Below are 57,671 nucleotides of genomic sequence, written 5' to 3' on the forward strand. Positions count from 1 at the left end.
CTTATTTTGACCCATTCTTTCTGCAATATCTTTCGTAAAAGCTTGAAGAAGATCCATTTCAAGTGTCCAGCCCTTTTCATGATATTCTTGTAATAATTCTGTTAATCGACTCATATTAATGCCTTTGCGATTACTAACAAGATTAGTCGTTAATGTAAAGGTTCCAATTGTCGTTTGCATTGTCGGCTCCATAGAGGAGGTTATATGAATTGGATGAGTAACATTAGAAACTCCAACATGATCTATCTCGAAAAAATAGTTTTTTGGTGTGTTTTGAAGGTCAGTCATTTTTTCTTTTTCGTCTGGTTTTGTTTTATTTTTCAGTGGATCCACGGAACCGAAATGGCGATGCCGTTCCAATTTATTAGGTAGTTGTATAGTAGGTTTCATTAGTAGGCTCCTTTGCAAATCGTAATCATTACAATTTATTATAAAGGTATTGTTTTAAAAATCAATGCTTGAATCTAAAGGTCAGTAGAAAAATATACTAGAGATGGAAGGGAACAACTTCCTATAAAATAAAGATTAACTACACTCCCTCTATAAATGTTGATCTATCAACGGTTTGACCCGTTGTTGGGGTATCAAAAAAATATTTTTCGACACAATCCCTAACAATATTTTTAAAATATGTGAAACTATTCCAATACATGGGTACGCTACGCGGTCACTACTGGATAATGGTGGAAAGTAGTGATAGGAAATTATGCGATGCACAATGGATCTCTGCGTAACTTATGATGACGTACCCTCCCATGTCTCTGGGCATCTAAGTGCCTACATTCCTTCGTTCGGTCTAGTCATAAGGCAGAGGCTAGCGAAGCTCCTTTAGGGACTCAAGGTCGAATGGAAAAAATAGTGCCAGCTTCTCCGTGTCATCCTGTTGTCTAGGTCTATTTAAGGGGATGAAGGGTCTTATGCAGCCTCTACGAGACTAGGAATATCCCTCATCATTCGCTGTGCGTCAAACGCTTTGTGCTTAGTGCTAATTCCATGTAATACTTTTAATAGCTTACCGCATAGAACCACGATGGATTGCTTCTTGCGTAATGGATTAACCATACGATTTGTGTAATACTCATGTAGCTTTCGAAAGGCTTCATTGTGACGGATCATCGGCATCATTACTCGGAACAGAAGGGCGCGAAGCTTTCTTCTCCCCCGTTTGGAGATGCGTTTTTGCCCCTTGTGCTGACCAGAGGAATTTTCACGTAACGTTAATCCCGCGAGTTTAATTAGTTGGCGTGGATCTTCGTAGTGTGAAAAGCTTCCGATTTCAGCTAATAGATCGACAATCGTTGTATCTCCGAGTCCCGGAACCGTTGATAGCCATTCGTACTCTACAGACGTTTTTACAAGGTCAACTAGATGTTGAGTAAGGCTTTCGATATCTTGTTCTAACTGATGGTAACGGCGAACGAGCGTGGTAATTTCAATACGGGCCATCTCACGTCCTTCTGTTACTCCGATAGAGTTAGCTGCGACTTCAATAAGACGCAATGCTTTGGGTCTTTGGGGGGATTTGAGCCCCTCAACCTTCCGATAAAGAGATAAAACTTCATCGGGTTGTTTTTGGTGAAGATCATTCGGAAATGGGGTACATTCAAGTACTGCCAAAGCCATTTTTCCGAATGACGGAAACACCTGAGTAAACTCTGGAAAATAGCGATCTAACCAACGAATAATCATGTTTTTGACAGACCCTAGTTCCTCAGTCAATTTACTTCTAAACGTTGACCCAACGCGAAGTTCGGCCTCCATACCTTTTAGGATACGGGGATAACTGAACCGTCCGTCTTTTAAAAGTCGAGCGATCACAAGTGCATCTTTTCTGTCATGCTTGGTTGGCAGATTGTCGTCCAACTCTTTTGAACGCTTAACATGCATAGGGTTAACCATGGCCAAGGGAATGCCCCGGTCCTCAAGGTAGTAGGCCAAATTGAGCCAGTAGTGTCCCGTAGGTTCAATCCCGACAATGACTTCCGTTTTTTCATTTTCTTTCATGGCTACCAGAATACGTTGATAGAAAAGCTCGAACCCGTCTCTAGCTTGAGAAACAGAGAACGATTTTTGGAGCACACGTCCACGGTCATCCACAAAGCAAGCGTAATGGGTCCGCTTGGCAATATCGATTCCGACTACGAGTGTTTTTTCGGTGACTTGATTTATTTTCTGATTTTGTTTAAAATCCATTTTGGAGTCCTCCTTGGTTAACTAAGTTAGGGGTCATTTCGGTCCACGATTTGACACCCCGTATCATACCAAGAGGGCTCTTTTTTGTTCAAGTCCCCGAAAATCCTTCTAACAGGAATGCTCCTTTTTTAAGGCTCGTATTATTATCGTTCTAATAATAACGTATTATTTGTGATATATTGTCGACAGGCGTAAACTTGAAGAAAGGAAAGTTCAATTATAGATTTGTACAATTTATACTATTCTATGAAAAAGCATTTAAGTAAATGGTAAACAAAATAAGCACTGTTGTAGGGGGCTGCAATGAAAAAAGCAAGAAAGTATTCTTTTTTGTTATGCACCGTAGCACTAATAGCAAGTTTGGTAGGTTGCTCACCTATTGATTTTGTTACAAATGCTTCGGCAAAAGAAAAGAATAATAAAACAGAAAAACAAGAATTGGATAGCCATGAATCAGCACAGATTATGGATGATGAAAAGGAATTAATCGCCCAGGAGGAACAACAAAAACAAGATAATGAGATCATCGATTGGAATGCCCCTTCGAATGGATCGTATCCGACTCTAGATAAAAGCAAATCTATTTGGATAGATGTTTCTGTCAATGATCAGAAGGTGTATATAAAGGACGGAGACGCTACATTATATACAATGACTGCCTCAACAGGGATAGATACAAATGATGATAACTCTACACCAAAAGGAATCTATTATATTGAACCAGAACGGGGAGAGTGGTTTTTTTCTTCTGGTTATGGAGAAGGAGCAGAATATTGGGTTTCTTGGAAGAACCATGGAGAATTTCTCTTCCATAGTGTGCCAATGAATGGAAACAAACAGGTGATAGAAGAAGAAGCAAAAAAATTAGGGGAAAAGGCATCGCATGGCTGTATTCGTTTAACCATTGCCGATGCAAAATGGATCTATGAACATATACAAACAAATACGAAGGTAGTTATTCGCAGCTAGCAGGGTATGATCAGGCTGTTAAGAAATGGTTGTTTTTTTAATTTCTTATTCAGTCTGCTTCCTATATTTTGCTTCACCCAGCTGATTAGATAGGTTTTTTTGTTATTATAATCGTAATAGTTACGATTTAAAAAAAGATGAAAATATAGTAGACTAAGGAATAAGCGCATAATGCGATAGAAAGAGGGGGCAATAAGCTTTTATCCCACTCTTAACGGACAGTAGCCCCCCGCTGATGGAAGGTTACTTTATAGAAAAATGGAGGTAAGGAGCATGGAGTCAATTAATCCTATCTTAATGGAGTTTTTACTTCGAAGCGCCATTAATAAATTGCCAGATCAAAAGAGAGAAATCTATCAGTTTATTGAAAGGAATGAAGATCGACTGGAAGAAATGGCAGGAAGCGAAGAACAATTTATTCAACTAATGGATGAAAATCCTCCATTTCAAGCAGCTGCAAATCATTTTTCACTTGATGTGGATACCATAAAAAAAATGGCAGATGAGATACAAGCGGAGATAGATGTTATCATAAAAGAAAGATGCAGTAGATTGAAGTGGATAGATTGCACGGATTATTTAAGAAAAAAGCAGAGAAACAAACAGAAGAATAAATGGTCTTTTATCCATATTTCTTAATTAGTAACGCACTGGAAAAAAAGAAGATAAGGGTAAGTTGTCCCACTAGATCAGAAAAATGCTTTATAGGTATGAATGGGTAATTATATATATTGAAAGAATAAAGGGCGTTACCTTAGCAACTTTTCTAGAGTAAAAAGGCAACTAAAAGAGTAGATAAGCGATTGAAACAGAAGAGAAAGACAAAAGTTGGATGACACTAGACACTAATAAAGTGAATGCTTTTTCTAGCATTCACTTTATTAGTGTTTTTATGGATTTTTCAAACAGTTCTCTGTTTTTCTTTGATTATTTTACATCTAGGGGATAGACATAGGGCTGTTCTGGTTCATTTACCCTTTTCCAAGAAGTGATTTTTAACATGGGAAGGTTTGCTCCATTATAAGCTGTTTTTTCTAGTATCCCGGTTGCTTCCAACCAAGTATCTTCTGTTATCTTTTCGGCTTCTGGAAACTCTGATAGAAACCCAATAATACCTGCATCTGCAATACAATGTGTTATCACAAACCTTGATAGAACGAGTTGATTTTTAGCAAGACCCTCCTCTTTATAAACAAACCCTTTTAGTTTAATGGTTCTCCCTGCAAATGCATCTATTTCCATATTGATTTTTTCATAGTAAGTGGAAAATACTTTTTCTTGCATGTTAATATAATCGCTTTGGTCGAGTTGGTGATTGATTTTCTCAAACTCATCAGAAGAGATGGTCTTTTGATTGGCTAGACCAGGATCAATCGGGTTATTATCTACTGCATTTGTTGTTGAACTGTTCGTATTTGCTTTTGCTTGTGATAATGAATCTTCCGTATTTTTTTTCTGTTGGTTTGAAAGTATAGCTGTTCCGCCCTTTTTTTCTGCAATCGAAGCATCAAGAAACTTGGCAGGGAGGAAGAAGCCAGTAATTAATGGAAAAGCAATCACCATATAGGAAACTAATTTTTTTGTATGAAAAGAAGAGTTTCCATGATCATGATTGCAGATTTGGTTCTCCTGGTGGCAATCGTGATTCGATTCTTTGGAAAATAATAGTCTGGTGATCTGAATGGCAGCAAGGAGAAAAAACAGAATCGATGCTACCACGCTTAACCCTACATATTTAGGGTTAATAAATTTCGTAATATCTCCCGTATAATTTAATTTAAAAAGCAAGCCTGAAAATACAAGTAGCAAAAGTGCCCGTAATGCCTGCTGAAAGATAAAATTCACCGTATACTCACGCTCCTTATAGTGCGTGTTCAAAAAGGAGGATAAAAAGGACCGAGAAGTTCGAGGCGTCGTAACTTTGAGCATCGGCCTTCCACAGGATGTGGTGACTTCCACGTTGCTCACAGGACGTGAGCGTTTTTAGTGGAAGATCCTCTACTTCATACGTGAGAAGCGGAAAAGTAAGACAACGAAGAAATTCGATGTGTCATTTTTACCGGACTTTTTGAACAACTTCTTATATAAAAATTTGTGCTATCAACATAACGATAAAGACAGTGGATACAATGAGAGCAAGCATTCCGAAAACAAATTTGGAACGGAATACTCCAAGCATCATTAGCGTATTCTTTAAATCCATCATTGGACCAAGTAGTAAAAATCCTAATATGGAATGAATAGGAAAAATATTGCTAAAAGATGCACCGATAAAAGCATCTGCTTCTGAGCAGAGTGATAAAACATATGTTAAGCCCATCATGACAAGCAAGGATGAGATAGTCCCGCTTCCAGCAGCTAACAGCGTCTTTGCTGGTAAATAAGTTTGAACGAGTGCAGCCAAAAAAGCTCCTATAATTAAAAATTTTACCATATCAAAAAATTCATCAATGGAATGAAGAAGCATATTCCATAATCGTTTAGGAAACGTTGATGGAACGGATCGGCCGGAAGAAAGAGAATTAGTAATAGAAACTTTTAATTGGTCGCCTTTATAAATGCAGCTGACAAGAAATGCGATTAATAGAGCGACAAGTAAGCCTAAACCAATTCTTAATCCAGCGATTTTAAAACTATTTCCGAATGCCATATAGGTGGATGCTGCGACAATTGGATTGATAAGTGGGCCAGTTAACATAAAGCCCATTGCTGCATAGATGGGAACGCCTTTTCCAATTAATTTCCGTACAATTGAAACGATTCCACACTCACATGCAGGAAAAAGAGCACCGACTAAACAGCTCACTACTACAGCTGAAAATTTATTTTTTGGAATCCATTTTTGTATATGTTCTTCTGTTACGAAAATTTGGATAAAGCCAGCGATAAGTACTCCTATTAATACAAAAGGAAGTGCTTCTATTAAAACACTTAAAAAAATTGTATTTAGCGTTAAAAAGGAAGAGGGCAGTTCCATGGAAAAGGTAAAGCTAGAACGAAAAGATAGAAATAGAAGAAAGAAACTAAGAACAAACACCATGATGATAGAGAAAAGGTTATTTCTGATTACATGAAACATGAAGACCTCCAATGAATACTAGACTACATATATTTTTTACGTTTACATTTTAAAATAGAAGGGATGCTTTGTAAATGAAGAATCGCAGCAAGTAGTTGATTATACTAGATTAAGGTGGGGAAGGGAATAAGTGAAATGAACGGTTTATATGGTTTGAAAAAATGCTAGGATACCTTGAAAAGAGGATTTAGCTCTCTCAATGGATCCGCAGCCGGTATACACTTCGCTTTCCATGGGGCGGGCGGCGAGCCTCCTCGGAGCAAGCTCCTGTGGGGTCTCGCCTGTCCCGCAAATCCCATAGGAGTCTTCGTGTATTCCGGCTGCTCCCTGCTTCAACATAAAAAAACTCAATTACACTCGCCCATTTTCATTCTTCTTGGTGCAAAATTTGTTGCATAGATGTCTACCTGAAAAAAGGATTGCTCTCTCAAGGGTTCCGCAGGTGGAATACACTTCGCTTTCCTGTGGGCTCACTCCTGCAGGGTCTCGTCTTTCTCGCATTCCTGCGGGAGTCTTCGTGTATTCCACCTGCTCTGTGCTTTAAACTTCGATTATAAAACAAAATAGAAAACTGTATTGTAAAGGATAAAAAGAAAGATAATGATCAATTTCTTCTCCTGAATTGGGAAGATATTACGAAGGGAACAGTCGAATATTATAATGGTTTCGCACATGGTGAATATCAATATTTATAAGTAATAGAGGTAAATTTGTATTATTAAGGTAGATAAAGTGTTGAAAGATAAGTGTTGAAAAATTCTTTCTTGTTTGCAGATAGTTATATAGTACGCCAGTGTTGATATCGTATTTCTCCTAAAAAAAATACCGATCAACCATTCAAATTATTAACGGGTTATAGAAGAATTTATTTTATGAAAAATCTGTATAAGTGCGTGTTCAAAAAGGAGGATAAAAAGGACCGAGAAGTTCGAGGCGGTTTAGCTTGGAGCATCACAGCGTATGGTGTTAATACGTGAGAAGCGGAGAAGCAAACCAACGAAGAAATTCGATGTGTTATTTTTACCGGACTTTTTGAACAACCTCTATAAGCATATGCAATAAGTGTGATAGTTTATTGTTATGCAAATATCGAAATAGAATAATGGAGATGGAGTTATTTCAGTTATTAAATAAATAGTTTTTAATAATATAAAATTTTATAGTCTATTTTTGACAACTTATAGTTAATTTTTAGCTACTTATAGGACTATTTAATTTTTTGTAAATTCCTATGTTATATTTGTTTCAGAAGTGGAGGATACATATGCAAATCAAGCTAATTATCGATGAAAAATACATCGAACCTGAAGTACATATTCATGCAAATGCTTATAGCGAGCAAATAGAACAATTAATGAAATTTTTAAAGGCTACAAGTACCGATGTTATAGACGGCTATATACAGCAGGATATTTATATGTTGAAGATTGAAGATATTTACTTTGTTTATTCACAAGGAGCTAAGGTATATTTCCAAACAGATGAAAATGAATATGAATCAAAACGCAAGTTATACGAGCTTGAAGAATTATTAGAGAAAGATTTTGTTCGCCTGAATAAATCTACACTTGTAAACGTTTCGAAAATTTCTTCTATGAAGATGGAAAAAATGGGTATCATGAAAATTTTGATGGATAATGATACAACTGCACATGCTAGTCGAATGTATTTAAAAGGCTTGAAGAAGCGATTAGGTATTGGGAGGGATACATGATGAAAAATACTATCAAGATAGCACTTTTAGGTGCTGCTATTGGTTTAAGCACTTCATATACAATTATTACAATTATTTTATTACAAAATCCAACCCACACAATTAATGGAAACAAGCTATTAATAGAATTTATATTAGCTATTATTCTTGGAGTTGGATGTGGTATATCATTACTGCTATTTTACATAGAACGGTGGTCGATTGCGACTAAGCTAGGAATTCATTATCTGATTTCCCTAGTACTTGTATTTTTTTGTGGATTAATAGGCAAATGGTTTGATAACCCATTTGAGAAGCCGGGAGCATTTATTTTATTTTTTCTCATTCATTTGGCTATTTATCTTGTTATATTTGGAGTTATTTATTGGAGTACTTTACAGGAAATAAAGACCATTAATGATAAATTGAAAAGGAGATAGGGAGGATAAAATCATGTCACAACTTAAGTATGAACAGGCAAAGAAACGTGTAAGAGAATTAAAGGTATTTTATGGTTATTTTATTTTTTATATCTTAGTGAATATTATGTTATTTATTGTCCGCAGCCACTTTCGATGGCGGTTAACTGGCCAGTGGCAGTGACATGGCAACTGAATAACAGTCACCCTCAATGCCACTGGCATTTACAAAAGTCAGCTTAATTGCCGATGGTTTAAAATGTCAAATCCCCTATCAGATCCTTCGATTCTTTTTTAAGCAAACCATTCAATTGATACAAGGTATTTCTAATTTCCATTAACTCGTTTATTTCCGTTCTTAACCGCTCAATGGTTGCTTCCATCTCGACAATTCCATTCTCCAATTGTACATAATAATCGGTACTTACACTTCTACAGTTCATTTACTACCCGATGGATATGGGATTCTCCCACAATCTTATTTCCTTGTATGAAAGCATCTAATAGGCTTTGACTACATAGTGTATTAATTTTTCTTGGAATCCCTTGGCTGAAGTTATAAATTGCTGTAATAGCCTCTTCCGAAAAGATTTCTTGGGGTGTTTCTACCACTTTTAATTGGTGACGAATATACTCATTCGTTTCTTTTTCTGTTAGACCACTTATTTGATATCGCATTTGAATTCGCTGTTCAATGGCTTCCATTTGCTTTACCCTTAATAGATTCCGTAAACTAGATTGCCCCACCACGATAAGGGATAGAGGGGACATGGAATCTTCTTTAAAATTAAGAATGAAGCGAAGTTCTTGTAGCATAGAATCGGAAAAATGATGAGCTTCATCTAAAATAACGACTATCTGCTTTTTTTCATTCTCATAAATATCAAGCATCAAAGACTGATATTGACGCTTCGCATCTGTTGATCGAAAGGCTGGTTGGATACCGAAGTTCTGCAGAACTTCTCTATAAAAAAGTTTTGGTGTTAGGGAAGAATCACAAATATATAGGTAATGATAATGAATCGGATCTAATTGCTGGACCAATGATCGAATAGCCGTTGATTTCCCCATCCCTGCTTCTCCTGTTAAAAGGCAAAACTGACGCTGTTGTACCGAATATTCTAAACGGGCAGCAGCTTCTTTTTGGCTGGAGGAATGGAACAAGTGCATTGGAGAAATTTCACGGGTGAAAGGAACTGCCTTCATTTCAAAAAAGTCTAACATGATTCATTCCCCCTTGATTGTGTCTCTTTTAATTTGGCAAAACTAGTAGTCCCTATTTGTTTTCGCTTTTCTTCTTCCTGATGTTTTTTCAACTGCTCTAAGAAACTAGAAACTCCTGCAGGCGTTTGAACGTTATCTGTTTCATCCGGTAATTTGGAGTGGCTTTGATTTCGAAGTACTGCCGGTTTCGCATCTTCGAAGCGTTCATTATCCTTCCATACTTGAATGGTTGTTAAATCAAACGGATTATATCTGATTTGAATTCGTTTCCCGCGTAAGGAGGAATCAACATCATATTGATTTCCTTCTAGTTCAATTATTGCTGTTTTTCGGACAGTTCGTTCCTCTTCCCAAAGAAAAATGTCTTTTAATATTTCTGCAGGAAGGTGACGCGTATGATTTGCCTGTGCTTCATATCGCTTTTTAGGTGTTTGTTTTGTACTTCGATGAATTCGGTTATCATAAGCTTCTAACCAAGAGCCCAAGTAATTGTTCAATTGCTTCAATGTCAAGAGCTTCCCCTGATTAATTAATAAATTTGCTTCTCCAGTAAAGCTACTATCTACAAATTGAAAAAATTTCTCAATTTTCCCTTTTGATTCTGGCGAATATGGCTTAGCATGGATAAGCTTAGTCCCCATTCTCGCACACATAATATGAAACTGCTTAGCACTATAAACGGAGCCATTATCACAGAAAAACAGGTTGGGTACTCCAAACTTTAAAACAGCTTTTTGGACACACCTTTCAAGACGAGGATACCTTTCTTCCATAAAAAATTCCGCATGCATAATTCGGCGACTATGATCATCGATTATAGCTATAAGATAAGCCTTTTTACGTTTTTCAAGATTTTTTGGATCGGGTAAGTAAAGAGTGTGCTGCGTATCTGCCTGCCAACAATCATTTGGTGTATCATGTTCAAAATGACGAAACTCCTTCTTTACCGCACGGTAAAGGTCCTTTTTACTCCAGCCCATTTCTTGAAAATAACGAGATAAAGTTCGTGGTTTGAGGACACCTAATGGAACTGTTTCCTCTAACTCTAGTATTCTGATGACCTGTTCAACACTTCGACTAGGTAATTCCTTTCGTAATTCGATTGCACGTTTCAGTATATCTGGGTTCTGATTTTGTAAACTTCCTTTTTTTTCTCTTACTTGAGGCTTCAGGCCTTCAAACCCTTTCTCTTCATATGCTTGAAGGTACCTTTCTAATGATCGAACACTTACTGTACTTCGTTCACTGCCTGGGATGGTATACCTTTGCTTTGCAATTTCCCTCAAAAGGGCATACCTTTCCCCAGGTTGTAGCTGTCTTTGAACAACTGGAGCAATTAATCCAAATCGAAAAGCAGCTAATTCATTACGTATCGTTTCATTCATCTTGTTTTCTCCTTTCCTACCATAAAATAGGGAACTAACCCCATTTTCCCCGAATTACCTTTTGTAGAATAGGGACATATTTTGTGGAGTAAGAAAAAGGAAATAAATCCAATTTTGCGTAATTAATCCGACAGCTTCACTGACTTCAGGAGTACGAGAAACGTTGGCGGAGATTAATCATAGAAAATAGCCTTCCTTTACAAGGAATAGACTCTTTTTTACCAAAATAGAAAGAGAGAAGAAAATGAATCTCTTGATTAGAGGTTATTCCTTGTCGATAAAGAGACAGTAATCCATCTGCTTCTTGGAACTTCACAGCCCATTCTTTTCGTTGGCTAATCCACCATTCCCCTAGAAAATTAAAAAAATGTTTCTTCCATCTATAGAGAGTTTTAAGGGATATCACAGAAACAGAAGAAGTGGTTAACCATTCAGCTAACTGACTAATAGGAATTCCCGCCATCAACCACCGTACAAAAAATTCATAAATATGATTCGCAAACCTTGCCCACGAGAGAGAAAAGCAAGGCATTAATGAAAAAGTCATATTACAAACGGGACATCTTCTTCGCATGATAGGAATCCGGAAGGATTGATGTTTAAAATGAACTGTTTTTTCATATTTCCCGTGTTTTCTGGTAATCCTCCCGCAGCAAGGACAAAAAGTATTTTCATTGTAAGTTTCGATGAATCTTTTATATTTCTTGAAAGTAAGAGGACAATCTAGTAAAATATGCATAGTAAGTGGGAGGTTATTTGTTCTCTGGCCGCCAAGCAAAGAGGAACAAATAGCCTTTTTCCTTTTCTAGTTTAAGAGCCGTCAGCTCTACTGACCCATTATACTATGGTCAGTAGAGCTGACGGCTCTTTTTTTGCATTCTCTCCGATAAAAATAGAGACCAGTACTCTCATAATAGCGACATTAGAGCAGGCTACGAACAATTTATTATCAATGTAATGTCCAGTCCGGGCAGTTGGTGGTTTATTTATCCATTGTTTGGTTGGGGACTTGGTATTTTAGTACATGTTACCTTTACTTTTGTATTTAGTAGATGGGGATTTGAATGGGAAGAGAGAAAAATAAAAGAATTATTATCAAAAGATAGATAAGAGGTTAGTAGTTATCAGTTATCAGGATTTTAAATACAGTATAGAACATTTTATCGATTATTCTGGTCTCCATTTCATTCTTGTAGTTTGCACAAAAATTAGTATGTTTTAAAATTTTCGAGTGGTTTTTTAGAGTTTTCTCTAAAATATGGTTATTATTCCAACTAAACATATGGATTTAAATTGAATATACATAGTTGATAGTCATTTATAAATATAGTTTAGTGACTATTTAATGAGGTGAAATAAATGGTAGAAGAACAAGTAATTATTAAAGTAACAAATTTACGGAAAAAATACGGCGAATTTGAAGCTGTAAAAGGGATATCATTTTCTGTGAAAAAAGGGGAATTGTTTGCTTTTCTTGGCACAAATGGGGCAGGTAAATCTACAACGATTGATATTCTTTGTACACTGCTAAAAAAAACCTCGGGAGAGATCTTTATCGCTGATTATACCCTTGGTGAAGGAAAAGGTAACAATAATATCCGGGAAAAGATTGGGGTTGTATTTCAAGAGAGTGTATTAGATGAACGTTTAACGGTCTATGAAAATATTATTAATCGGGGCCAATATTATCGTTTAAGTAAAAATGAGATTAAGGAAAACTATCATTTTGTATCAGAATATTTGAACCTCTATGATATTAAAGATAAAAAATATGGTGCTTTATCGGGGGGGCAAAAAAGACGCGCGGATATTGCACGTGCTATCATCCATAAACCTAGTATCTTATTCCTAGATGAGCCAACAACGGGGTTAGATCCCCAAACAAGATTATTTGTTTGGAATGCTATTAAGAGGTTACAGGAAGAAACAAATATGACCATTTTTTTAACAACGCATTATATGGAAGAAGCAGTAGTGGCTGATAATGTCGTCGTGATTAAAGAAGGGCGTTTGATCGCAGAAGGTACTCCGAGTCAGTTAAAGGATAAGCATGCTTTTGATAGTTTACATCTCCTATTTAAGGATACTTTTAATCCGGATTCATGGCTCAAAGAAAAACAATTATCTTATACGGTGAAAAACTCTACTTATATCATGCGTTTAACTTCAACTTTAGATGCATATGACATGTTAAAAGAATTAGAGGGGGAAATAGAATCCTTTGAGGTCATAAAAGGAACTATGGATGATGTGTTTATAAATATTATCGAAAAAGGGAGTACCGCCCAGTGAAATCTTTACTTAATTTAGTTAGTAGAAATAATAAAATATACCGTCGTGATCGAACATTATTGCTTTTATCATTATTATCTGTATTTATTGTAATTCTATTGTATGCAGTGTTTTTACAACAAACCCAAATTGATACAATTGAAGATCTTGTGGGTACAACAGATGAATCTAAAGCAATGGTAAATGAGTGGATGGTTGCAGGACTATTATCGATCACCGCTGTCACAACTACCTTAGGTGCATTTGGTATTATGGTGAAGGATAAGGAAAGTAAAAAAACCTACGACTTATTGACGGCTCCCTTATCAAGAGCTACGATACAGTTAAGTTACGTTATTAACTCATTTGTGATTGGCCTTATTTTCTCGTTATTCGCATTTGTTGGATGTGAACTGTTTCTTGTCTTAGCAGGCAGCGAAATGTTGAGTGGCACTGATTTGTTGAAAGCATTAAGCATTATTATTCTTTCAGTTGCCTTATCAAGCTCCGTTAACTTATTCCTAGTTTTATTTATTAACACCCAAAATGCTTTTTCAACATTAAGTACAATCGTAGGGACAGCTATTGGATTTTTATGTGGTGTCTATGTACCAATTGGTGGTGTTCCTAATTTTGTTCAAAATATAATAATGTACTTCCCTATAAGCCATACGGCTGTTCTCTTGCGAAAAGTTTTGATGACAAATTCAGTTCAAACAGTATTTGAACATGCGACACCAGAACAAATCTTAGAGTATAAGAAGCACTATGGAATCGTATACGAAATGAACAGTAAGCTTGTCAGTACAACCTATAGTATCTGGATGATTGTTATCACCATGATTGTCTTCACAATAGTATCTATTATTATATTTAAGAAACAAAATAAATAATAATGAATATTATTTTTTAAGTTCCTAAGTACTTTCAACTTCCCCCTTAACAAAAAAACATTATGTGAGATTCAATTTTATAAGTAAGCGTAAAATAGCTCCCACCTTCATCAAGATGGGAGCCTATAGTATTATTTAGATAACTTATTAAAGACTATGCAATGTACAGGAATTGATGATGACCAAGGATTTCTCCATTAATATAGAGTTTAAATAAAGCCGCTATTACATTAAGCTCAATTATCATAATCGCCTGGGGGACAATCAGCTACTTTAATATGCCGATGGAATTTTTACCCCAGGCAGATAAACCTCAAGTGACAGTTGTTGTTATGGGACAGGGAACAGATTCTAAAACGATCTATTTCTCCTTTAGTGGAAAAACAGATAGATTCTTCGGTTAGTTGAGTTTTATGCCAATATCATATACATAGGGATTGCTTGGTGCTGGAATTTCTTGGGCGGAAGTGACGGTTAATTCGGGAATGGGATTCGCATGGAATGTTGTTTTTGTGATTTTTCCTTTCACTTTTATCCAGGAATCGTTCTTTAGCCCAGCTACATTTCCTTGAAGCATCATTCCATCTACAGAAGCATCGGCAATGCAGCAGGTTATCACAAATCTAGCCAAAACGACTTGATTGGCAGAAAAATCTTTTTCTCGATAAACGAATCCAGTCAATTCCACTTCTTTTCCAATAAACTGATCTAAGTGATTTTCTAAAATCCCCATAGTAGGCACATATCTTTTATCATCTACTTTAATTGTTTTTTCCTGGAAAAGAGTTTGCTGTAATCTATCGTATTCTTTCTGTGTCATGTATTGCTGGGAAGTAGAATACGTATCATTGACTGCTGCTGTATTTTGCGTTTGGTCATTTGATTGTATGGATAAACTATCTTGTTGAGCTTCTGCTTGAGATGAAACAAATTGAATCTCCCGGTTTTTTGCAATCGAGCTTCCAAGTGTATGATCGGAAAAAAGCAAGCCTGTAATAACAGGGATAATAAAAAAAGAATAATAAATAAAGGAGCGAAAAGTGTTTTTTGGCGGTAAATGTTCTGCACAACAATTACAGGAAACCTCGGTAGTTTCCGAAGTGCCAAAGAAAATCTGAATGATTCCAACGATCATTAACAATAAAATGGAAACAGCCAAAAGAGGATACAGTTTGGGTGAAATAAATAAGCTGATATTTCCTGTTAGTAAAAGTTTGAATAAAAGTAAGGAAATGCCGATTAATACAATTCCTCGAAGGTAAGTATGAAATTTAATTCTCGTTTCGCTCATATTGCCACAACCTTTATACGATAATTTCAGCTATCCGTGAAAATAAATAAACAAAACAACATGCTAGGACAATAAAAAGAAGGACAAACTTAAAGCGAAAATAAGCAAAAAGCATAATGGTATTTTTTAAATCAAGTATTGGACCAAACACAAGGAATGCAAGGATGGATCCAAGACTAAATGAGTGATTAAAAGAAGCCGCTACAAACGCATCTGCTTCCGAGCAAATAGACAATACATAAGAAAATCCCATCAGTACAACTGGAGCTATCGTATGGTTTGATCCGATTGCCTCGAGAAAATGCCGATTGATAAAAGTATGGAAAAGGCTTGCCAAGAAAGCACCGATTATAAGGTATTTGCCAGTCTCAAAAAATTCATCACTTATATGTTTAAAGAATTGACGTAATTTACTAGTAACTGCCTCTTGATCAAGATGATCTTGCAGGGTACTGTTTTTTAAAATAGATTTATTTCGGAAAGCCAAATATGTGATGAACCCTATCAATAAGGCAATAAGAAAAGATAAGCCCATTCTTTCGTATACTATTAATTTATTCTGTGGGAAGGCATAATACGTCGATAAAAACACGACAGGATTTAATACAGGTACAGAAAGCATAAATACAATTCCAACATGCTGTGGCAGTCCTTTTTTTATTAACCTTCTGACAACAGGAATAATTGCACATTCACAAATGGGAAAAATAATTCCAAGTAAAGTAGCTGGGAGCATGGCAAGAAATACATGTCTAGGCAATATTTTATGAATCATGTTCTCAGAAACAAACACTTGAATAAAAGTGGATGCTATTACACCTATTAAAATGAAGGGGATACTCTCTATTAAAATACTGAGAAAAATAGTATTAATATTAAAGAAAGAAGTAGGGATGGCAGCAGACAGGTTTATTTTTTTTATATGATCTGAGAAAAAGAACAAATAAAGAAACAACAGCATGAGTAAATGAACAATGGAAAGTTTCATGCCTCTTGATAAAATGGACATCTTAAAATTGCCTCCTTATTTCATAAAATGAATTCTAGTAAATCATATGATAGATTTTTAGACTTTATTCCTAACTAGAGGTTGTTCAAAAAGTCCGGTAAAAATGACACATCGAATTTCTTCGTTGGTTTGCTTCTCCGCTTCTCACGTATTAACTAGAGGTTCTTCCACTAAAAACGCTCACGTCCTGTAGTCATCACATCCTGTGAAAGGGTGATGCTAAAGGTGAAACCGCCTCGAACTTCTCGGTCCTTTTTATCCTCTTTTTTGAGCACGCACTACTAAAAATATGCTATGAGCTGGATTATTCTCAACTACATCCTTCAGTTTATGTCATAATTGTGTCTCTCATTTAGGGCAACTTTCTTCTTCCAAAAAAAAATCTATTTTCAATCCGCTCTTCTTCCGTTATAATCCATTATGTCTAAAAAAATATTTTTCTCGTATAATAGCAGGAATATGGCCTGCGAGTTTCTACCGGATGACCGTAAATTATCTGACTACGAGTAAGCGTGTATACGGCATGAACTATTTTAAATAGTTTCTAGCTTAAAAAGAACAGCAGCTTACTTTTGTAGTAAGAGGCTGTTCTTTTTTATTGTAGGATTTCTTCTGAAAAATATTGTTTTTAAAACAAGTAGCAAACAATTAATTAAGAAAATGGCCATTTTATAAAAGGAGCGGGTGAAATTACAATGGATTTATTGAAACAAAAAATTGAAAAAGAAGGCATTGTGTTAAGTGAAAATGTTTTGAAGGTCGATTCTTTTATCAATCATCAAATGGATCCAAATTTGATGAAAGCAATTGGTGTGGAATTTGCAGAAAGATTTAAACAGAATCATATTACAAAAATATTAACGATTGAATCGTCTGGAATTGCTCCTGCAATTATGGCTGGACTTGAGTTAAATGTACCTGTAATCTTTGCAAGAAAAAGAAAGTCATTAACTTTAACAGATGATTTATATACATCAACGGTTTATAGCTTTACAAAACAAGAATCGAATCAAATAACTATTTCTAAGCAATTTATTACAGAAGGTGATCATGTTCTTATAATTGATGATTTTTTGGCAAATGGACAGGCAGCGATTGGGCTTTCTGATCTTGTAGAGCAAGCAAAAGCAAAAGTATGTGGGATTGGCATTTTAATAGAAAAGTCATTCCAGCCTGGTGCAGATGACATTATTGCTAAAGGATATCGTTTGGAATCTTTAGCGCGAATTGCTTCCTTACAAGATGGGAAAGTACAATTTGCGAAAGAACGTCAGAGAGAAAACATTTATTCTGGAGGATACTGAAATGAATAACTCGTTGAAAACATGGTCCATTGGTTTACAGCATGTATTAGCGATGTATGCAGGTGCTGTTCTTGTTCCTTTAATTGTAGGCGGAGCATTAAAGCTTAGCTTTGAACAGTTGACCTACTTAGTTTCCATTGATTTATTAACATGCGGTGTTGCAACATTATTGCAGGTTTGGAAAAATAAATTTTTTGGCATCGGTTTGCCAGTTATGCTTGGTTGTACATTTACAGCAGTAGGACCGATGATTGCAATTGGCAGCCAGCATGGGGTATCAGCTATTTATGGAGCAATTATTGTTTCAGGTATTTTTGTTGTACTAATTTCTTCTTTCTTCAGTAAATTGGTGAAATTTTTTCCACCGGTTGTTACTGGTTCAGTGGTGACTATTATAGGTTTGACGTTAATTCCTGTAGCCATTAATGATATGGCTGGAGGACAAGGAAGCGACCATTTTGGAAGCAACAGCAATTTATTATTATCTTTTGGCGTTTTAGCATTTATTCTTTTACTTAATAAATTTGCTACAGGGTTTTTAAAAACGATTTCTATTTTAGTTGGTTTGGTTGCAGGTACAATCGTGGCTGCGTTAATGGGAATGGTTGATTTTTCTCAAGTGGGAGAAGCTTCTTGGTTTCATGGTTTAAAACCTTTTTACTTTGGAACGCCTACATTTGAAATCTCTTCTATTATCACGATGATCTTAGTAGCGATTGTTAGTTTAATTGAGTCAACTGGTGTTTATCTTGCTTTGGGAGATATAACGAAAAGAGAAATTTCGGAAAAAGATTTATCAAAAGGCTATCGAGCAGAGGGACTTGCGATTATATTAGGAGGAATTTTAAACTCCTTCCCGTATACGGCATATTCTCAAAATGTTGGATTGGTTCAATTAACAGGTGTAAAAACGAAGCAAGCGATTTTTGCAGCAGGTTCAATTTTAGTCGTACTAGGATTTTTACCAAAAATAGCAGCGATTACAACATTAATTCCAACAGCTGTATTAGGCGGCGCGTCTATTGCCATGTTTGGCATGGTGGTTGCTTACGGTGTCAAAATGCTTGGACAAGTTGACTTTAATCAACAAGGCAATCTGTTGATTATTGCATGTGCCATTGGGTTAGGCTTAGGAGTAACTGTTGTTCCTGATATTTTTAAAGGACTCCCACAAGGCATCCGCATCTTAACACAAAGCGGAATCGTAGCAGGAAGCGTAACAGCAATTGTGTTAAATATCCTATTTAACATGCTGCCAAACTTCCGTGTTAAATCAGTAAAAGTAGAACAACGAAAAGCAGGATAACTCTCTATTGAAACAGCTCCTTGTTCATTCTTAGAATAAGGAGCTGTTTTCATGTGAAGTGAAAGGATACAATCTATAGGTAAAATAAGTCCCCCAGCAACCTGCAGAAAGCAACGTGAATACCGATTGCGGATTCATTGAGAGTGTAAGAAAGCCTCTTTCAAGGATAGATACCCATGCAAACAAAATTTGCACCATGCACCATGGCATACGAAAAGAAGAAGCATTCAATTTTGTTTACGATCTAAGTTTGAAGCAGAGAGCAGTCAGAATACACGAAGACTCCCGTGGGAATGCGAGAAAGACGAGACCCCGCAGCGCAGCGAGTTATAATGAACGAAACTAGCCCCATACTCGTAATTTCGTAGGTTAATTTGGCAATAATGTTTATGAACTAAAAACAAAAAAACCAAATCAGTGCTACATTACGGAAGGAGCTAGTTCTATTATGAAGGATACCACAAAATTTGTAGGTTTAGACGTATCAAAAGAAAAAATTGCCGTTGCTATTGCAGAAGAAGGTAGAGAAGAACCAAGATATTATGGAATGATTGTTCATACACCTGAAGCGATTAAAAAGTTAATGAAAAAACTAGGAGAGCCAAGTACTTTAAGAGTTTGTTATGAAGCGGGTCCAACGGGATATCCATTATATCGATTACTAACTGCTTTAGGTATTCATTGTGAAGTGATTGCTCCATCTTTAATACCACAAAGACCGGGAGAACGTATTAAAACAGACCGTAGAGACTCTATTCGTCTTGCCCAGTTATATCGTGCAGGAGAATTAACTTCTGTTTATGTTCCGACTCCAGAAGATGAAGCACTTCGAGATCTAGTGCGAGCACGAGAAGATGCGAAAGAAGACGAGCTGAGAACCAAGCATCGTTTAAGTAAGTTTTTATTACGGAATAATATTTATCCACCTGTTGGAGTGAATAAATGGACAAGAAAATATCGAGATTGGCTAGATACGTTAAAGTTTTCCAATTCCAATTTACAATTAGTTTTTCAAGAATATTATCATCAATTAAAGGAGTTGGAACAGCGGGTAAAAAGATTCGAAGAGGAAATGCAAATACAGGCATTGGAAGGAGTTCATGCCCCTATTATTCAAACTTTACAAGGACTAAGAGGCGTTGCACTGGTTACAGCGACAAGTCTTGCGGCGGAAATTGGATCGTTTAAACGTTTCCCAAATCCTAAGCAAATGATGGCTTATGTAGGATTGATTCCAAGTGAATTCTCAAGTGGAGAAAGACGTCGACAAGGAGCTATTACCAAATCAGGAAATCGTCACGTTCGCCGATTGTTAATCGAGTCGGCTTGGAGTTATCTTCGTCAGCCGGCCGTAAAAGGAAATTAAAAAAAACGACTAGAACCTTTATCACCGTCTATTCAAGCAATATCCTGGAAAGCGCAAAATCGTCTGCATAAAAAATATTATCGATTAGTATCTAGAGGAAAAGAAAGTAATAAAGCAATTGTTGCCGTTGCTAGAGAATTAGCTGGCTTTATCTGGGCTATTACGCAAGAAGTAGAAGAAATTCCAAAACATTAATGTTACCAAACGAAAGAAAGTAGAGGAAGAGAAAGAAAAATAGATACATGAGAATAGGGCTCGAAGGCAAAGAGAAATACCGGAAAGGATAACCCACGTGCCTCCTCTGTGCTATATCATTCGTTGATTAACGCACGTCCCGAGTTAGTGGAAAGACCTTTATACGGAAAGATAAAATGTGAAAACCCACGAATATCAGAATGCTAACCGCAGGATGAAATTTTTGCCTTCGTGCCGTGTCCTTACTATCTATTCTAATCAATCAGAAAGGAGGAAGTATAAGTATATCACGATTTCTTCTTTAGCTTAAAAAAGTATCTCCTATCTTAGAATGGCAGTCAAGGAAAGCACTTGACAGCCATTCTAAGATAGGAAGTTCGGTTGGTAAGCTAAAAAAGGAAACTTGTAGCCACTAAGGCTCATCGATACACGAACAGTCAAGAAGCCTAAAATCGCTTCTCTTCTTAAAGTTACCCAAAAATAACCTATCTAGTAGTGGAGAGTGGGAGACTTGACAGTTTCGTTCATATCAGGAGGCTCGACGCTCGCCCACAGGAAAGCGAAGAGTATTCTGACTGCGGAACCTTTTTTCAGGGTTAGACATCCATGTTAATAAAAATTCGCCCATAACGAATTCTTTTCTTTATTCAAATATCATTTGATTATTTATTGTTAGTTTCCCCTAAATTAAGTGAAACTCAAAGTCTAGCCAACAAGTTATCTTCTATACCAGTTCAATCAAGATTTTACCTTTTGTCCATTTTCTTTCACTATTTTTTTACAATATAGATGATTGTCCAAATAATGGGAGCATGCTAAACTATAATAGTCAGAAAATTAAGAAATATGAAACGAGAAGAGACTAGTAAGCATAGTGATCAAAAATTGTAATTAATAAGGAGGATTTGGATGAATACTAATGTAACGGAAGAAACAACTGTGTTGAAAGTAAAAGATCCATCTTTATACAATGAGGATCTCGCACCTGTTCCAAAGGCCAAGCGAAATTGGACATGGCTAAATTACACAACTGTTTGGATGGGAATGGTTCATAACATCGTTGCATATGAGACGGCAGGAAGTTTGCTTGGATTAGGCATGAATGTTTGGCAGGCATTAGGTACAGTTATTTTTGCCAACATTATTCTTATTGTTGCCATGTGGCTCAATAGTTCTTCCGGAGCAAAACTCGGAGTGCCATTTCCTGTTTTAATCCGTGCGTCTTTTGGGTATAAAGGGGCACAATTTCCTATCATCATCCGTGCCTTTGTTGCAGTTTTTTGGTTTGCTGTCCAAGCATATGCTGGGAGCAAAGCAGTCGGCGCTGTACTAGGAGTATTAATACCAGGGTGGAACAGTCTAGCAGATATTCAGTTTATTGGCATGGGTTTAAATGATGCTATAGCGGTAGCTTTATTCTGGATCTTGCATGCAGTTATTATTTCACATGGTATGGAACGAGTAAAATTCTTTGAACTTTGGGCAGGTCCCCTTGTTATTGTTCTTGGCATGGGCCTTGTTATTTGGGCAATTGTTGTGGCGAAAGGATTGGGGCCTTTATTTAATGAACCATCTACCTTATCTGGTGCGGCATTTTGGAAAGTGTTTTGGATTTCTGTTACAGGTCTTGTTGGAACGTGGGCTACACTCATCTTAAACATTCCGGACTTTACGCGATTTGCAAGAAGCCAAAAAGATCAAATGATTGGGCAAGGAATAGGTTTGCCTGGAACAGCTATTATTTTTTCGATTATGAGTATTATTACAACATCTGGTACGATTCTTGCTTTTGGAAGACCAATCTGGAATCCAGTTGAGCTGTTGCAGGCATTTGGAAATCCAATTGTGCTTATTTTAGGGGCATTTTCCTTGCTAATTGCGACACTCTCAGTAAATGTTGCTGCAAATGTTGTATCCTCAGCATATGATTTAGTTAATTTGTTTCCTAAGAAATTAACTTTTGTGAAGGCTGGATTAATATCAATTGTATTAGCGGTGTTTTTTATGCCATGGCTTTGGTTTAATAATGCAGGGACAATCTTCAGTATTCTTGGAGCAATTGGTGGTGCACTAGGACCAGTTGCAGGAATTATGATTGCAGATTACCACATTGTGAAACGGAAGAAGTATGATTTGGCGAGTTTTTATGACAAAAATGGTGAATATGCCTATAAGAAAGGCTATAATCCTAAAGCATTTATTGCATTAATAATTGGATTAGTGGCATCCTTTATCGGATTAATGATTCCTGCACTTAAAGATCTTTACACGTATTCATGGTTTTTAGGAATTGGCTTTGGAGCCATTTCTTACATCGTGCTCATGCAGTCAGCGAAAAAGGAAACAAGCATGGAACTTGAGAATATCTCCTCTTCCACGAATTAAGCTATTTTAGGGAAGAAGCAGTATAAAACAAATAAATAAGCAATTTTTCATTAGAAGGTTGATGTAAACGGGGATATTCCTCTTTTTACATCAACTTTTTTCTTGTACGGAGGACTTCAACAGTTACCTATATTAGAATAGTTTTTACTATTATATTTGTGGAGACACAATCTTTATTTGTCTTTTGTTAATGAAAAAAATCTAACGTAAAATGAAAGCTGTAATTAAAAACTATGTAAGATTATATAGCATATTGCTTTCCTTCGTTTTAAATATCATGTATTATGTAAACTACACGGTACTGATAACAGAATAATCCGAATTTTCCCACCGGAATGGTCCCTTCTATTACCCACTAAAACGATGTTTTTGTGAAGTGAGTTTCTCCCTTTTCACAAAAATAACCTTATTTAACTATCATTTTTTTAGAACATGAAGGAGGTATGACATATTATAAATACTATTACTTTAAACGATACCATTACTTTTGGTGGAAAACATCCTTTTGTATTAATTGCTGGACCTTGTGTTATTGAGGATGAAGCATTAATTATGGAAACTGCTGGACAATTAAAAGAGATTACTGGAAAGTTAGGTATTCCTTTTGTTTTTAAGGCATCTTATGATAAGGCAAATCGCTCTTCTATCCATTCATTTAGAGGACCGGGTTTAGAAGCTGGTTTAGAAATATTAGCAAAAGTCAAAAAGACATTTGAGGTGCCGGTCACTGCTGATATTCATGAACCAAATCAGGCTGCAAAGGCAGCTGAAGTATTGGACATTCTACAAATACCAGCATTCTTATGCAGGCAAACCGATTTATTAGTCGCAGCAGCAGAAACGGGGAAAATTGTGAATGTTAAAAAGGGACAGTTTTTAGCACCGTGGGATATGAAAAATGTGGTAACAAAATTACGAGAATCAGGAAATGAACAAATATTATTAACAGAACGTGGCTCCACATTCGGCTATAATAATTTAGTTGTCGATATGCGATCCCTCATTTCAATGAATGAATTAGGAGCACCGATTGTATTTGATGCTACACATAGTGTACAAATTCCTGGAGGAAACGGCACAACAACAGGTGGAAAACGCGAATTTGTTCCATATTTATCTAGAGCTGCAGCAGCAGTTGGAATCTCCTCAATCTTTATGGAAGTGCACCCGAATCCGGATGAAGCAATGTCTGATGGACCAAATATGGTAAAGCTAGACGAGTTGGAGGAAGTTTTAAAACCAATCCAAGAGATTGACCGGTTAATTAAAAATCTGTAACAATAGGAGTGATTTGAATGCAAAATATTAATTTGCCTAGACTCAATTATACAGATACATTTGCCACGGTTTTAGAAAAAGAGGCGCAAGCAATTCTGGATTTACGCCATGTTCTTGATTCGTCTATAGAGGAAGCTATTGAATTGATCTTGTCGTGCAAGGGAAAAGTAGTGGTCACTGGAATTGGAAAATCGGGAATAATTGCAAGAAAAATTAAGTCCACTCTATCAAGTACAGGAACGCCTTCTTGCTTTTTACATCCTTCTGAAGGATTGCATGGTGATCTTGGAATGATTACGGCTGATGATGTTGTTCTTGCCATTTCTAATAGTGGTGAAAGTGAAGAAGTGTTAAGCTTGCTTCCGTCCATTCAAACAATCGGTGCAAAATTAATAGCCATTTCAAAAAATACATTTTCAACATTAGCGATGAAAGCTGATATTGTCCTGTTTCTCGGTGAATTTGAAGAGGCATGTCCTTTAGGATTAGCACCAACAACAAGTACTACAGTAACCTTAGCGCTAGGAGATGCTTTAGCGATTGCTCTTCTCGAAGCAAGAAAGTTTCGACCAGAAGATTTTGCGTTATTTCACCCAAGTGGATCTTTAGGCAGAAAACTATTGTTGAGAGTAGATGATGTTATTTCGGATACGCGAAAAAATCCAATAGTACGTCAAGGAGATAAGGGGAAAGATGCCTTGTTTGTTATGACAGATCAAGGACTAGGAGCAGCATCCATTGTGGATGATGAAAATCGATTAGTAGGGGTTTTATCAGATGGTGACATCCGTCGGGCTTTTGCTCTTTCTGTAGATGCGTTAAATGAAAAAGTTGAAAGCCTCGCCCCGGATATTCCTATTGTAGTAGAAGAAGGAACATTAGCAGTGGAAGCATTGCAGTTAATGGAGAATAAAAAAATAACCGTTCTGCCAATTGTAAATGAACATAATGCTCCTGTGGGTATGCTTCATTTGCATGATTTAATGAATTTAGGATTATAGAGGTATATATGTCAAAAATAAAACTTATTGTGTTAGATGTTGATGGAGTTTTAACAGATGGCCGGCTTTTTATCGGTTCAGATGGTGTGGAATATAAAGCTTTTCATACGCAAGATGGCATGGGAATCAGCTTAGCGCATCAAGCTGGAATAAAAACGGCTATAATAACGGGTAGAAAATCAATGGCTGTCATAAAAAGAGCAGAAGAACTAAAGATTGATTTTATATATGAAGGGATTGTAGATAAATTAACTGTATTGCAAGAACTAATCGATCAAATAGGAATAGATATTGAGGAAGTATGTTACATGGGGGACGACCTCAATGATATTCCTGTTTTAACAGAAGTTGGATTTCCCTGCGCACCAAATAACGCCATTGATTATGTGAAAAAACAGGTAAAGCTGGTAACAAAAACGAGCGGCGGATATGGAGCGGTTCGGGAGATGATCGATTTCCTTCTAAAACAGCAGTTTGATGATGAACAGATCTTGGAGCTGTTTTTAAAAAGAAAATCAGAAGTTACACAATGATGTACGATGTAATGAATAGAATCATAGGGAAAGCTAGGAGCAAATGTCTCCTAGCTTTTCTTTTTTTTAAGGTAAGAAAGTAACTTAATAGAGAGGGGTTACTCTATCTTGCTATCAATAACAGTAGTATCAGCATTTGGGCCAAACCAATCGTTTAATTTTTCTTTTGCCTTTGTTTTTATATCGTCATCTATATACATAGCTACTTGTATTAAGGCAATTCCTAAGGCGCCTAAATCATCTGTGTAGCCAATTCCTACGGCGAAATCGGGAATTAAATCAAGCGGAAGGATAAAATATCCTAGAGCTCCTATTATTGTTGCTTTTGTTTTGGCGGGTACTTCTGGCTTTTTTAAAGTGTAAAATAGAAGCAGTACAGCGTAAACAACAGAGGATCCAGCTTTTTTGCCGAATTTTTTTAATTTATCCCATAATTTATCTTCTGCATAATATTTTTCTGCGTTTTCTATTTCTTTTGGAGGCTTTTCCATTGTTGAAAACTCCTTTCTATACTAGTTATCTCTATTTTAACAAATGAGATGGAAAGATGATAAAGTAAAGGGTTGGAAAATAGAAGGATACTCTGAAAAAGGGTAATGTACACGCTCAATTAGTCCGCAGGTGGAATACACTTCTCATCTACGAGCCTCCTAGCTGCGCTGCGGGTTCTCGTCTTTCTCACACTCCCTCGTGTATTTCATCTGCACTCTGCTTCAAACTTTGGCCATAAAATGAAATAGAAAGCTGCTTCTTCTCATATGCCATGGTGTAAATTTTTTTGCATAGGTGGCTACCATGAAAATAGGTGCGGTTGCTTTTTAGATTGTTTTTTTATAGCAATGTCATGGCTTTTTCTTTTCAAACAGGCATGATTGTTTAACTTGACATTTGTTTAAAATCTTTAGGATTTAGATGAGATGAATTCTATCTAATTGAGAAAGAACGTCATTGGAAGATAAATACATGATATAATGAATGTAAATGTAAATGGAAATGAAAATGAAAATGGAAATGAATAGTAGCTGAAGGGGTTAGCGTTAGCTTTAATCACTTTAACGGAAAGTAAAAGAATAAGCATAGAAGTGGGGGGAAAGGGATGGTAGGTAAAGGGTATGATGACATTTACAGCTTTAGAAATAAAAATATTCTTGAATTGAATCATAAGATTGAAAACGAATTAAACACTATTCAGATAGATATTTTTGAATATGCAATCGACCATTATGAGCTGGAAATCGAAGAGTATTTAGAAAAATGTTATAGAAATTTAGCCTTAACACCGGAACTTAAGGATATGCTTCACTTTTTTACAACTACGTGGCTTGTTACTTGTGTAGAAATTGAAGGAAATACGATTATAGCGGAATATATTGACCGATATAGTGGTTCTTATAAAGGAAAACGTATTAAATCTTTGCTTCAAGATTGGAAAGAAGCGCAATCATCTGTATCCATTATTCAAGATTATCAAGATCAATATGTTACGGTAAAGGATATTCTTACGAAGGAAACCTATAAAATAAAACTCTTTGATGAAGAGGCAACCGTTCAACCAGGGGGTATCTTATTAGGTACTATTCTTCCTGCTGGTGAAACAGCATTATTTTTTACCACATATGTTGAAATGCCAGCAAATATAAGCGATAGTTTAGCTAACGCTGTCTTAACTTTATATGAAAATAGTCAGGAGCAAGATAAGCATACATTTATTAGTAAGAATTATCCAGAAGTGCTTGCTCTTTTTTTCTTTGGACCATCCGATGTATCTGTTGAAGGGTTGGATTGGAATAATACGAAGCAAAAAGAGGTTGCATTGCTGTTTATTGATTTTATGATGGAGTTTGATGGAGATGCAGCTGTTACCGATATGGGGGTTCATCTGTGGTTTTTATATTGTCAGCAGAAAAACCCTTCTATAAAAAAACCGATGATTTATGTAGCGGCGCTTGTTTATTTAATTAATCATCATCTATCCACAGCAGAGATTATTACGCAAAAAGAATTGGCATTAGAATTTGGCGTTTCCAAAAGTAGTATTTCATCTAAAGTGACGGAATTAGAAAATATTCTCCTACAGGAATTGAAAGCAATGCATAGTACCGTTACGGCAAATGAAGGAGAGTTTTTAGAGGAGCGTTATGATTTCATCTCAGAAGCTGTTTGGGAGGAAGAGTTAGAAGAAGGGCTTCTAGATAGGAAAGACTATTTTCCCGATAACAAGAATAAGGTTATTCCATTAAAGTTAGTATCCAAGCATTTTGATAAAAGATAATCTAATGGAGCGGCTGAGACATAACTAAATAGATAATAGGTAAAGACGAACATTCTCTAATGTAGCACGTAAATCGTTACTACCCTATACTGGTTAGTTATGTTTTTTTAATAGAGTTAACTTAAACTTCGCAGTTATAAATTCCTCTTCATGTATTAGCATAACTTGGTTTAGAGTAATTAGAAAAGGGTGATTGATTAATCTTGCAAACATTCCTTATAAATAGGGGCAAGATTCTCGTTTCAGGATGCTCGCTTTCCGTGGGGCGTGCGATGAGCCTCCTCGGCGCAAGCGCCTGCGGGGTCTCATCTAACCCGCTAATCCCACAGGAGTCTCGCACCTTACACTCCAATCAAGCCGTTTTGATTCATTAGTTGCTGTCGTTGAACTGGTGAAAACATCCATCTGATAGAAATAGACTAAAAGCGACACATTTTGGGAGTACAACGTTGAATAATAAACATAAAAAATCAACGCTACTAGTGTTTAGTCACCATACCTTGCAATGAAATTCGAAGACAAGAACTTATTCTAAAACAGGTTGCTTGTAACGGAGGGTGCGAAGACTCCTGCGGGAAATGTGGGAAGGCTAAAGACCCCGCAAGGCAACGCCGAGGAGGCTCAGATCCCACCCCGCGGAAAGCGAAGCAACCCGTAGTGGAAAGCAACCCCCACAATAAAAAACAAGCTTCCCATTTTATTGTTAAACCGAGTAACATCAAGACTTGCAAACGAATTTGATGGTGCGAAGTTTGAGTAGTTAAGTATAAAAACTATGTTGTTCCATTACGCTACAAACACTCGCTTTCCGCTGGGAAGAAGCTGAGACCTTGCAGGCAAGGGCCGAAGCGGCTAAAGCCGAGCCCCATGGAAAGCGAAGTGTATGCAGGCTGCGGGTGATTACTACAAACTTTCTTTTTTACATGAATAAAAAACCAAAACCATGATACGAAATATTTTTTACATCTTCGTATCATGGTTTGGGTTTTTTTTTTGGCTGGGATACTTATGTCCCAGCTTCTTTTTAAATGTCCGGTAAAAAGGACAAGTTGAATCTCTTCGTTGGCTTAATTTTTGCTTCTTAGTTCTAACTGAGGATTTTCAACATTGCTCGCGTCCTGTGAGCAATGTTGAAACCACCTAGGAAAAAGCGCATAAAATTCTGAAGCTAGATGAGCGTCTAGCTTCAGAAATAAGGCTTGTTCTTTCTGAGAGATTATTTTTAGTTAAATGCGTATTCATCGTATTCTTGTGTAAACTTATTTCCTAAATGATCGGTATAGTTAAGCACATAATGGTAATTCTCAGTAAGAGATGGTTTTTCGTAATAGTAAGTAAATAATCCTTGTATTAGCTGAAATGTTTGGCTGTTGATTAGATTATTTTCTTGATTATACACATTCCATACTAATGACATATTACCAGTTGTTGTGATAGCAAGATTAATTCCTTTTGTATAAGATTTTTCCTCATTACTTGGCACCTTTGATAATTGCTCTTGTTGAAGCCAGGCTGGTTTTTCAGTAGTCATTTTTCCTTTGAAACTTTGTTTATTTCCATCTGTTTCTGCTATTATTTCATAGCTGAATTGGTCGTCCATGCCCCAATAGCCCTCTTCATCTTTTCCGTTCCATTGAAAATGATTAATACCGGATTTCACTGGTGCTTGCTTTTGGATATTTTTAATCAGGTTGCCATATGTATCATAGATAATGATGGTCACCTTAGCGTTTTGGGAAATATGATAATATACTTCGGCCGCTTGTTCTGCTTCATAATTAGAATTATATTGAACCTCATCTGGTGCCTCTAATTGGAAAGAAGGGATTAATTTTGCTGTTTTTGATATGCTTTGTTGATAGGGATCTATTAAGGTAACCATTATTTCATACGACCCATCTTCTAATATGTTCCCGTTATTATCTTTGCCATCCCAGGACAACGATTGATTTCCCGCTTCTGTCTCTTTTTCAAGTGTTTTGACAGTTGTCTTTTCTTTTCTTATCTCCATTCGTACGATTCCGTGTTTTGAAGTGGTAAATGGAATCGAATGTTCCACGGCTGTTTTATCATAATTTACATCATCCACTGTCAACGATGGTTTTTGCCAATCTTGTACATAAAAAGCAGTGCTGTTTTTGCTTGTAGTATTCCCTGCCTTATCTTTTATTTCATAATAATAATAGTAGTTTCCTTCCTGAACAAAAGCCTTTTTATCATTTTTTCCATTCCAGTTAAATGCTGTTTTTCCTGCTTTGACCTTTTTATTGTGGACTAACCTTTTTATTTTGTTTCCGTTATCCGTGCGAATAAAAGCTGTCACAGTAGAGTCCTCTGATAATTCGAGCGTTGAACTTATTTGTTTTTTTCCATTCATTTGCAAAATGGAAGAGGAGTTTTTCTCTTTAACAGACGCTGCCTTTGTATCCACGACCATTTTAGCGTATGCTGCTTTACTCTTGCTGTCTGAGAGAGAGAGTACTAACTGATAGGTACCGTCTTTTACCACTCTTTTCCCTTTATCAGTACCATCCCAGGATAAAGAATAGTTTCCAGCAGTAAATAGTTTTTTTGATAAAAGGATCTTGCTTTCTTTTCCTTGGCTATTTATTATTTTTGCATCTATTTTTGCCTTTTTTGTTAATTGAAAGGAAACGGTTCCTTTCTGCTTTCTTGTCGGTGAAAAATGGACAGTGGAGCTGCCCTGCATCGTTATTTTTGGTGTGTTTTCATGAGTGACTGTTATTGTTTTTGAAGTTGTAACGATTTCCTTGTTATTCTTGGCTTTTACGACCACCTTATATTTCCCCGCGGGAACCATTTGATTTTGATCATCTGTACCGTCCCAAGTTCCCTCAAGGTTGCCGCCTTTCCATTTTTTAAAGGAGCTAATTTTTTTTATTGTTTTTTTATTTGTATTTTCTATCGTTAATGCAACATTACTTCCTTTATAAACAGAAATAGACATTTTGGTTTTATTTTGCCCATTTATTTTGAAGGAAGGAGAGCTGACAGTTATTTTGCTTAGAGGAACAGGAGTATTAAGTAATGCTTTTTCTGCATCGATTCGACCATAGCCGAATCGTTCATCCCATCCTTTTACTCCAAGATCTTTTGAAGTAGAAACTAATAGCTGCTTTACCTCTTCAGGTGTCAATAGTGGGTTTTTCGATAGAATCAATGCTGCAACTCCAGATACGACGGGTGCTGCCATGGAGGTTCCACTCATTGATTGGTAGCTGTTTGTGGGGACAGTAGAATAAATGGCATCTCCTGGTGCTGAAATATCAACAGAAGCTCCATAATTTGAATAGCTTGTCAGCCTGTCCTTTTCATCAGTAGCTGTCACGGAAATAACCGAATTATACGCAGCAGGATAATTAGCTGAAGTATTGCCTTCATTTCCAGCTGCTGCAACTAACACAACCCCTTTCTCTGTCGCATAATCAATAGCATACTCTTCTACATATGTATAATCTAGGCTGTTATAACTCATATTGATAATATTTGCTCCATGATCAACAGCATACATAATACCAACCGATTCATCATAGGAATCTGCTCCATCTTTTGTGAAAATATCAATTGGCATAATTTGGACTTTGGGTGCGATACCGACAGTTCCTTTATTATCGTTTGCTGCGGCAATAATTCCTGCTACATGTGTTCCATGAGAATCAGCAGTAATGGTTTTACTGTCAGTAACAGCATTATAAGGCGAAACAATCCTCCCTTTGAATTCGGGATGGTCTGTTTGCATGCCTCCATCTATTACTGCAACTGTAATTTTAGGGGATCCGCTTGTTGTATCCCATGCTTTTTCGCTATTCACTTTGTTTAAGTACCATTGTTTCTTATAGGCTGAATCTTTTGGAATATAAGCTGATTTTACTTGGTAATTGGGCTCTACAAACTCAATAGTGTCCTTTTTTAATAATTGATCAGCTACTTTTTTTAGTGTTTGTTGAGGGGATACTTTTACTAAAGATAAGCCTTTATAAAAAGATTGCTCCTTCAAGTGAGCGGAAGATAAAAGAGATAATCTTTCGTCTTCTGTCATGCCTGTTTTAAATTTTATTATTAATTCTTGTTCGTTAAACCTTTTGTTTGAATCAAAGCGTTCTGCAGTATTAAACGTAGACAGCTTGCTTTTTCCCTGTATTTCTTCTGCCAAACTATTCGATGCAAAAGGAAATAAGAAGAGAATCAACAATATAGCCATTTTTTTCATGTGCATTCTTCTCCTATGATATCTATTAAGTTTATAGATTAGTATAAAGTAGATTTTACCATACTTGGTTGAAGAGCATAAATCAAAGGATTGAAATAAATAGATATCAGTTAATTGAAGCAAAGTATATTCCAGGCTTAACAAGCAATAAGCCTCGGAAAACCCAACGCATATCCTCGCTCTTCATTCTATTTTCAATATATTGAAGTTTAGCTTGATGACATTAGGGAGGACTCCCATCTAGTGAATGATGTGAAGTCAAGGAAGCTAGGTGAAACTGCCCGTAGAGATTTACTTTATTTGGTAGAATATAGAAAGGAAGAGGAGGAAGGGTTTCTTTTTCTTGGTGCTTTCGTTTAATATTCCTCTTTTTTACTAATACTAGTACATGTAGAAAATAGAGGAGAGAGGTAAAATTATATGAAATTATTAAGCATTTTTATTGCAGTATTGTCAGGTTCCTTATTGCTTGTTGTCACAGTAGATCTACTGGGAGGCATTAGTCTGTCAGAATCAATTGGCAATCTTATCAATCCTTTCAAAGTTATGCATGCAGGAGAATATGTTGTATTAGCTGGACTTGTTATTATTGTGGCTGGACAGCAAATACTAATGATTAGGAAAGCGAAAACAAATAAAACAAAAGGAAACTAGTTTCCTTTTTTCATGAATCTTGTTTGAATAAAAGAGATTATGGCCATCAGTATAGGAATGATTAGAAGTAAAGGCAAATGCATAATATAAAGCATTTCTTGTCCTTCTTTTAGATGCTCTTGAAAATTTGCTGCCATAGTCAGGGATATATAGATAACAACAACCCCAATCGGGAATAAAATACGATGATGGCTGCTAAGGTTGAATAAATCTGTTATCCCCATAACCGCAGCATATATAAAAATGGATACTTTAAAAAATACAGTGATTAGCAAAGTGAACACGATAATGGCATCTAGTCTTTGCACAAAATCTAACAGATTAATTTTTCCTACTGTTGTAAGAGTAGGAAAAGTAGCTTGTTCTGTTACATCTACTCCAAGAATAATAATATTTAAACTTACGGTCCAGCTTAAAATGATGCCACTTAAGATCATGGCAGAAAGCCAGACCTTTTTTACATATTTAATTTTGTTTAAAAAGGGGAGCAGCATGGTAAATACAATCATTTCTCCAAAAGGTAAAGGAATAATTTTGGGTATAGTTGTGCAAATGGGTTTCCACCCTTGTTCAAGAATTGGAAGCAGATTATGAAATTCTAAATTTCCAGAAATTAAAATAAAGAAGTTTCCTGCTGCACCAAACAAAATTAAGATGACAATACATACTTCGGAAGTTCTAGCTAACACTTCAATTCCTAAATAAAGTACATAGCAGATGGCGAGCACCAATGGAGTAATTATAGCTATTGATGGTGTTTCTCTTAAAGTAGATGAAGCCAGTAAATCATTAATATCACGGATATTACGAGCAGCAATATTGAGAAAGTACAAGATATATATATAACCAATAACCATGCCTAAGTGCTTGCCGAAAATTTTCTGTATATAGGATGTAAGAGGAAGACTTGGATACTGACGAAATAAAAAGTAATAAATAGTAAATAAGATAACCCCTCCACCCATGGATAAAAGGATAGCAATCCAAGCATCTTTTCTAGCTGTTAGACCGTAGCTGATAACCAAAGCCGTACCCATATCAAAAATAACCATCATTGCAAATAGTTGAATGACACTGATTTTAGCCTTTTCCATTTTTCATTAATCCTTCCTATCATATAGACGATTTTTTTCCTCTTATCTAGAACATGATGAACCCACACTGAGAACAAAAGAACTTTTTTCTTTGCGAGAATTTAGTGCATATGTTTAGCTTTTTTCTTGAACTTGTTTCGAATAAAAGAAAAGATTAGCATAATAAATGGCAGAAGCATCAGCAGCGGTAGATGTATGTAATAGGATATATCTCTGCCTTCATTTATATGTTCTTGGAAATTAGATGCTGTTATAAAGGATACATAAATGACAATGGTACCAATCGGAAACAGAATGCGATGATGGCTTGTTAAATGAAATAAATCTACTATTCCCATAACCCCGGCATATATAAAGATTGCTGCTTTAAAAAATACCGTAATCAATAAAGTAAATACGATAATGGCATCCAATCTTTGCACAAAATCCAACAGATTGATTTTGCCGACAGTCGCTAATGTCGGAAATGTTGCTCGTTCTGTTACATCCACTCCTAGTACAGCAATATTTAAACTGACGGTCCAACTTAAAATGAACCCACTGAAGATTACGGCAGAAAGCCACACTTTTTTCACATATTTCGCCTTGTTTAAAAAGGGAAGAATCATTGTAAATACCATCATTTCGCCAAAAGGAAATTCAGTAGTATAAGGAACAGCGGTATTTAAAATAGGTCTCCAGCCATTTTCAAGAATAGGAAGCAAATGGTGAAATTCCACATTGCCTGAAACTAATACAAACAAATTTCCTGCCACCCCAAAAAAACCTAAAATAACAATAAATACTTCGGAAGTTCTAGCTAACACCTCTATTCCTAAAAAAAGGACATAACAAATGGAAAGCACCAATGGGATAATAATGGCTATTGATGGTGTTTCCCTTAAAGCAGATGCAACCAGCAAGTCACTGATATCACGAATATTACGGGAGGCAATATACAGAAAGTAAACGATATATATATAACCAATAAAGGAGCCTAAAAGTTTGCCGAAAATTTTCCGTGTATAAGCTGTAAGAGGGAGACTAGGATACTGACGAAATAAGAAGTAGTAAATAAAAAATAAGATAATGCCGCAAGTCATCGATAAAAGGATAGCAAGCCAAGCATCTTTTCGTGCCGATATTCCATAGCTGATCACCAAAGCAGTTCCCATTTCAAATATAAGCATCATGGAGAATAATTGAATAACACTAAGTTTAGCCTTTTCCATCGTTTATAAAATTACTCCTGTCTAAAGGGATATAGGATTATTCATTAATCGGGTAATGAGTGTTTCATTAAGAGATGAATTTCTTTTTAAACGTTTTTCGAATAAAGGAAACAAGTAACATAACCAATGGAACTATCATTATCATAGTTACATGAAAATAAGGGGATATAATCTCTCGCTCTTTGAAATGTTCTTGGAAATTAGCGGATATGACCATTGATAAATAGATGACAATCATTCCAATTGGAAACGTAATCCGATAATGGTTTTTCAATTTAAATAAATCTACTATTCCCAACAAGGAAACATAAATATAAATAGATGCTTTAAAAAAAACCGTAATTAATAAAGTAAATACGATGATAGTATCTAATCTCTGCACAAAATCAAGCAAATTGATCGTTCCTACTGTTGTAAGGGTAGGGAAAGAGGCACGTTCTGTTGCATTAACCCCAAGAACGGCAATATTTAAACTCACGGTCCAACTTAAAATAACACCACTTGCCACTATGGCAGAAAGCCATACTTTTTTCACATATTTAGCTTGATTTAAATAGGGAAGAATCATCGTAAAAACAATCATTTCCCCAAAAGGAAAAACTATGGTATAAGGGAAAAAGGTTTTTAAAATGGGTTTCCATCCGTTTTCTAATAAAGGAAGGAGGTTATGAACCTCCACATTGCCAGAAATCAAAACCAAAAAATTTCCTGCTAATCCAAAGAAGCATAAAATAACAATAAATATTTCTGATGTTCTGCTTAGCACTTCAATTCCTAAATAAATCACATAGCATATCACAAGAACTAAAGGAATGATGATGGCAATTAAAGGAGTCTCTCTTAAAGTAGAAGAGACAAGTAAATCACCAAATTCACGAATGTTTCTAGAGGCGATATGCAAAAAGTAAATAATGTATAAAAAACCAATGAAGGAACCTGCGTATTTTCCCAAAATTTTTCTTGCATAGCCTGTGAGGGGAAGTGTTGGATATTGGCGGTATAATAAATAATAAACTATAAATAAGATACCCCCTCCTCCCATAGATAAAAGAATGGCAATCCATGCATCTTTTCTTGCTGAAATTCCATAGCTAACAACCAAAGCAGTTCCCATATCAAATATAAACATCATTGAGAATAATTGAATAACGCTTATTTTAAATTTCTCCACATTTAGATAATCCTCCGTTTTTCTTGAAAGATAAGAAAGTTTAAGTTTTCTGCAGTCTGATAAGTGTCTAGCTTCGCCGTACAGAATGTACAAGTGTCGGCGAAGACAATAAGGTTCGCAGGATGCGAATTAATCGATGTTGCGTATTTAATCGATTTTCCTCTTTTACGTGTATTTAGCCGGCCAGCGCCTAGCCCCTGTGCGTATTGCCTCTTGCCTCTAAAAGTAAAGAACACTTTTTGAGTCAAGAGAACATTTTTTTTCGGGGCTGAACAAGGCGCTTGCGCTTTTCTTACCACCGCTCTTTAATTCGATGATGGATTAGTAAGCATGCCTGTTCGACGTATAAATGCTTCTACTTTTACATTGACCTTTGTTTCAGGAAATACTTCACTATCCCATTTCTTGGCGATCTTTTTCCAAGCTTTTTTGTCTTTTATGTTTACTTGTTCACCAAATCCTAAAAAATCACTTTTTTCATTTTGGGCAATAGTTATAGTGCTCCTGATTTCTTCCTTTATTTTTGTTTCCAAGTCTTTTTCCAGCTGTTTTATTTCTTCGGGCTTTGAAAGATCGACAGAACAAAGCGTTTCTGAAATAGTTCCCTCTGCATCAACATGTATATTAATTTCAGGCTGCTGGTTAATCATATTGATTTTTGTTTTTGTAGTGGATCGGTAAATCTCCACAGCGATTGCATTTTTCATTTCTTTGCAATCCAAATTTACTACTGTTTTTTTTATTTCATTCATAATCCAGGTAGTGCCTCTAGTTGTTTCATCATCCAGCCAGTCGATTAGCTTACCATCAGTAAAAAGGGCTAGTCCACCTAGTTCTATTCTTGCACTTGGAGAGATTTGCTGCATATTTTCTGCTTTATTTCCTTGTTCTTTGTCTCCCTGTACTTTAATTCCTGAAATAACTAGACTTCCTTCTTTCAATCCCTCAATAACTTGATCTGCTTGTGTACCGATGAATTCTCCCCAATCATCTTCAGATGATTGCAAGTTTTTTACTATTTCATCTGAAGGAATTGGGTATAATTGGGTGGTGATTTGAAGAATATCTTTTGCTAAAGAGTTTTTTGCCACTAAAACGGGGAAAAGGAGCCGAAACTTAGAATCCCGTTCAATGACATCAAATAAGCTTTGAATGCCATCTTTAGCTACATCTTCACCAATTATCATTATTTGAATATGTGGAAAAAACAGATGTCCTGGAACCATTGGCGAAATCTTTCGAAGAGACTCCGATAAGGTACTGCCAGTACTGCTGAGTGTTTTAACGGGAGATGCCTGTACCTTTCCTCCTTGCTGGCCACCAGCTACTTGGGATGGATTAATAATTTGTACAGTGGTTCGAAACCTATTATCGTCCGTATCGTCTTTGTCAATGGCGATGGCTGAAATACAGCTCCGAGGAGTAAACTTTGATAAAAAAATGTGAAAGATGTTAAAGTAACTTATTCACATGTAAAAATTTACCATTGTCATTTTCGTCCTTTTTACCAAAAAAGACAAGCCAATTTCGTCATTTCCATTGTGAAATTGTGGATAACTACTTTTCTCTTTCCCAACACCACATCCTTTTGTTATAATTATGGCACTAGGTAAATCTAATTTGCATTGGTTTTCCCAGTTGTACTATATCCTCGTTTGTTAGTGTTTGCCCGCGCAAGGCTTCTAACAGTCGCGAGGATATTTCTTTTACCGTTTTTTTGACGCGCTTCAATGCTTTCGACCCTTGCTCATGAAGCACCATTATGATTTCTGTAATCTGGGCCAATAAATAATGATTTTTCATGGCATTGTAATTTTTACTGCTTGCGTGTTGAATGTGATAGCGTAGGTTTTTTTGTCTGTTAAATCCCTCGTTTTCTATTTTCCAACGGCTTCGTCCAGTGTTAACGAGCCTTTTGGCATTCTTTTTTGTGATTTTTATGTTGGTAAGGAAAAGAAACTTTTGTTTTCCCTTTTTCGTCTCCATTTCGTATTCCAGCACACTTTGTTGATGTTCCCTATAAACAATTCCGTTCACCCAAGTAATTCTTCCTTGTTGGCTATCTTCATTTATATTCAAGACATTGTCTTCCATATTTTTTAATACCTGAAACTCACTGGCAATACTTTTGATGCGATCTTCCTTGAATCGAAATAAATAGTTCCACTTATATTTCTTGCATTGGTTAAAGACCTTTTCACACGCATAAAGACTATCGGCAATGATACAGATGGGCAGCCGTTTGAATGTGTCTTTAAGTCTTGTAGCCAATCGATAAAAAGCATTTAGTTCACAATCTTGTTTCTCCACGTCTTCCGATTCATTTTCAATAAATTCTGAGTCAACACTCAGCACCATATCTCCAACAACCAATTTAGCTTCTAGGACGTGATGCATATAGATGGTCTTTGTTTTTTCTTCACCCGTTTCCTTATCCTTTTCCTTGTAATTTCGTCTCAAGCAGTGGTCACAATGCTTTTCATTAAACGTGAAAATGCCTGTACCATCAATGATAACGCCCCAATATTTCCCCTCAATCCGATAAGAATCAAAGCACCTCTTTTTCAATAATTCTTTGATCATGTACGTTCGGATATGTTCAAGTTCTGCTGGTTTCAACCGAGAAAGAAAATTATTGATTGTGTCATAGTGGGGTAATTCTTCCAAATGTTCAATCCCTAAAATTTTTCCTATATTTTCAATGCACTCGTCCTTGTTGAATTCATTCGTCATTTCACGCATGCTTTTTAGATTACAGGTGTTTTTTAAAATAACCATCATCAAAAGGACTTCTGGGTCATAAATGGTATAGCCCTGGTGTCTTGGATCCTTTACTTTTTTAAGCAACTTATTAAAATCTTTAAAAAAGTGTTTCTGCGTTTTCAGAAACTCGAATAAAAAGTTTATCCCTTTTTCTTTATCACGTTTGTCTTTTCTAGTTATCATAAAAAAAATCCTCCCAAATATCAATATAATAGGGTTTTGTATATCCTAATTATCCTATATTTGGCGAGTGTTAGGTGGAATTATCTCGAAAAACTTTTACTCTTCAGAGCTGGCTGAAATAATGCTAAGCCTTGGCAGTTCTGTACTGTCCCAACATCCAGCTAAAAAAACAGCAGAGGTGCATACTAAGAATAAAAAAATAATATTATGTTTCATTGGGATCACTCTTTGGTTGTTTATTTTCTTTAGTCGTTTTTCTAGAGGTTGGTCCAAGGTTTTTTGTGCTTCCTGTTCTTTTCGCTCCTGTCTGATTAATTAGCCGCGGGCGTTTAGACATAAAGGGCAATGGCACTCGGAGAATAGCATCTTTTTGATCCGCTAAAATAATAGGAGAAAAAGGCGCTAAGTAGGGAATGCCAAAAGATCGTAAGCTACAAGTATGTGCAACTAGAATAATGACACCTAGTCCAATCCCGAAAAGACCATAGGTGGCAGCCAAAATCATTAACACAAAACGAAGTAAACGTATTGCATCTGTCATTCCATAATGAGGAATGGTAAAACTGGCGATTGCTGTTGCTGCCACAACAATTACCATGGCACTCGAAACTATCCCCGCGGAAACGGCTGCTTCCCCTAATACAAGAGCACCTACGATGGAGACAGCCTGCCCAACCGGTCGAGGCATCCTTATACCAGCTTCGCGCAAAACCTCAAAAGTGAATTCCATCAATAAAGCCTCGATAATAATGGGGAATGGAACATTCTGCCTTTGGGCTGCGAGATTAATCAGCAAGGGAGTAGGGATCAACTCTTGATGGAACGATAAAAATGCAATAAATAGAGATGGGCCAAGAAGCGTTATTAAAAGGGAAATAATTCTAATGGTTCTTAAGAACCCTACAATGGTCCAACGTAGATAATAGTCTTCCGCTGTTTGGAAAAATTGTATCCATGTTGCTGGTAAAATTAAAGGATTCGGGGTTCCATTAACGAAAATAACAACACGTCCTTCAAGCAGGTTGCCAGCTACAACATCAGGTCTTTCTGTCACAAACATGGTCGGCCAAGGGGTAGCGGTAGTATCGCTTATCCATTCTTCAATCGTACTAGAACCAGTTACTTCATCTACTTCTATTTTGTCTAGTCTTTCCCTTACCTCTGTGAGAAGATCGTTATCAACTAGCCCATTTATATACATGATGCCAATTTCCGTTTGTGTAATACTGCCTAATTCCCTTGTTTCAAGCCATAAATCAGGTGTTTTAATTCTTGTGCGAATTAATGAAGTATTCGTAATCAGTGATTCTGTAAAGCTATCTCTTGGTCCTCTAACGGAAGGTTCAGCTATTGGCTCTGTGATTGCTCTTAATTCTCCACCTTGCGCAGCGCAGCCGATAGCTTGGTTCCATCCATCAACAAGAACAATGGTTTGACCAGATAAAAGAAAAAGGAAGAGCTTTTTCCAGTCCTTTATTTCATCTACATGTGTAATCGCGATAATATGGTCTTTGATGAAGGTGCCTATTTGGGTCGAGATAGAATCATCTGCATGTTCTGCAATAGAAATATCATTCATTAATTTATCAATAATAAAGCTGCCCATAATTTCTTTATCGGTCAACCCGTTAATATAAATGGTAGCAATCTTTTTCCTAAATGGTTCTCCCATCTTAAATTCACGTATGGTTAAGTCGCTGCTGTTTCCTAATGCTTGTTTAATATTTTTAATATTAATATCAACATCTATATCGAGCTCTTCTGTTATTGAATATAACTCTTTATCAACATACTGAACGGATTGCTTTTCTCGTTTCTTTTTTTTTGATTTTGTTAGTCGACTCCATGAGCTGTTCATGTTATATACGCTCCATCGTTAGAATAGTAAAGAATGATGTAATATTTTATTCTCCATACTATACTAAAATTTCCTATATTCTCTATTTTCATACACGCTATTTATTGGAGATAAAAAAAAGTAATGGAAGCATTTATTTAGCTAGTTGAGCCCAACTTATTTAGTAAAATTTAACTAGGTTTTTCAAATTTTGTTTTTTACAAAAAAATGAATGCTGGTTCAAAACCAATGTCATAACTTAAATTTCCGTAAATTTCAATAAAATAAAATTTTTGGTTTGGAGAGGCGGCTGCTCGACTCCTATGGGGATTGCGAGACAGGTGAGACCGAGCGACCGAGCCTAGGTTGCCATATATAGTGGGTGGAATTCCCACCGAGAAAGAACTAGCCATTCACTCGTAGCGAGTCTTGGAGGGCAAGGGGTAACTCTTGCTTTTAAGCGTAGACAGCGAGGTAATGGGCCGTAAGCCAAATGGTTGAAGGGATGGAGCTCCGAAATCTGCATACAAGAGGGCTGATGTGTTAGTCTCTACAGAAAGCAATATTTCTGTTTTCGTCAAATGGCAAGAAAACAGAAACCTCTTCGGAGTCGGTGACCTCGGCACGTTATACATCGATATATGGTAGCAACTCGGGAGGTCCTGTTTAGTCTTTCTAGAGGAATAGAGAGTATGGCGAACCAAGCGATAAAAAGTAAGCAAGCCAAAAGCTGACAGGAAGTCGGATAGCTGTGTAGTACCAATGAAATCGGGTAATTCTGATGGAGGAAAGGCAGCTACCCTATTACAGCCCTTATGGAGAAACATTTACTATACACGGAGATAGTGATGGAATGGAAACAAAACCAGTAAGGATAGCAGAAGTAGCGAAATCTCAACCAAAAATGAAGTTTACATCACTCACACACTTATTGAACGAGTCGTCATTGAAACAGTGTCATGATGAATTACCAAACAGAAAAGCACCTGGCATACACCAGACCACCAAAGAAGAATACGAGCTAGAGTTGGAAACAAACATTTCTGATTTGGTAAGACGTATGAAGCAGAAAAGTTATCGACCAGTTCCAGTTCGTAGAACCTATATAGGCAAACCAGGAAGAAACAAGAAAAGACCATTAGGTATCCCTGAACATGAAGATAAAATAGTGCAACGAGGAGTAGCGAAAATCTTAAATGCCATCTATGAACAGGATTTCTTGGATAGTTCCTTTGGTTTTCGTCCAAAACGTAACTGTCATGATGCGCTGAAAATACTGAATGTGTATATCAATGATAGATATACCAACTATATTGTCGACGCTGATATCAAAGGGTTCTTTGACAATGTGGATCATACATGGATGATGGAGTTTCTGAAACACCGCATAAATGATCCGAGTCTCCTGAGATTAATAGCTAGGTTCTTAAAAGGTGGATATATGGAAGAGGGGAAGCTGTATAAAACGGAGACAGGAACGCCACAGGGTGGCATTATTTCTCCCATACTAGCCAATATCTATCTTCACTATGTGCTGGACTTATGGTTTGAGAAGGTGGTAAGAAAACAATGTAAGGGGCAAGCGTATATCGTTAGGTACGCAGATGACTGTGCGCCACGAAAGTGTGCGTGAGTAGCGAGACTACTCAAAGCAACTATGCTGTACAAATGATGACGGTGGGCCCGTCGGAATCGCCATACAGGTGGAGATTTCAAACTACCTTAAGGTGCTGTAGTCAAAAGCTATGGTATGGAGCGTTAAGGAAAAGGCAGTCAAGAACTGTCAAGTGCGTGTTATGGAGATGAACGAACATGTGAACCACTTACGGAAATGTCGAAAGCGTAGAGACTCCATCAAAACTAGGGGGTAGTCGTTAATCTAGGATGAGCTTAGAGGAAACCTGTTTACTGTCTAAGTGATGGGCGGCATAAAGGTGGCATGAACATAACACAGGCGTTTGTACGGAACGTGGGAACCTACGGGCTGATGTTAAGGGAGTATTTCAAGTGGAAGACCCACAAGAAAAGAGTACCGATGCAGTCATAGGGGCAGATTGGGTTGTAGTAGTGATGAAACTTCTGTAATAGAAGCGGAGCGAAGAATCCAAGTTATTCCGTTTCAAGGGTAGGTCAACTTTGAAAGGAGGAGGAACCTATGCAAGAAACAAAACCGTTTAGTATTTCAAAAAAATGCAGTAATGACTGCATTTGAACGAGTAAAAGCTAATAAAGGGACATACGGGATTGATGAACAGTCTATCGAAAGTTTCGAACTAGATTTGAAGAATAATCTGTACAAACTATGGAATCGTATGTCTTCAGGGAGCTATTTTCCAAAACCAGTAAAAGCAGTAGCTATTCCCAAAAAGAATGGTGGAACAAGAACACTTGGAATTCCTACAGTCGAAGACCGAGTGGCACAGATGGTTGCGAAACAATATTTTGAACCAACAGTGGAAAAGTTGTTCTATGAAGATTCTTATGGATACCGACCAAACAAATCGGCAATTCAAGCTATCGAGGCTACAAGGAAAAGGTGTTGGCGGAAAGATTGGGTGTTAGAGTTCGACATTAAGGGACTGTTTGATCATATCCGACATGATTATCTCATTGAAATGGTAAAACGTCACACAAATCAAGAATGGGTCATCTTATACATACAAAGATGGCTAACTACACCTTTTCAAATGGAGTTAACACAACGAGCTTCTGGTACTCCGCAAGGAGGTGTCATCAGTCCAATTCTAGCGAATCTATTTCTTCATTATACATTTGATGATTTTATGGCAAAAGAATTTCCAAGTATCCCTTGGGCAAGATACGCCGATGATGGAATAGCACAATGTGCTTCATTAAAACAAGCAAAATATCTTCAACGAAGACTGGAAGAAAGATTTCAATTATTTGGATTGGAGTTAAACTTGGAGAAAACGAAAATTGTCTACTGTAAAGACGATGATAGACAAGGGTACTACCCGAATATGTCCTTCGATTTTCTAGGATATACATTTCGACCAAGACAATCAAAGAATAAATATGGAAAATTCTTCACAAACTTCTTGCCAGCTATTGCCGACAAGGCAAAGAAAGCAATCAGAAAAGTAGTGAGAAATTGGCGATTACAGCTCAAAGTAGATAAAACTCTACAGGATATTTCCAACATGTTTAATAAGAAAATCCAAGGATGGATTAATTATTATGGACATTTCTATAAATCAGAAATGTACAGTGCATTGCGATACATCAATAATGGCTTGGTAAAGTGGGTTCGCCGGAAATACAAGAAGCGAAAACATCGAAGAAGAGCAGAATATTGGTTAGGAACTATTGCACAGCGAGAACGCAAGTTATTTGCCCATTGGAAATATGGAATACTACCGGCGATGAATAATGGGAGCCGTATGAGCTGAGAGGTTCACGTACGGTTCTGAGAGAGTCTGAGGGGGAGGTTCCCTCGGTCTACTCATTGGTGCTTAGTTACGAATTCGAAAGACAACGCTCAAAAGTGGAAATATGCCATTTCAAAGTATCTTAAAACGGAACTAAAACTTGAATTATCAGAAGAAAAGACGTTAATTACGAATGTCAAACGGCAAAAGGTAAATTTTGTAGGCTTTGAATATAAGATAATGAAGAAAAAGAATACACGTAAAGGCTATGTCACCAAGACAGAACCAGATAGAAAACGACTAATAGCTAAACGAAAAGAGTTAAAAGAAAAGGCAAGAAATATTAGGCGGGCAAAAGATAAAAACGACCTTTTGCGATTAATCAGTCTATATAATAGTTCTATTCGAGGCATTGTTAATTATTACGCTCCTGCAACATATGTAAATGTTAGCTTAAGTAAAATAGATGATAGTCTAACTTATACGGTTTATAAATCTTTGAAAAGGTTTGGTGGAAAATGGATACCAGCTAACCAAACCGCTAATTTATTATCTGTACATTCAAATTATACAACAAAAGTCCCTACAATTAAGTTAGGAGACACAAAAATTGGAGCAACACGATTATCTTTTGTGAAATGGACAAAAACAAATCAAAAGAACCAAGAAGAAACACCCTATAGCCCGAAGGGAAGGGAAATCTATAGAAGAAAAACAGGCAAGAAATCTATCATGGCACGAGCAGATGAACTTTTAAGCGAAAGCTTAATCAATCTCATTGGAAAAGGAATGACGGATAAAAAGTATAACTTCGAATATGTCATGAATAGAGCGTATGTATTTAATATAGACAAAGGAAATTGCAGAATATGTAAAGCTAAAGTAGATAGAGGAACGATACATATTCATCATGTTCGCCCATATCTACCTATTAATGAAACAAATAAAACAAAGAATTTAGCTACGGTTTGTATTGAATGTCATAAAAAGATACACAATTCAAAGAATTATAACGGTGTTTTAGAAAAATCTATTGTTAATAAGCTAAACGAATACCGAAGAAAGCTAATTAAGAATGATTAAGCTTGATAGATGGAGCGCCGTGTGAAGGGAAACTTTCACGCACGGTGCGAAGGAGGGGAAAAGAGGGACTGACTGCTTATACAAGTAAAAGACTCCTCTTACCTATTCCTATATAGCGGAGCACAATCCAACCTGGAGAGGCTCCCGTCTACTCGACCCGCAGGAGCATGCTCCGAGGAGGATCGGCACCCGTCCCTCAGAAAGCGAAGTGTATTCTGACTTCGGACTAATTACAAGAGCCCGCCTCTATATAGGGAAGAACTGCATGATGAATTTATAATGAATGATAAATACGGAAAATGAATAGAAAGTACTGATAAAAAAAACCCAAAACATCCAGTGAGTGAGTGTGGAGATGCCTTGGGGTTGGAATTACCATCCATTTTTATTGTACCTTGTTCTCTTTCATAATTGCTTAATTTGACCGTATTAAATAGTTATTCTAATAAAATGATTCGAAAGACCTAGTGCTAAAACAGGTCTTTAGTTGAGTGGTTTTATTACTTCTACTCTTTTTGAAATTCAAGTATTTTTACACGTTGTTTACTATACTTTTACCTTATCGAAAAACTACCTTAATAAGCAGCGGTTAGACTGTAGAAAAAGCGGAAGACAAAGGAGTTAATTTAGGATGAATATAACAATCGCGGGAACTGGTTATGTAGGTTTAGTGACAGGTGTTTGTTTAGCTGAAATAGGTCACAAGGTCACATGTGTAGATCCTATTCAAGAAAAAATAGAGCTTTTAAATAAGCATATTTCTCCGATTTATGAGCCGCAGCTTGAGAGATTAATAGGTATAAACGCTCGTACAAATAAATTATTTTTTACAACTGATTATAAAGATGCATATGTGAAGGCAGATATTATTATGATTGGTGTAGGTACACCAGAAAATGAGGATGGTTCTGCCAATCTAACGTTTCTTTATAAGGTAGCTCGAGAAATCGCCCAGTCTCTTGAAAAAGATTGTCTTGTTGTGATTAAATCAACGGTGCCAATTGGAACCAATGAAAAGATTGAAGGGTATATGCAAAAAATAGCAGGGAATGATTTGAAAATTGAAGTTGCTTCCAACCCTGAATTTCTTGCCCAAGGAACAGCCGTCCAGGACACATTAGCCGCCTCTCGGATTGTAATTGGAGTGGAGAGTATTTGGGCAAAACAGCTATTACTAAAAATGTACGAACCATTTGAAATTCCCATTATAACGATGAATCGCCGCAGTGCTGAAATGGTTAAGTATGCATCCAATGATTTTTTAGCTTTGAAAATTTCGTTTGTGAATGATATTGCCAATTTATGCGAAGTGGTTGGTGCAAATATTGATGATGTGACAAAGGGAATGAGTTATGACAGCCGTATTGGCAATAAATTTTTACAAGCAGGCATTGGTTATGGCGGCTCCTGTTTTCCAAAAGATACAAAAGCATTACATTGGCTGTCAGAAGAAGAAGGATATGTATTGCGTACAGTAAAAGCAGCAATTGAAGTAAATGAAAAACAAAAATTTGCTCTAATGAAAAAAGCGAGAAAAGATTTTATTTCATTTGAAGGGTTGAAGATTGCAGTATTAGGGGTAACCTTTAAACCGGGTACAGATGATCTTCGTGAGGCACCTTCTATCCCGAATGTACGGTTATTATTAAACGAAGGAGCAAATGTACATATATATGATCCAGTCGGAGAGGCTAACTTCAAAAAAGTTTTTCCAATGGAAGTAAATTATACACAAACAATTGAACAAGCAATTGAACATGCAGATATTTGCTTTATTTTTACTGAATGGAAAGAAATTGAGGAATTTTCTCTTTCCCTGTTTAAAGAAAAAATGGCATCGCCGTATATATATGATGGAAGAAACTGTTACAGTTTAGCTGACGCAAAAAAAGCAGGAATTTGCTATCGGTCGATTGGAAGACCTCCTGTTAATGGCATTATCATGAAACAATTAGCGGAAATATAAAGAAAAGGTGTGGTTGGAGTATATTTATTGAAATAAGGCATATTTTTGCTTGTTTATGAGACGGAAGTTTAAGGATTTTGGATGGTATAGAAAGACAAGAGGCAGTACTTCTATGAAGTACTGCCTCTTGTCCTGTATTACAGGATATTCACCGGACTAGTGGAATAGAATATAATGATATTATTTTAAATAGGTTGATGATAGATGGATAGTCAGATGAAAGAAATAGTTGGCTCTTTGTTATCGGTCATCGGTACATTGGAAGCAGCAATTGGCAGCACTCCATTTAAAGGATTAACACAAGATGCAAGTTATGATTTGCGATTAATGGGCAATACGCTGCAAGCCGTTGGTGGTGGTTTGTCTGCTGATGGGCAAGGAAGCATCTCATTAGAAAAATTAGGTGATGAAATTAGAACTATTGGCAACTCAACAGTTATTGCTGGACTGTTAATTAATTTGGAGAATAATACGGATCAAAAAATAATTATAACTGGAAACTGGCTGCAAGCTTTAGGTAGTTTTGTTGGTTTAGCGGATGAATTTGAAGACAATACTGCATCGGGAAGATCATTTAATATCATCGGAAATTTGTTGCAGGGGATAGGCAATTCTATGCAGGGAGTTGGAGGAACCGAACAGCTTTACGAAGATAAAACGTCTTCCACAATCGGGGTAGTTGGAAGCTGGATTCAAACAATAGGCTCTGTCGTTTCATTGATTGGACAAATAAAAGAAGAAACAGAAGAAATACAATTAAATAATAATGAGTAACTATGCTATCGAAGTGGATAAAGTAAAAAATTCTCGATTTCGATAGTTAGGGAACCTCCTCCAAATATCGAAAAGCTTCACCTAATGTAAAATAATGCTACTATTTTTTCTAAATAAGAATAGTTCTCTTCTTGTTTATGGTAAAATTTTATATAAAAAGTAAATAGTGGTGGTGTTATTTATTTCTCGTCCATTTGCAAATTTTTTGTTTGGCCTGTCTATTATGTATATTTTTTATTTAACGATGTTTCCCCATCCTTCATTAGGGATTGGAGTTGGCATCGGCGGAATAAATTTGGTTCCCTTTGAAATGTTGCACGGGTTATTAACGGAACAATCATTGCGAACCTTTATGATAAATGTGGGAGGCAATATTTTTTTATTCGTTCCTTTTGGTTTTCTTCTGCCATGGAGATTTAGCCAGGTTCATACCGTAATTCATGCCGCCATTATAGGAGCGCTATTTTCAACAACCATAGAAATCACACAATTAATGATCACAAACAGGTTTACGGATATAGATGATATTATATTAAACACATTAGGAACGATTATTGGTTATGTTTTGTTTAAGATTAGTAAGTAGAGTTGCTAGAAATATAATGTGAATATTCTTTTAATAGAAATAATAGATTGGCCTCCATCTAACGATAAGCAAATAAATAATGGGTAGGCGAGAATGAGTCTTCCAACTTTAGGGATGGTGGTCCGATATTAAATTTATTTCGTATTCACCAACTTAGGCAGATTGCATATGTTAAAACATAGTTACCTGAAGGGAGATAAATTTATGTATCCATACCAATCGTATTATCCATATGATTTATATGCTAATCGCCAACAGTCGGGAGGTCCACCGTCATTTCCTCCACAAGGTCAGTTTCTAAATATTCCTGGTTTAGGAAACTTTTTTCCGCCATTTGGCGGAGGTCAGCCATCTCAACCTAGTTTTCCTGGTGGTGGAGGAGGAGGAGGAAATCAAGGAGCACCAACAACTCCACCGCCTTCATTTACACCACAGCTTCAACAACAATCAGTAGGGACATTCAAAATAGATGCTGGTTCCATGCAAGGCTGTTTATTTAGATTTACTTACGTATGGTTAAATAATGGAAATGGCTTTTGGTTCTATCCAACCTTTGTTGGAAGAAACTCTGTTGCAGGGTTCCGCTGGCGTAATTTCAGATGGACGTACTATGGAACTGATGCAGATCGGATCCGATCTTTTCAATGTACATGAATTAGCAAAAGAGCATACTCATTTATGTTTAAATGAGTGCGCTCTTTGCTTTTTTTCATAAAACAAGTTATTTTCTTCGTGTATTCATAAATAAATGCTTTCGATGACATCTGTTTCCTGTACTTGTTCACTGCTTCTTTCTAAATAGTAGGCCTGAATAGCTCCCTCAATCGCTAAACGATTAGAGGGTTTCATAAAATCTTTTCCTAATAAATATTCTAACTTTTCTATTCGGTGATAGAGTGTTTGACGGACAATAAATAGTCGATCTGCAGACTCCTTTTTTGAACCATTGCATTCCAAATAAACAGCAAGAGTTCTTAGTAATTGGCTATCATTTTTTTTATCATAGGCAATAATTTTCTCTAGATAATTGCTAATAAAACTTTTTAATCCTCCAGACTTTTGAAGCGGCAGCAGCAAGTGATAAATGCCAATTTCCTCAAAAAAATGACGGTCTATTAATTTCTTTTTCTTTAATGACACTACACTTACTGCTTCTTCATATCCTTTTCTAACGGAAGAGATCTCGGTGAATGTGGAGCTAATTCCGAAAAGGAGGTGAGAAGGAAAATAAGCAGCATCAATGGTGCCAAAAGTATCTGCAAGCTGATTCCATTTAGTCTTTTCTATATCGCTGTTAAAAGTAGGAGGAATAAATATGATAGCGATAATTTCATGTGCTCTTATAGAAATAATGGGATGAAACCCTGTTTTTTGAAAAAGTGAGCGAATCATCATGGATATTTGTACTTTTGATTCATCCCAATGCGAACGTTTTGACTTTGTCATATTGTCCACAGACCAGTAAATAATACGCCAAGATGAATGTGGATAATGGATTGGCAAGATAGAGTGAAATGGCTCATAATCCATTGTTTTTCCTGATAGAAGTGTTCGAACAAGTTCATCTTCTACATTCTGTTTTCTTTCTTCCATCGTTCGATAACGAAGCAAAATTTGCGAGATGGCAATTCCTGCTCTATCCAGAACAATTGCACAAAATTCATTAGCTGAAAATTCGTTTGATTTGAGAAAGATATAGCCCCAAATTTGTTCAAAAACTCGGACAGGCATAACAGCAAATGCTTCGTTCTGTAAAATAATAAATCGCTTATCTCCTAATTCAAATTCTAATTCTTCTAAATAGGAACTAAGCTTATATTTTGTCTGCTTCTGATTGGAAGGATAATAATATTTTTCCCCATCATTACATAAGAAAAATGCAGGATGCTGAAAATAGTGGTTAATTTCTTGTAATATTTTTAAGATGCCATTTGGCTGTAAGGATAGTTTATTAAAATGATTGGACAAGCGGTCAAGATCAGTAATAAGTTGATGATGCTGATTAATAATAAATGTATGAAGGTCCTGTGTAATCTCGACAAATTTAACGGTCTCTTCAAAAATCAAAATAGGATAATTTCTCTCCTCAGCCAAGGCAAGAACTTTTGGAGCAATGTTTGTAATAGATGAACCAATTTCAATACAAAGGCATGCGGTGTCAAGATCAATTAGTTTTTTCACATATTCAAACTGATTGTACTCATCCAGTTGGAGGTGAATGCCTGTCGTTAAAATAAGCTCCCCCCCGTTTACAAATAATTCAATATCCTTTACTTCCAAAATATGAGTCCATTTAATTTTTCTATTTAAGCCATCTTTCCCTGCCAACACCTTAGCCTTGTTAAATGGTTTTCTTTTTAATACTTCTGCAACGGTTAATTCGAGCTCTTTCATTCTGACCCTCCTTCTTAAATGGTATTCTGAACTATTTAATAGAATGTAAAATAAATTATTTAAATTATCTGTAAATTAAATAGTATCCTAATAAATATACTTACGTCAATATAGGATTATGTTCTCTATTGAAGGGAGTGGCTTAAAGAATATCTAACCGTTAAATTAATGTTTTATCAGAAAAGTGAAAAAATTATATTTACTAACTAGAATTTACCATATATAATAGGCTTATTAAAAAATTACATCTACCTAAAAATCGTAAAACAATCGTACAATTCCTTCTTTTTTCATTCTATTAATCATCGAGATGACTTTACCCCTTCTAAGATTTGCAGAGAATATTGTTTCTCCCTTACTTTCTTATCAGCAGAAAAATGAAGCAGCCATAAATAAGATATAAGAAAAATTGTGAAGATACTTCCAACTAGAGACTAACTGATCTGATGGGAAAAATTATTTGCAGGTAAAGGAAGAAGTGTAACAAGTAAACTCGTTTAAACTATGCGTTCATTAAAATTTATGGAACAAGAAAGGTTAATAATGATCCGACTGTATTAATAAGTAGAAAATATTTTGCAAGGGAGAGAAGTTTTTAATGGAGGGACAAAAGCAAAAACTATTAATTAATGGAGAAAGATTAAAGGAGTCACTCGAGAAATTTGCAGATTTTGGGCGCACAAAAAATAATGGGGTTACACGATTAGCTTTATCGGAGGAAGATTGTAAAGCTAGAAAGTATTTGCTTACATCCTGCCAAGAGTTAGGTATGTCAATAAAAATAGATGATATGGGAAATATCTATGCAACATTAGCAGGTACCGAGGATAAACCTCCTATTGTTATGGGATCTCATTTGGACACCGTTAAAAAAGGAGGAAGATTCGATGGAGTATTAGGTGTTGCTGCAGGATTAGAGGTTGTCCGAACAATTGTAGAACACAAGCTTATTCTTCCTATACCGATCACAATTGTTAATTTTACAAACGAAGAGGGAGCAAGATTTGAACCTTCTATGATGGCATCAGGGGTTCTTTCAGGAAAATTTGATAAAAACGTTATGTTAGAAAAAACAGATAGTAACGGGATAACCTTTAAAGAAGCATTACAAAACAGCGGATATGCAGGAGCAGAATCATCACGTTTAAAAGAAGCTACTGCTTTTTTGGAAATGCATATTGAGCAAGGACCGATTCTTGAACGAGAGTCACTGGAAATCGGGATTGTAGAATGTGTTGTTGGAATGGTTTGTTATGAATTGGAAGTCACGGGTGAGTCGGATCATGCTGGTACAACACCGATGGAGATGAGAAGGGACGCATTATTTGCTGCTAATAATGTATTTTCTGAATTACGAAAAAAACTGGGATCTCTTGCTGATGACTTAGTCTACACAATGGGGAGAATGAATATTACCCCAAATATTCATACCGTTATCCCGAATAAAGTTATCTTTACAATAGAAGCAAGACATAAAGATGCAGCAATAATGAAACAAGTAGAGGATGCTATTCTACACCTTGCCAACTTTACGGATTTAGAGGGCTGTTCTCTGAAAATGGAAAAACAATGGGATCGTACTACGGTTTGGTTTAATGAAGATATCCTTGCTACAATGGAAAAATCCGTATCCTCATTAGGGTATTCGTATAAAAGGATGGCTAGTGGAGCAGGACATGATGCTCAGTTTATGGCAAGTATAGTTCCAACTGCTATGGTTTTTGTACCTAGCAAAAATGGAAAAAGTCATTGCGAAGAAGAACTAACAACATGGGAAGAGTGTGAAAAGGGGGTAAATGTTTTATTAGAAACAGTATTGGAGTTGCAAAAGAAATAATAGGAAATGAAATTTTGGAGAAAAAGAGGAAAATCCCTCTTGTATAAAACAGTTGCTAGTATTAGCTGTTTTAGCAAGAGGGATTTTTTGTTTTTGCAGATAGGGGAAATGGGAGAGCGTGAACTGATTGGGATACGGGATTATTAAGAGGAGGAACGCGGGATTACCGAGAGAAACATGTATAAATCTCACGGAATTCTTGTGGAAACGGGGCAGTGATTGTTTCGTTTTATCCAAAATGTCAGTTAATTCAGCAAATAAGCATGTATTTCGCCTCTTTCAAAATGGTTGATCCTGTTTTTGTATGTTTTTTAATAAATAGCCAAAATTAGTGTATAAGACAGGCTAGGTAATGCAAAAACTATCCATAATCTATAAAAAAACCCAATCTATAAAAGGAAAGGAGATGATACGATTGTTTCGTAAATCTCCAAAAAAAAAGAGTAGACACCTTCCAACCGAAGAAAAGAACCAGGAAGCTCTTTCTTCGGATCTTGACGATAATGTTCAAAAACTGCAGTCGATATTTGAAACAAGTTTTGATATCGTTTTTCATCCTTTTGCAATGGCAAACGAAATAAAGGCTGTTGTTATTTATGTAGAAGGTTTAGTCAATATCGATTTATTGGAGGAACATGTTTTAACTCCTTCATTAATAAAAAATGCTGAGCAGCAGCAATCTTTAGAGGAAAGAGTGCAAGAAGCATTACCTATTGCTAAAAAGAAAAAAGTAAATGCAATACAAGCTTGTGTAGACAATATTTTTATAGGAAATCCAGTTTTATTAGTAAATGGGCTCGATAAAGGGTATGCGTTAGGTTTGGCGAGCTGGGAACAACGCTCTATTGAAGAACCTTCAGGTGAAAATGTGGTAAGGGGTCCCCGTGAAGGGTTTATCGAAACTTTGGGGGTAAATCTTTCCCTTATTCGCCGCAAGATAAAAAGTCCATTATTAAAAACAGAATCAATGAAAATTGGAAAATATACGAGTACAAATATTGCTATTGCCTATATAAAAGGAATTGCAGAAGAGGGGCTAATAGAGGAAGTAAAAAGCAGACTGAATCAAATAGAGCTTGATAGTGTATTGGAGAGTGGTTATATCGAGGAATTAATTGAAGACAATCCTTATTCGCCATTCCCGCAAATTCTTAATACAGAAAGACCTGATGTAGTTGCTTCTCATTTGTTAGAAGGGCGGGTAGCCATTTTAGTGGACGGAACTCCTTTCGTACTCATTGCTCCTATCAGTTTTTTCAGTTTATTGCAGTCATCAGAGGATTATTATCAACGCTTCCTTATTAGTTCATTTATACGAATTTTACGCTTTGTATTTATGGTGATGTCTTTGTTGTTTCCATCCCTTTATATAGCCGTTGTTACATATCATCAAGAGATGATTCCAACTAATTTGTTAATAAGCATTGCAGCAGCGAGAGAGTCTGTTCCATTCCCAGCATTTGTAGAAGCACTTATTATGGAAGTGACGTTTGAGGCATTGAGAGAAGCAGGGGTTCGTTTGCCGAAACAAATCGGTTCAGCTATTAGTATTGTTGGTGCACTTGTTATTGGGCAAGCTGCTGTTCAGGCGGGTTTGGTGTCCGCTCCAATGGTAATTGTTGTTGCTGTGACAGGGATTGCTTCCTTTATGATTCCCTATTATTCACAAGGAATATCATTGCGTATGCTGCGGTTTCCAATAATGGTTCTGGCAAGCACACTAGGATTGCTAGGCATTATGCTTGGTGTTATTTCTATTATTATTCATTTATGTGCCCTCCGATCATTTGGCATTCCCTACCTTACACCACTTGCGCCTTTAAAGGGAAAGGAGTTAAAAGACTCTATTATTCGAGCTCCGTGGTGGAAAATGAACACTCGTCCTCATTTAACAGGAAATTATAATAAAAGGCGGCAGTCAGGTGGACAAAAGCCTGATCCTAAAAGGTGAAAAGCTCACGCAAAAGGTGATTCACATATGGCATTTAAAATGCTTTGAAGATTGGCATACGTTTTCAATAAGGTATCTTCCAATCAAAAATAACTCTTATTACTCTCGATAGTAAGTGATAAGAAAGGAACTGCTTCAATGAATATGCATGTATTTCCAAAACTAGTAAAAATGATTCTACTTCTGTTTTTTTGTATGAATTGTTTGTTTTTAACAGGCTGCTGGGACAGACGAGAAGTGTTTGATATGGCAATTGTATTAGGAACAGCTGTTGATAAAACAGGAGAAAACGAAATAGAAGTTACTTTGCAAGTGTTAGTGCCAAAAGCTGTTGGAGGTGAAGCAGCAGGAAGCCAGGCAAGTGACGGAAATGTGGTTATCGTACGATCAGAAAAAGGGAAAAATATAGCAGATGCCACATCTAATTTAGAGATGCAATTATCAAGAAATATTTTTTGGGGTCATTGCAAAATGTTCATCTTTGGAGAAAGTTTGGCAAAGGAGAATGGGATAAGAAAGGAACTTGATTTTCTTACACGCCATCCACAGCCTAGAGAGCGGGCATATATTTATATTGCGGAAGGAAATGCGAAGAAATTTTTAAAAGAGGCACCTTCTTTAGAATTATATGTTGGCGAAGGTATGAGAAAAATGATTGAGAAGAAAATTGTTGTAAAAAAGACCATAAAAGATGTAGAGGAAATGTTAACAAGTGATTCACCATCCGTTATACTTCCTTATTTAAAACTGCTTAAAAATTCAAATGAAAAAAATCAGCAGATTATGACCATTTATGAAGCAGTAGTGTTAGATAGAGATAAAATGGTTAGAGTAATAAACAATAGTGAAATGAGAGGGCTGTTGTGGATTCGCAATGAGACAAAAGTAAATAGTATAACCGTTCCTTTAGAAGGACAAGAATATGTGTCGGTTCGAGTCGTTGAAGGAACAACAAAATTAACTCCTTCGATAAAAAATGGGAAATGGAAAATAGATATCAATGTATCCATGCAATGTGCTGTGATTCAAAATGAAACAAACTTAGATATGATGAGCCCTAAAATAATTGAAAAGCTAGAAAAAGCAGTAGGAAAAATGACAAAATCAAAAATAGATGATGCATTACAAGTGATCCAAGATGATATCCAAGTTGATGCGTTGGGGTTTGCTGATGCATTTCATAAGAAATATCCTAAAGAATGGGAAAAAATGAAGGGAAGCTGGAATGAGTTTTTACCCGAAATAAGTATTAGTACAAAAGTTCAGGCAGATGTGCTTCGGGCGGGATTAACAACATTACCGGCAGGACTAAAGAAAGAAGAGGTAAAAAAATGAAGTGGATATCAGTATTAGGGATTATTTGTCTGCTTACTCTTATCTTTGTATATGAATGGCCAAAAATAAAGAAGACGGACAAAAAGGAAAAATGGACATTTCTTGTGTTAACTATGTCCAGTGGAGTTCTGGCAATTGTACTACTATTTTTTCCAACCATACCTGGTCCTTCTCAATGGGTTTATTCTGTGTATAAACCTTTTAGTAAACTACTTCAATAATATCATGAAGGAGATTATAAAAGATGCTGAAAAAAGAGAAAATTTCTGCATTGCAGTTGGGTATGATGATGCATCCTGCCATAACGGCTACTGCTATTTTAGTGGTTCCTGCCATTACGAGTCATTATGCAGACAGGGACATGTGGATATCACCAATAATAGGATCCGTTATGGGGTTTATTACATTGATGATTATCTATTTATTGGCGAGACGATTTCCTAATGAAACGCTTATTCAATATAGTGAAAAAATTCTGGGGCCATTGTTTGGAAAAATAATTGGATTAGCTTATTTGTTTTTTGTATTCCATGCTTGTGGAATTATTATAAGACAATATACGGACTTTATTATTAATTCTTTTTTGCCAACAACACCTATGTATGTGGTCATTGGAAGTCTTGTTTTGATTAGTTCATTTGCGGTAAAAGGTGGTTTAGAAGTGATAGGGAGAGCAACACAATTATTGATTCCGTTGTTTTTAGTTTCTCCATTGATTCTTTTATTGCTTCTAACGGAATTTAAATCTGGAAACATGCTGCCATTCATGGAAAACGGAATAAAGCCTGTGCTGCTTGGTGCAGCTCTTCCTCAGGCTTGGTTTAGTGAGATTTCTTTAGTTTCTATGCTATTTCCATTTTTAACCGATCAAAAGAAGGGGTTAAAATGGGGAATTATCAGCATGGTTATGGTAGCCGGTTTTCTTACATTTGAAAATATGGTTAGTGTTTTTTTATTCGGGTCATCTACAGCCGAATACAATTATCCTGTTTTTTCCGCTTTTCGTTATATAAGCATTCCCCCATTTTTTGAACATTTAGATGTATTTATTGTGATTGTTTGGGTCATAGGAGTGTTTGTTAAACTTTCTGTGTTTTATTATATTTTTTGTTTAGGTACGACCCAATTATTAAGATTATCAAATTA

48 protein-coding genes, 1 pseudogene and 1 riboswitch (2 of these 50 cut by a window edge) are annotated in these 57,671 nt (G+C 36.3%); of the genes and pseudogenes, 30 read left to right on the plus strand and 19 right to left on the minus strand.

The window, feature by feature from the left end; genetic code table 11:
* Together folE2 and AC5LWL_RS04235 are read right to left on the minus strand one after the other, a co-directional pair.
* A protein-coding gene (gene folE2, locus AC5LWL_RS04230; protein WP_493433156.1) for a GTP cyclohydrolase FolE2 crosses the window boundary here: on the minus strand, positions 1-390 show its 5' portion. The gene continues 513 nt to the left of window position 1, outside the view; the window shows 390 of its 903 coding nt (coding positions 1-390); it begins with the start codon at positions 388-390; its stop codon lies off the left edge, out of view.
* 525 nt (positions 391-915) lie between these two features.
* Positions 916-2,193 carry an IS110 family RNA-guided transposase gene (locus AC5LWL_RS04235; RefSeq protein WP_493432641.1) on the minus strand — a complete coding sequence of 426 codons (1,278 nt, stop codon included), beginning with the start codon at positions 2,191-2,193 and terminating at the stop codon, positions 916-918.
* A 465-nt stretch (positions 2,194-2,658) separates the two neighbouring features.
* On the opposite strand from AC5LWL_RS04235, the gene AC5LWL_RS04240 reads away from it, so the two are divergent.
* Together AC5LWL_RS04240 and AC5LWL_RS04245 are read left to right on the plus strand one after the other, a co-directional pair.
* Positions 2,659-3,162 (plus strand): L,D-transpeptidase, encoded by a 504-nt coding sequence (locus tag AC5LWL_RS04240; protein ID WP_493436538.1) that lies wholly within the window; start codon positions 2,659-2,661, stop codon positions 3,160-3,162.
* A 273-nt stretch (positions 3,163-3,435) separates the two neighbouring features.
* Positions 3,436-3,801 carry a hypothetical protein gene (locus tag AC5LWL_RS04245; protein WP_493433157.1) on the plus strand — a complete coding sequence of 122 codons (366 nt, stop codon included), beginning with the start codon at positions 3,436-3,438 and terminating at the stop codon, positions 3,799-3,801.
* A gap of 288 nt (positions 3,802-4,089) precedes the next feature.
* Here the strand turns inward: AC5LWL_RS04245 and AC5LWL_RS04250 are convergent, their stop codons facing one another.
* Both AC5LWL_RS04250 and AC5LWL_RS04255 read right to left on the minus strand, forming a co-directional pair.
* On the minus strand, positions 4,090-5,007 hold the full coding sequence (locus tag AC5LWL_RS04250; protein ID WP_493433158.1) for a TIGR03943 family putative permease subunit: 918 nt from the start codon (positions 5,005-5,007) through the stop codon (positions 4,090-4,092).
* A gap of 235 nt (positions 5,008-5,242) precedes the next feature.
* On the minus strand, positions 5,243-6,241 hold the full coding sequence (locus tag AC5LWL_RS04255) for a permease (RefSeq protein WP_493433159.1): 999 nt from the start codon (positions 6,239-6,241) through the stop codon (positions 5,243-5,245).
* A 1,264-nt stretch (positions 6,242-7,505) separates the two neighbouring features.
* Here AC5LWL_RS04255 and AC5LWL_RS04260 point away from each other — a divergent pair.
* The 3 genes and pseudogenes from AC5LWL_RS04260 to AC5LWL_RS04270 form a co-directional block, all read left to right on the plus strand.
* Positions 7,506-7,955 carry a LytTR family DNA-binding domain-containing protein gene (locus tag AC5LWL_RS04260; RefSeq protein WP_493433160.1) on the plus strand — a complete coding sequence of 150 codons (450 nt, stop codon included), beginning with the start codon at positions 7,506-7,508 and terminating at the stop codon, positions 7,953-7,955.
* Complete coding sequence (locus AC5LWL_RS04265; RefSeq protein WP_493433161.1) at positions 7,952-8,374, plus strand: DUF3021 domain-containing protein; 423 nt, start codon at positions 7,952-7,954, stop codon at positions 8,372-8,374. Before AC5LWL_RS04260 ends, AC5LWL_RS04265 begins: the two co-directional genes overlap by 4 nt.
* A 13-nt stretch (positions 8,375-8,387) precedes the next feature.
* A pseudogene (locus tag AC5LWL_RS04270) lies at positions 8,388-8,495 on the plus strand (2TM domain-containing protein); the annotation flags it as partial.
* Positions 8,496-8,607: 112 nt separating this feature from the next.
* On the opposite strand, the gene AC5LWL_RS04275 reads toward AC5LWL_RS04270, so the two are convergent.
* From AC5LWL_RS04275 to AC5LWL_RS04290, 4 genes are all read right to left on the minus strand, one after another.
* Positions 8,608-8,796 (minus strand): hypothetical protein, encoded by a 189-nt coding sequence (locus tag AC5LWL_RS04275; RefSeq protein ID WP_493433162.1) that lies wholly within the window; start codon positions 8,794-8,796, stop codon positions 8,608-8,610.
* Entirely contained in the window at positions 8,786-9,577 is a 792-nt protein-coding gene (locus AC5LWL_RS04280) for an ExeA family protein (protein ID WP_493433163.1), read from the minus strand. Before AC5LWL_RS04280 ends, AC5LWL_RS04275 begins: the two co-directional genes overlap by 11 nt.
* Positions 9,571-10,962, minus strand: a complete 1,392-nt coding sequence (locus tag AC5LWL_RS04285; protein WP_493433164.1) for a transposase — start codon at positions 10,960-10,962, stop codon at positions 9,571-9,573. The genes AC5LWL_RS04280 and AC5LWL_RS04285 overlap by 7 nt, the downstream gene beginning before the upstream one ends.
* A 145-nt stretch (positions 10,963-11,107) precedes the next feature.
* Positions 11,108-11,425, minus strand: a complete 318-nt coding sequence (locus AC5LWL_RS04290; protein ID WP_493433165.1) for a hypothetical protein — start codon at positions 11,423-11,425, stop codon at positions 11,108-11,110.
* 494 nt (positions 11,426-11,919) lie between these two features.
* Here AC5LWL_RS04290 and AC5LWL_RS04295 point away from each other — a divergent pair, with 494 nt between their 5' ends.
* The 4 genes from AC5LWL_RS04295 to AC5LWL_RS04310 all read left to right on the plus strand — a co-directional run bounded on the left by AC5LWL_RS04295 (position 11,920) and on the right by AC5LWL_RS04310 (position 14,530).
* A complete protein-coding gene (locus tag AC5LWL_RS04295; RefSeq protein ID WP_493433166.1) occupies positions 11,920-12,072 on the plus strand; it encodes a 2TM domain-containing protein in 153 nt (50 codons plus the stop codon).
* Positions 12,073-12,321: 249 nt separating this feature from the next.
* A complete protein-coding gene (locus tag AC5LWL_RS04300) occupies positions 12,322-13,254 on the plus strand; it encodes an ABC transporter ATP-binding protein (protein ID WP_493433167.1) in 933 nt (310 codons plus the stop codon).
* Positions 13,251-14,126: an ABC transporter permease gene (locus AC5LWL_RS04305; RefSeq protein ID WP_493433168.1), complete on the plus strand. Its 876-nt coding sequence runs from the start codon at positions 13,251-13,253 to the stop codon at positions 14,124-14,126. Before AC5LWL_RS04300 ends, AC5LWL_RS04305 begins: the two co-directional genes overlap by 4 nt.
* A 224-nt stretch (positions 14,127-14,350) precedes the next feature.
* A complete protein-coding gene (locus AC5LWL_RS04310) occupies positions 14,351-14,530 on the plus strand; it encodes a hypothetical protein (RefSeq protein ID WP_493436539.1) in 180 nt (59 codons plus the stop codon).
* On the opposite strand, the gene AC5LWL_RS04315 is transcribed toward AC5LWL_RS04310, so the two are convergent.
* A complete protein-coding gene (locus tag AC5LWL_RS04315; RefSeq protein ID WP_493433169.1) occupies positions 14,527-15,417 on the minus strand; it encodes a TIGR03943 family putative permease subunit in 891 nt (296 codons plus the stop codon). The genes AC5LWL_RS04310 and AC5LWL_RS04315 overlap by 4 nt on opposite strands.
* A 13-nt stretch (positions 15,418-15,430) precedes the next feature.
* Positions 15,431-16,426 carry a permease gene (locus AC5LWL_RS04320; protein ID WP_493433170.1) on the minus strand — a complete coding sequence of 332 codons (996 nt, stop codon included), beginning with the start codon at positions 16,424-16,426 and terminating at the stop codon, positions 15,431-15,433.
* A gap of 421 nt (positions 16,427-16,847) precedes the next feature.
* A riboswitch (purine riboswitch) is annotated at positions 16,848-16,949 on the plus strand.
* 172 nt (positions 16,950-17,121) lie between these two features.
* Between AC5LWL_RS04320 and AC5LWL_RS04325 the strand changes: the two genes are divergently transcribed.
* The 7 genes from AC5LWL_RS04325 to AC5LWL_RS04355 all read left to right on the plus strand — a co-directional run bounded on the left by AC5LWL_RS04325 (position 17,122) and on the right by AC5LWL_RS04355 (position 25,794).
* Positions 17,122-17,730, plus strand: a complete 609-nt coding sequence (locus AC5LWL_RS04325) for a xanthine phosphoribosyltransferase (protein ID WP_493433171.1) — start codon at positions 17,122-17,124, stop codon at positions 17,728-17,730.
* A gap of 1 nt (position 17,731) precedes the next feature.
* Positions 17,732-19,036 carry a nucleobase:cation symporter-2 family protein gene (locus AC5LWL_RS04330; protein WP_493433172.1) on the plus strand — a complete coding sequence of 435 codons (1,305 nt, stop codon included), beginning with the start codon at positions 17,732-17,734 and terminating at the stop codon, positions 19,034-19,036.
* Between the two features lie 448 nt (positions 19,037-19,484).
* Positions 19,485-20,402, plus strand: a complete 918-nt coding sequence (locus AC5LWL_RS04335; protein ID WP_493433173.1) for an IS110 family RNA-guided transposase — start codon at positions 19,485-19,487, stop codon at positions 20,400-20,402.
* Positions 20,403-21,506: 1,104 nt separating this feature from the next.
* Positions 21,507-22,982, plus strand: coding sequence for an NCS1 family nucleobase:cation symporter-1 (locus AC5LWL_RS04340; protein WP_493433174.1), 1,476 nt, complete (start codon positions 21,507-21,509; stop codon positions 22,980-22,982).
* A gap of 453 nt (positions 22,983-23,435) precedes the next feature.
* Positions 23,436-24,260 carry a 3-deoxy-8-phosphooctulonate synthase gene (gene kdsA, locus AC5LWL_RS04345; RefSeq protein ID WP_493436540.1) on the plus strand — a complete coding sequence of 275 codons (825 nt, stop codon included), beginning with the start codon at positions 23,436-23,438 and terminating at the stop codon, positions 24,258-24,260.
* A 17-nt stretch (positions 24,261-24,277) separates the two neighbouring features.
* Positions 24,278-25,261: a KpsF/GutQ family sugar-phosphate isomerase gene (locus AC5LWL_RS04350; protein WP_493433175.1), complete on the plus strand. Its 984-nt coding sequence runs from the start codon at positions 24,278-24,280 to the stop codon at positions 25,259-25,261.
* An 8-nt stretch (positions 25,262-25,269) separates the two neighbouring features.
* Positions 25,270-25,794, plus strand: coding sequence for a KdsC family phosphatase (locus AC5LWL_RS04355; protein WP_493433176.1), 525 nt, complete (start codon positions 25,270-25,272; stop codon positions 25,792-25,794).
* A 98-nt stretch (positions 25,795-25,892) separates the two neighbouring features.
* Here the strand turns inward: AC5LWL_RS04355 and AC5LWL_RS04360 are convergent, their stop codons facing one another.
* Complete coding sequence (locus tag AC5LWL_RS04360) at positions 25,893-26,285, minus strand: YkvA family protein (RefSeq protein ID WP_493433177.1); 393 nt, start codon at positions 26,283-26,285, stop codon at positions 25,893-25,895.
* Positions 26,286-26,890: 605 nt separating this feature from the next.
* Here AC5LWL_RS04360 and AC5LWL_RS04365 point away from each other — a divergent pair.
* The gene (locus tag AC5LWL_RS04365) at positions 26,891-28,066 is read left to right on the plus strand and encodes a hypothetical protein (protein ID WP_493433178.1); all 1,176 of its coding nucleotides are present in this window, start codon (positions 26,891-26,893) and stop codon (positions 28,064-28,066) included.
* Between the two features lie 1,222 nt (positions 28,067-29,288).
* On the opposite strand, the gene AC5LWL_RS04370 is transcribed toward AC5LWL_RS04365, so the two are convergent.
* Positions 29,289-32,297 carry a S8 family serine peptidase gene (locus AC5LWL_RS04370; RefSeq protein WP_493433179.1) on the minus strand — a complete coding sequence of 1,003 codons (3,009 nt, stop codon included), beginning with the start codon at positions 32,295-32,297 and terminating at the stop codon, positions 29,289-29,291.
* 420 nt (positions 32,298-32,717) lie between these two features.
* Between AC5LWL_RS04370 and AC5LWL_RS04375 the strand changes: the two genes are divergently transcribed.
* The gene (locus tag AC5LWL_RS04375) at positions 32,718-32,951 is read left to right on the plus strand and encodes a YczF family membrane protein (protein WP_493433180.1); all 234 of its coding nucleotides are present in this window, start codon (positions 32,718-32,720) and stop codon (positions 32,949-32,951) included.
* Here AC5LWL_RS04375 and AC5LWL_RS04380 read toward each other — a convergent pair.
* The 6 genes from AC5LWL_RS04380 to AC5LWL_RS04405 form a co-directional block, all read right to left on the minus strand.
* Complete coding sequence (locus tag AC5LWL_RS04380) at positions 32,948-34,045, minus strand: GerAB/ArcD/ProY family transporter (RefSeq protein WP_493433181.1); 1,098 nt, start codon at positions 34,043-34,045, stop codon at positions 32,948-32,950. The two genes, AC5LWL_RS04375 and AC5LWL_RS04380, sit on opposite strands and share 4 nt — an antisense overlap.
* 101 nt (positions 34,046-34,146) lie before the next feature.
* Positions 34,147-35,256, minus strand: coding sequence for a GerAB/ArcD/ProY family transporter (locus AC5LWL_RS04385; RefSeq protein ID WP_493433182.1), 1,110 nt, complete (start codon positions 35,254-35,256; stop codon positions 34,147-34,149).
* A gap of 67 nt (positions 35,257-35,323) precedes the next feature.
* A complete protein-coding gene (locus tag AC5LWL_RS04390) occupies positions 35,324-36,427 on the minus strand; it encodes a GerAB/ArcD/ProY family transporter (RefSeq protein ID WP_493433183.1) in 1,104 nt (367 codons plus the stop codon).
* Positions 36,428-36,732: 305 nt separating this feature from the next.
* Positions 36,733-37,893: a Ger(x)C family spore germination protein gene (locus AC5LWL_RS04395; RefSeq protein WP_493436541.1), complete on the minus strand. Its 1,161-nt coding sequence runs from the start codon at positions 37,891-37,893 to the stop codon at positions 36,733-36,735.
* Between the two features lie 139 nt (positions 37,894-38,032).
* On the minus strand, positions 38,033-39,373 hold the full coding sequence (locus AC5LWL_RS04400; RefSeq protein WP_493432582.1) for a transposase family protein: 1,341 nt from the start codon (positions 39,371-39,373) through the stop codon (positions 38,033-38,035).
* Positions 39,374-39,578: 205 nt separating this feature from the next.
* On the minus strand, positions 39,579-41,231 hold the full coding sequence (locus AC5LWL_RS04405; protein ID WP_493433184.1) for a spore germination protein: 1,653 nt from the start codon (positions 41,229-41,231) through the stop codon (positions 39,579-39,581).
* An 832-nt stretch (positions 41,232-42,063) separates the two neighbouring features.
* Here AC5LWL_RS04405 and AC5LWL_RS04410 point away from each other — a divergent pair.
* The 7 genes from AC5LWL_RS04410 (at position 42,064) to AC5LWL_RS04440 (ending at position 49,662) form a co-directional block, all read left to right on the plus strand.
* The gene (locus tag AC5LWL_RS04410; RefSeq protein ID WP_493433185.1) at positions 42,064-42,843 is read left to right on the plus strand and encodes a reverse transcriptase domain-containing protein; all 780 of its coding nucleotides are present in this window, start codon (positions 42,064-42,066) and stop codon (positions 42,841-42,843) included.
* 565 nt (positions 42,844-43,408) lie between these two features.
* Entirely contained in the window at positions 43,409-44,620 is a 1,212-nt protein-coding gene (gene ltrA, locus AC5LWL_RS04415) for a group II intron reverse transcriptase/maturase (protein WP_493433186.1), read from the plus strand.
* A gap of 219 nt (positions 44,621-44,839) precedes the next feature.
* Positions 44,840-45,682 carry an HNH endonuclease gene (locus AC5LWL_RS04420; RefSeq protein WP_493433187.1) on the plus strand — a complete coding sequence of 281 codons (843 nt, stop codon included), beginning with the start codon at positions 44,840-44,842 and terminating at the stop codon, positions 45,680-45,682.
* A gap of 631 nt (positions 45,683-46,313) precedes the next feature.
* Complete coding sequence (locus tag AC5LWL_RS04425) at positions 46,314-47,648, plus strand: UDP-glucose dehydrogenase family protein (protein WP_493433188.1); 1,335 nt, start codon at positions 46,314-46,316, stop codon at positions 47,646-47,648.
* A gap of 204 nt (positions 47,649-47,852) precedes the next feature.
* On the plus strand, positions 47,853-48,422 hold the full coding sequence (locus tag AC5LWL_RS04430) for a DUF6944 family repetitive protein (RefSeq protein WP_493433189.1): 570 nt from the start codon (positions 47,853-47,855) through the stop codon (positions 48,420-48,422).
* A 169-nt stretch (positions 48,423-48,591) separates the two neighbouring features.
* Positions 48,592-49,008 (plus strand): VanZ family protein, encoded by a 417-nt coding sequence (locus tag AC5LWL_RS04435; RefSeq protein WP_493433190.1) that lies wholly within the window; start codon positions 48,592-48,594, stop codon positions 49,006-49,008.
* A gap of 204 nt (positions 49,009-49,212) precedes the next feature.
* Positions 49,213-49,662, plus strand: coding sequence for a hypothetical protein (locus tag AC5LWL_RS04440; protein ID WP_493433191.1), 450 nt, complete (start codon positions 49,213-49,215; stop codon positions 49,660-49,662).
* 84 nt (positions 49,663-49,746) lie between these two features.
* On the opposite strand, the gene AC5LWL_RS04445 is transcribed toward AC5LWL_RS04440, so the two are convergent.
* Complete coding sequence (locus AC5LWL_RS04445) at positions 49,747-51,402, minus strand: PucR family transcriptional regulator (RefSeq protein ID WP_493433192.1); 1,656 nt, start codon at positions 51,400-51,402, stop codon at positions 49,747-49,749.
* Between the two features lie 598 nt (positions 51,403-52,000).
* On the opposite strand from AC5LWL_RS04445, the gene AC5LWL_RS04450 reads away from it, so the two are divergent.
* From AC5LWL_RS04450 to AC5LWL_RS04470, 5 genes are all read left to right on the plus strand, one after another.
* Complete coding sequence (locus AC5LWL_RS04450) at positions 52,001-53,239, plus strand: Zn-dependent hydrolase (protein ID WP_493433193.1); 1,239 nt, start codon at positions 52,001-52,003, stop codon at positions 53,237-53,239.
* A 406-nt stretch (positions 53,240-53,645) separates the two neighbouring features.
* A complete protein-coding gene (locus tag AC5LWL_RS04455) occupies positions 53,646-55,190 on the plus strand; it encodes a spore germination protein (RefSeq protein ID WP_493433194.1) in 1,545 nt (514 codons plus the stop codon).
* Between the two features lie 138 nt (positions 55,191-55,328).
* The gene (locus AC5LWL_RS04460) at positions 55,329-56,525 is read left to right on the plus strand and encodes a Ger(x)C family spore germination protein (RefSeq protein WP_493433195.1); all 1,197 of its coding nucleotides are present in this window, start codon (positions 55,329-55,331) and stop codon (positions 56,523-56,525) included.
* Positions 56,522-56,746, plus strand: coding sequence for a hypothetical protein (locus AC5LWL_RS04465; protein WP_493433196.1), 225 nt, complete (start codon positions 56,522-56,524; stop codon positions 56,744-56,746). Before AC5LWL_RS04460 ends, AC5LWL_RS04465 begins: the two co-directional genes overlap by 4 nt.
* A 23-nt stretch (positions 56,747-56,769) precedes the next feature.
* Positions 56,770-57,671, plus strand: the 5' portion of a protein-coding gene (locus AC5LWL_RS04470; protein ID WP_493433197.1) for a GerAB/ArcD/ProY family transporter. Its footprint extends 220 nt past the window's final position; 902 of the gene's 1,122 nt are visible here — the first part of the coding sequence; it begins with the start codon at positions 56,770-56,772; its stop codon lies off the right edge, out of view.

Source organism: Niallia sp. WK069_GA_01, assembly GCF_983173855.1.

Bases quoted from the DNA above. Each gene is read 5' to 3' on its own strand.
- AC5LWL_RS04290 (WP_493433165.1), bottom strand. From the start codon at position 11,425: ATGGCGGGAATTCCTATTAGTCAGTTAGCTGAATGGTTAACCACTTCT.
- AC5LWL_RS04410 (WP_493433185.1), top strand. From the start codon at position 42,064: ATGGAAACAAAACCAGTAAGGATAGCAGAAGTAGCGAAATCTCAACCA.
- AC5LWL_RS04440 (WP_493433191.1), top strand. From the start codon at position 49,213: ATGTATCCATACCAATCGTATTATCCATATGATTTATATGCTAATCGC.
- AC5LWL_RS04460 (WP_493433195.1), top strand. From the start codon at position 55,329: ATGAATATGCATGTATTTCCAAAACTAGTAAAAATGATTCTACTTCTG.
- AC5LWL_RS04240 (WP_493436538.1), top strand. From the start codon at position 2,659: ATGGATGATGAAAAGGAATTAATCGCCCAGGAGGAACAACAAAAACAA.
- AC5LWL_RS04260 (WP_493433160.1), top strand. From the start codon at position 7,506: ATGCAAATCAAGCTAATTATCGATGAAAAATACATCGAACCTGAAGTA.
- AC5LWL_RS04300 (WP_493433167.1), top strand. From the start codon at position 12,322: ATGGTAGAAGAACAAGTAATTATTAAAGTAACAAATTTACGGAAAAAA.
- AC5LWL_RS04430 (WP_493433189.1), top strand. From the start codon at position 47,853: ATGGATAGTCAGATGAAAGAAATAGTTGGCTCTTTGTTATCGGTCATC.
- AC5LWL_RS04350 (WP_493433175.1), top strand. From the start codon at position 24,278: ATGCAAAATATTAATTTGCCTAGACTCAATTATACAGATACATTTGCC.
- AC5LWL_RS04455 (WP_493433194.1), top strand. From the start codon at position 53,646: ATGATACGATTGTTTCGTAAATCTCCAAAAAAAAAGAGTAGACACCTT.
- AC5LWL_RS04365 (WP_493433178.1), top strand. From the start codon at position 26,891: ATGGTAGGTAAAGGGTATGATGACATTTACAGCTTTAGAAATAAAAAT.
- AC5LWL_RS04245 (WP_493433157.1), top strand. From the start codon at position 3,436: ATGGAGTCAATTAATCCTATCTTAATGGAGTTTTTACTTCGAAGCGCC.
- AC5LWL_RS04465 (WP_493433196.1), top strand. From the start codon at position 56,522: ATGAAGTGGATATCAGTATTAGGGATTATTTGTCTGCTTACTCTTATC.
- AC5LWL_RS04265 (WP_493433161.1), top strand. From the start codon at position 7,952: ATGATGAAAAATACTATCAAGATAGCACTTTTAGGTGCTGCTATTGGT.
- AC5LWL_RS04375 (WP_493433180.1), top strand. From the start codon at position 32,718: ATGAAATTATTAAGCATTTTTATTGCAGTATTGTCAGGTTCCTTATTG.
- AC5LWL_RS04295 (WP_493433166.1), top strand. From the start codon at position 11,920: ATGTCCAGTCCGGGCAGTTGGTGGTTTATTTATCCATTGTTTGGTTGG.
- AC5LWL_RS04425 (WP_493433188.1), top strand. From the start codon at position 46,314: ATGAATATAACAATCGCGGGAACTGGTTATGTAGGTTTAGTGACAGGT.
- AC5LWL_RS04255 (WP_493433159.1), bottom strand. From the start codon at position 6,241: ATGTTTCATGTAATCAGAAATAACCTTTTCTCTATCATCATGGTGTTT.
- AC5LWL_RS04360 (WP_493433177.1), bottom strand. From the start codon at position 26,285: ATGGAAAAGCCTCCAAAAGAAATAGAAAACGCAGAAAAATATTATGCA.
- AC5LWL_RS04405 (WP_493433184.1), bottom strand. From the start codon at position 41,231: ATGAACAGCTCATGGAGTCGACTAACAAAATCAAAAAAAAAGAAACGA.
- AC5LWL_RS04320 (WP_493433170.1), bottom strand. From the start codon at position 16,426: ATGTCCATTTTATCAAGAGGCATGAAACTTTCCATTGTTCATTTACTC.
- AC5LWL_RS04325 (WP_493433171.1), top strand. From the start codon at position 17,122: ATGGATTTATTGAAACAAAAAATTGAAAAAGAAGGCATTGTGTTAAGT.
- AC5LWL_RS04335 (WP_493433173.1), top strand. From the start codon at position 19,485: ATGAAGGATACCACAAAATTTGTAGGTTTAGACGTATCAAAAGAAAAA.
- AC5LWL_RS04330 (WP_493433172.1), top strand. From the start codon at position 17,732: ATGAATAACTCGTTGAAAACATGGTCCATTGGTTTACAGCATGTATTA.
- AC5LWL_RS04280 (WP_493433163.1), bottom strand. From the start codon at position 9,577: ATGTTAGACTTTTTTGAAATGAAGGCAGTTCCTTTCACCCGTGAAATT.
- AC5LWL_RS04385 (WP_493433182.1), bottom strand. From the start codon at position 35,256: ATGGAAAAGGCTAAACTTAGTGTTATTCAATTATTCTCCATGATGCTT.
- AC5LWL_RS04340 (WP_493433174.1), top strand. From the start codon at position 21,507: ATGAATACTAATGTAACGGAAGAAACAACTGTGTTGAAAGTAAAAGAT.
- AC5LWL_RS04400 (WP_493432582.1), bottom strand. From the start codon at position 39,373: ATGATAACTAGAAAAGACAAACGTGATAAAGAAAAAGGGATAAACTTT.
- ltrA (WP_493433186.1), top strand. From the start codon at position 43,409: ATGACTGCATTTGAACGAGTAAAAGCTAATAAAGGGACATACGGGATT.
- AC5LWL_RS04315 (WP_493433169.1), bottom strand. From the start codon at position 15,417: ATGAGCGAAACGAGAATTAAATTTCATACTTACCTTCGAGGAATTGTA.
- AC5LWL_RS04450 (WP_493433193.1), top strand. From the start codon at position 52,001: ATGGAGGGACAAAAGCAAAAACTATTAATTAATGGAGAAAGATTAAAG.
- AC5LWL_RS04355 (WP_493433176.1), top strand. From the start codon at position 25,270: ATGTCAAAAATAAAACTTATTGTGTTAGATGTTGATGGAGTTTTAACA.
- AC5LWL_RS04275 (WP_493433162.1), bottom strand. From the start codon at position 8,796: ATGAACTGTAGAAGTGTAAGTACCGATTATTATGTACAATTGGAGAAT.
- AC5LWL_RS04420 (WP_493433187.1), top strand. From the start codon at position 44,840: ATGAAGAAAAAGAATACACGTAAAGGCTATGTCACCAAGACAGAACCA.
- AC5LWL_RS04380 (WP_493433181.1), bottom strand. From the start codon at position 34,045: ATGGAAAAGGCTAAAATCAGTGTCATTCAACTATTTGCAATGATGGTT.
- AC5LWL_RS04235 (WP_493432641.1), bottom strand. From the start codon at position 2,193: ATGGATTTTAAACAAAATCAGAAAATAAATCAAGTCACCGAAAAAACA.
- AC5LWL_RS04370 (WP_493433179.1), bottom strand. From the start codon at position 32,297: ATGAAAAAAATGGCTATATTGTTGATTCTCTTCTTATTTCCTTTTGCA.
- AC5LWL_RS04445 (WP_493433192.1), bottom strand. From the start codon at position 51,402: ATGAAAGAGCTCGAATTAACCGTTGCAGAAGTATTAAAAAGAAAACCA.
- AC5LWL_RS04285 (WP_493433164.1), bottom strand. From the start codon at position 10,962: ATGAATGAAACGATACGTAATGAATTAGCTGCTTTTCGATTTGGATTA.